Source organism: Flavobacterium nitratireducens, assembly GCF_029625335.1.
In the GTDB taxonomy this organism is placed as follows: Bacteria; Bacteroidota; Bacteroidia; order Flavobacteriales; family Flavobacteriaceae; genus Flavobacterium; species Flavobacterium nitratireducens.
Genome location: NZ_CP121111.1, coordinates 115,343 through 173,013, shown reverse-complemented (window position 1 = coordinate 173,013; position 57,671 = coordinate 115,343). Strand labels below are relative to the sequence as shown.

At 34.0% G+C, this 57,671-nt stretch carries 54 protein-coding genes, 1 tRNA gene and 4 pseudogenes (2 of these 59 running past the window's edge); 45 read left to right on the top strand and 14 right to left on the bottom strand.

Going from position 1 to position 57,671, the window contains the following annotated elements; translation table 11 throughout:
• The 6 genes and pseudogenes from P5P90_RS00845 to cas2 form a co-directional block, all read left to right on the top strand.
• Window positions 1-1,167 (top strand): annotated as a pseudogene (locus tag P5P90_RS00845) (OstA-like protein); it begins 431 nt to the left of the window's first position.
• A gap of 127 nt (window positions 1,168-1,294) precedes the next feature.
• Complete coding sequence (locus P5P90_RS00840; protein ID WP_278035370.1) at window positions 1,295-2,485, top strand: aspartate aminotransferase family protein; 1,191 nt, start codon at window positions 1,295-1,297, stop codon at window positions 2,483-2,485.
• Between the two features lie 127 nt (window positions 2,486-2,612).
• Window positions 2,613-4,010: a tetratricopeptide repeat protein gene (locus P5P90_RS00835; protein WP_278036454.1), complete on the top strand. Its 1,398-nt coding sequence runs from the start codon at window positions 2,613-2,615 to the stop codon at window positions 4,008-4,010.
• Entirely contained in the window at window positions 4,010-4,759 is a 750-nt protein-coding gene (locus tag P5P90_RS00830) for a shikimate dehydrogenase family protein (protein ID WP_278035369.1), read from the top strand. The genes P5P90_RS00835 and P5P90_RS00830 overlap by 1 nt, the downstream gene beginning before the upstream one ends.
• Window positions 4,760-4,990: 231 nt before the next feature.
• The gene (gene cas1 / locus P5P90_RS00825) at window positions 4,991-5,875 is read left to right on the top strand and encodes a type II CRISPR-associated endonuclease Cas1 (RefSeq protein WP_278035368.1); all 885 of its coding nucleotides are present in this window, start codon (window positions 4,991-4,993) and stop codon (window positions 5,873-5,875) included.
• A gap of 26 nt (window positions 5,876-5,901) precedes the next feature.
• Entirely contained in the window at window positions 5,902-6,195 is a 294-nt protein-coding gene (cas2, locus tag P5P90_RS00820; RefSeq protein ID WP_278035367.1) for a CRISPR-associated endonuclease Cas2, read from the top strand.
• On the opposite strand, the gene P5P90_RS00815 is transcribed toward cas2, so the two are convergent.
• From P5P90_RS00815 to P5P90_RS00790, 6 genes are all read right to left on the bottom strand, one after another.
• Complete coding sequence (locus P5P90_RS00815; RefSeq protein ID WP_278035366.1) at window positions 6,192-6,395, bottom strand: hypothetical protein; 204 nt, start codon at window positions 6,393-6,395, stop codon at window positions 6,192-6,194. The genes cas2 and P5P90_RS00815 overlap by 4 nt on opposite strands.
• Window positions 6,396-6,475: 80 nt before the next feature.
• Window positions 6,476-6,700 carry a hypothetical protein gene (locus tag P5P90_RS00810; RefSeq protein WP_278035365.1) on the bottom strand — a complete coding sequence of 75 codons (225 nt, stop codon included), beginning with the start codon at window positions 6,698-6,700 and terminating at the stop codon, window positions 6,476-6,478.
• Between the two features lie 1,221 nt (window positions 6,701-7,921).
• Window positions 7,922-7,995: transfer RNA gene (locus P5P90_RS00805), tRNA-His, on the bottom strand.
• A gap of 82 nt (window positions 7,996-8,077) precedes the next feature.
• Complete coding sequence (gene bshB1 / locus P5P90_RS00800; RefSeq protein WP_278035364.1) at window positions 8,078-8,794, bottom strand: bacillithiol biosynthesis deacetylase BshB1; 717 nt, start codon at window positions 8,792-8,794, stop codon at window positions 8,078-8,080.
• Window positions 8,795-8,916: 122 nt separating this feature from the next.
• Entirely contained in the window at window positions 8,917-9,978 is a 1,062-nt protein-coding gene (locus P5P90_RS00795; RefSeq protein ID WP_278035363.1) for a chorismate-binding protein, read from the bottom strand.
• A gap of 51 nt (window positions 9,979-10,029) precedes the next feature.
• Window positions 10,030-10,464: a PaaI family thioesterase gene (locus P5P90_RS00790; protein WP_278035362.1), complete on the bottom strand. Its 435-nt coding sequence runs from the start codon at window positions 10,462-10,464 to the stop codon at window positions 10,030-10,032.
• Between the two features lie 139 nt (window positions 10,465-10,603).
• Between P5P90_RS00790 and P5P90_RS00785 the strand changes: the two genes are divergently transcribed.
• From P5P90_RS00785 to P5P90_RS00765, 5 genes are all read left to right on the top strand, one after another.
• Window positions 10,604-12,115: a hypothetical protein gene (locus P5P90_RS00785; protein ID WP_278035361.1), complete on the top strand. Its 1,512-nt coding sequence runs from the start codon at window positions 10,604-10,606 to the stop codon at window positions 12,113-12,115.
• A 184-nt stretch (window positions 12,116-12,299) separates the two neighbouring features.
• Complete coding sequence (gene purL, locus P5P90_RS00780) at window positions 12,300-15,953, top strand: phosphoribosylformylglycinamidine synthase (RefSeq protein ID WP_278035360.1); 3,654 nt, start codon at window positions 12,300-12,302, stop codon at window positions 15,951-15,953.
• A gap of 118 nt (window positions 15,954-16,071) precedes the next feature.
• Entirely contained in the window at window positions 16,072-16,512 is a 441-nt protein-coding gene (locus P5P90_RS00775; protein WP_278035359.1) for a DUF2059 domain-containing protein, read from the top strand.
• Window positions 16,513-16,630: 118 nt separating this feature from the next.
• A complete protein-coding gene (locus P5P90_RS00770) occupies window positions 16,631-16,996 on the top strand; it encodes an HIT family protein (protein ID WP_278035358.1) in 366 nt (121 codons plus the stop codon).
• 116 nt (window positions 16,997-17,112) lie between these two features.
• A complete protein-coding gene (locus P5P90_RS00765) occupies window positions 17,113-17,895 on the top strand; it encodes a PhzF family phenazine biosynthesis protein (RefSeq protein ID WP_278035357.1) in 783 nt (260 codons plus the stop codon).
• A gap of 83 nt (window positions 17,896-17,978) precedes the next feature.
• Here P5P90_RS00765 and P5P90_RS00760 read toward each other — a convergent pair whose 3' ends face one another.
• From P5P90_RS00760 to P5P90_RS00740, 5 genes are all read right to left on the bottom strand, one after another.
• Entirely contained in the window at window positions 17,979-18,167 is a 189-nt protein-coding gene (locus tag P5P90_RS00760; protein WP_278035356.1) for a hypothetical protein, read from the bottom strand.
• A 131-nt stretch (window positions 18,168-18,298) separates the two neighbouring features.
• Window positions 18,299-18,850: a hypothetical protein gene (locus P5P90_RS00755; RefSeq protein WP_278035355.1), complete on the bottom strand. Its 552-nt coding sequence runs from the start codon at window positions 18,848-18,850 to the stop codon at window positions 18,299-18,301.
• Window positions 18,847-19,335 carry an RNA polymerase sigma factor gene (locus P5P90_RS00750; RefSeq protein ID WP_278035354.1) on the bottom strand — a complete coding sequence of 163 codons (489 nt, stop codon included), beginning with the start codon at window positions 19,333-19,335 and terminating at the stop codon, window positions 18,847-18,849. Before P5P90_RS00750 ends, P5P90_RS00755 begins: the two co-directional genes overlap by 4 nt.
• A 54-nt stretch (window positions 19,336-19,389) precedes the next feature.
• Window positions 19,390-19,566, bottom strand: a complete 177-nt coding sequence (locus P5P90_RS00745; RefSeq protein WP_278035353.1) for a hypothetical protein — start codon at window positions 19,564-19,566, stop codon at window positions 19,390-19,392.
• Between the two features lie 317 nt (window positions 19,567-19,883).
• Complete coding sequence (locus tag P5P90_RS00740) at window positions 19,884-21,416, bottom strand: SulP family inorganic anion transporter (RefSeq protein WP_278035352.1); 1,533 nt, start codon at window positions 21,414-21,416, stop codon at window positions 19,884-19,886.
• A 173-nt stretch (window positions 21,417-21,589) separates the two neighbouring features.
• On the opposite strand from P5P90_RS00740, the gene P5P90_RS00735 reads away from it, so the two are divergent.
• The 14 genes and pseudogenes from P5P90_RS00735 (at window position 21,590) to P5P90_RS00670 (ending at window position 36,405) form a co-directional block, all read left to right on the top strand.
• Window positions 21,590-21,742, top strand: a complete 153-nt coding sequence (locus tag P5P90_RS00735; RefSeq protein WP_278035351.1) for a hypothetical protein — start codon at window positions 21,590-21,592, stop codon at window positions 21,740-21,742.
• Between the two features lie 28 nt (window positions 21,743-21,770).
• A pseudogene (locus P5P90_RS00730) lies at window positions 21,771-22,945 on the top strand (IS3 family transposase).
• Window positions 22,946-22,960: 15 nt separating this feature from the next.
• Window positions 22,961-23,551 (top strand): 3-keto-disaccharide hydrolase, encoded by a 591-nt coding sequence (locus P5P90_RS00725; RefSeq protein ID WP_278035350.1) that lies wholly within the window; start codon window positions 22,961-22,963, stop codon window positions 23,549-23,551.
• Between the two features lie 268 nt (window positions 23,552-23,819).
• Window positions 23,820-24,598 (top strand): annotated as a pseudogene (locus P5P90_RS00720) (O-methyltransferase).
• A gap of 115 nt (window positions 24,599-24,713) precedes the next feature.
• Window positions 24,714-25,415, top strand: a complete 702-nt coding sequence (locus P5P90_RS00715) for an ABC transporter ATP-binding protein (RefSeq protein WP_278035349.1) — start codon at window positions 24,714-24,716, stop codon at window positions 25,413-25,415.
• A 45-nt stretch (window positions 25,416-25,460) separates the two neighbouring features.
• Window positions 25,461-25,679 (top strand): hypothetical protein, encoded by a 219-nt coding sequence (locus P5P90_RS00710; RefSeq protein WP_278035348.1) that lies wholly within the window; start codon window positions 25,461-25,463, stop codon window positions 25,677-25,679.
• Between the two features lie 113 nt (window positions 25,680-25,792).
• Window positions 25,793-26,362 carry a cob(I)yrinic acid a,c-diamide adenosyltransferase gene (locus tag P5P90_RS00705; RefSeq protein WP_278035347.1) on the top strand — a complete coding sequence of 190 codons (570 nt, stop codon included), beginning with the start codon at window positions 25,793-25,795 and terminating at the stop codon, window positions 26,360-26,362.
• 162 nt (window positions 26,363-26,524) lie between these two features.
• Window positions 26,525-26,746, top strand: a complete 222-nt coding sequence (locus tag P5P90_RS00700; protein WP_007138072.1) for a DUF2795 domain-containing protein — start codon at window positions 26,525-26,527, stop codon at window positions 26,744-26,746.
• 80 nt (window positions 26,747-26,826) lie between these two features.
• Window positions 26,827-30,174 carry a preprotein translocase subunit SecA gene (secA, locus tag P5P90_RS00695; RefSeq protein ID WP_278035346.1) on the top strand — a complete coding sequence of 1,116 codons (3,348 nt, stop codon included), beginning with the start codon at window positions 26,827-26,829 and terminating at the stop codon, window positions 30,172-30,174.
• 320 nt (window positions 30,175-30,494) lie between these two features.
• Window positions 30,495-30,863, top strand: coding sequence for a hypothetical protein (locus P5P90_RS00690; RefSeq protein ID WP_278035345.1), 369 nt, complete (start codon window positions 30,495-30,497; stop codon window positions 30,861-30,863).
• A gap of 532 nt (window positions 30,864-31,395) precedes the next feature.
• Window positions 31,396-31,857: an outer membrane beta-barrel protein gene (locus P5P90_RS00685; RefSeq protein ID WP_278035344.1), complete on the top strand. Its 462-nt coding sequence runs from the start codon at window positions 31,396-31,398 to the stop codon at window positions 31,855-31,857.
• A gap of 232 nt (window positions 31,858-32,089) precedes the next feature.
• On the top strand, window positions 32,090-32,467 hold the full coding sequence (locus P5P90_RS00680) for a hypothetical protein (RefSeq protein ID WP_278035343.1): 378 nt from the start codon (window positions 32,090-32,092) through the stop codon (window positions 32,465-32,467).
• A 90-nt stretch (window positions 32,468-32,557) separates the two neighbouring features.
• Window positions 32,558-34,717 carry a TonB-dependent receptor gene (locus tag P5P90_RS00675; RefSeq protein WP_278035342.1) on the top strand — a complete coding sequence of 720 codons (2,160 nt, stop codon included), beginning with the start codon at window positions 32,558-32,560 and terminating at the stop codon, window positions 34,715-34,717.
• Window positions 34,718-34,791: 74 nt separating this feature from the next.
• A complete protein-coding gene (locus P5P90_RS00670) occupies window positions 34,792-36,405 on the top strand; it encodes a PepSY-associated TM helix domain-containing protein (protein WP_278035341.1) in 1,614 nt (537 codons plus the stop codon).
• A gap of 166 nt (window positions 36,406-36,571) precedes the next feature.
• On the opposite strand, the gene P5P90_RS00665 is transcribed toward P5P90_RS00670, so the two are convergent.
• Entirely contained in the window at window positions 36,572-37,237 is a 666-nt protein-coding gene (locus P5P90_RS00665) for a TrmH family RNA methyltransferase (RefSeq protein WP_278035340.1), read from the bottom strand.
• A 119-nt stretch (window positions 37,238-37,356) separates the two neighbouring features.
• Here P5P90_RS00665 and P5P90_RS00660 point away from each other — a divergent pair, with 119 nt between their 5' ends.
• The 18 genes and pseudogenes from P5P90_RS00660 (at window position 37,357) to P5P90_RS00575 (ending at window position 54,318) form a co-directional block, all read left to right on the top strand.
• The gene (locus tag P5P90_RS00660) at window positions 37,357-37,878 is read left to right on the top strand and encodes a GNAT family N-acetyltransferase (RefSeq protein ID WP_278035339.1); all 522 of its coding nucleotides are present in this window, start codon (window positions 37,357-37,359) and stop codon (window positions 37,876-37,878) included.
• Between the two features lies 1 nt (window position 37,879).
• On the top strand, window positions 37,880-38,575 hold the full coding sequence (locus tag P5P90_RS00655) for an SIR2 family NAD-dependent protein deacylase (protein ID WP_278035338.1): 696 nt from the start codon (window positions 37,880-37,882) through the stop codon (window positions 38,573-38,575).
• A gap of 154 nt (window positions 38,576-38,729) precedes the next feature.
• On the top strand, window positions 38,730-40,076 hold the full coding sequence (gene purB / locus P5P90_RS00650) for an adenylosuccinate lyase (protein ID WP_278035337.1): 1,347 nt from the start codon (window positions 38,730-38,732) through the stop codon (window positions 40,074-40,076).
• Between the two features lie 144 nt (window positions 40,077-40,220).
• The gene (locus P5P90_RS00645) at window positions 40,221-42,461 is read left to right on the top strand and encodes a cation:proton antiporter (protein ID WP_278035336.1); all 2,241 of its coding nucleotides are present in this window, start codon (window positions 40,221-40,223) and stop codon (window positions 42,459-42,461) included.
• A 239-nt stretch (window positions 42,462-42,700) separates the two neighbouring features.
• Window positions 42,701-43,602 (top strand): annotated as a pseudogene (locus tag P5P90_RS00640) (DnaJ C-terminal domain-containing protein).
• Window positions 43,603-43,690: 88 nt separating this feature from the next.
• Entirely contained in the window at window positions 43,691-43,891 is a 201-nt protein-coding gene (locus tag P5P90_RS00635) for a chaperone modulator CbpM (RefSeq protein ID WP_340696458.1), read from the top strand.
• Window positions 43,892-44,072: 181 nt separating this feature from the next.
• Window positions 44,073-44,528, top strand: coding sequence for a MarR family winged helix-turn-helix transcriptional regulator (locus P5P90_RS00630; protein ID WP_278035335.1), 456 nt, complete (start codon window positions 44,073-44,075; stop codon window positions 44,526-44,528).
• A 10-nt stretch (window positions 44,529-44,538) separates the two neighbouring features.
• Window positions 44,539-45,171 carry an NAD(P)H-dependent oxidoreductase gene (locus tag P5P90_RS00625; protein WP_278035334.1) on the top strand — a complete coding sequence of 211 codons (633 nt, stop codon included), beginning with the start codon at window positions 44,539-44,541 and terminating at the stop codon, window positions 45,169-45,171.
• A gap of 29 nt (window positions 45,172-45,200) precedes the next feature.
• Entirely contained in the window at window positions 45,201-45,767 is a 567-nt protein-coding gene (locus P5P90_RS00620) for a YceI family protein (protein ID WP_278035333.1), read from the top strand.
• Window positions 45,768-46,082: 315 nt separating this feature from the next.
• Entirely contained in the window at window positions 46,083-47,483 is a 1,401-nt protein-coding gene (locus tag P5P90_RS00615) for an anthranilate synthase component I family protein (protein ID WP_278035332.1), read from the top strand.
• Window positions 47,484-47,556: 73 nt separating this feature from the next.
• A complete protein-coding gene (locus P5P90_RS00610) occupies window positions 47,557-48,123 on the top strand; it encodes an anthranilate synthase component II (protein ID WP_278035331.1) in 567 nt (188 codons plus the stop codon).
• A gap of 78 nt (window positions 48,124-48,201) precedes the next feature.
• Complete coding sequence (gene trpD, locus P5P90_RS00605) at window positions 48,202-49,194, top strand: anthranilate phosphoribosyltransferase (protein ID WP_278035330.1); 993 nt, start codon at window positions 48,202-48,204, stop codon at window positions 49,192-49,194.
• 82 nt (window positions 49,195-49,276) lie between these two features.
• On the top strand, window positions 49,277-50,068 hold the full coding sequence (trpC, locus tag P5P90_RS00600) for an indole-3-glycerol phosphate synthase TrpC (protein ID WP_278035329.1): 792 nt from the start codon (window positions 49,277-49,279) through the stop codon (window positions 50,066-50,068).
• Between the two features lie 125 nt (window positions 50,069-50,193).
• A complete protein-coding gene (locus P5P90_RS00595; protein WP_479724209.1) occupies window positions 50,194-50,829 on the top strand; it encodes a phosphoribosylanthranilate isomerase in 636 nt (211 codons plus the stop codon).
• Window position 50,830: 1 nt separating this feature from the next.
• Entirely contained in the window at window positions 50,831-52,012 is a 1,182-nt protein-coding gene (trpB, locus tag P5P90_RS00590) for a tryptophan synthase subunit beta (RefSeq protein ID WP_278035327.1), read from the top strand.
• Window positions 52,013-52,134: 122 nt separating this feature from the next.
• Window positions 52,135-52,455, top strand: coding sequence for a gamma-glutamylcyclotransferase family protein (locus P5P90_RS00585; protein ID WP_278035326.1), 321 nt, complete (start codon window positions 52,135-52,137; stop codon window positions 52,453-52,455).
• Between the two features lie 124 nt (window positions 52,456-52,579).
• Window positions 52,580-53,341 carry a tryptophan synthase subunit alpha gene (gene trpA, locus P5P90_RS00580; RefSeq protein ID WP_278035325.1) on the top strand — a complete coding sequence of 254 codons (762 nt, stop codon included), beginning with the start codon at window positions 52,580-52,582 and terminating at the stop codon, window positions 53,339-53,341.
• A 599-nt stretch (window positions 53,342-53,940) separates the two neighbouring features.
• Entirely contained in the window at window positions 53,941-54,318 is a 378-nt protein-coding gene (locus tag P5P90_RS00575) for a hypothetical protein (protein ID WP_278035324.1), read from the top strand.
• 642 nt (window positions 54,319-54,960) lie between these two features.
• Here the strand turns inward: P5P90_RS00575 and P5P90_RS00570 are convergent.
• A complete protein-coding gene (locus tag P5P90_RS00570) occupies window positions 54,961-55,242 on the bottom strand; it encodes a hypothetical protein (protein ID WP_278035323.1) in 282 nt (93 codons plus the stop codon).
• Between the two features lie 307 nt (window positions 55,243-55,549).
• On the opposite strand from P5P90_RS00570, the gene P5P90_RS00565 reads away from it, so the two are divergent.
• The gene (locus P5P90_RS00565) at window positions 55,550-56,278 is read left to right on the top strand and encodes a sulfite exporter TauE/SafE family protein (protein WP_278035322.1); all 729 of its coding nucleotides are present in this window, start codon (window positions 55,550-55,552) and stop codon (window positions 56,276-56,278) included.
• 66 nt (window positions 56,279-56,344) lie between these two features.
• Here P5P90_RS00565 and P5P90_RS00560 read toward each other — a convergent pair whose 3' ends face one another.
• Window positions 56,345-56,896: a DUF4494 domain-containing protein gene (locus P5P90_RS00560; protein WP_278035321.1), complete on the bottom strand. Its 552-nt coding sequence runs from the start codon at window positions 56,894-56,896 to the stop codon at window positions 56,345-56,347.
• 349 nt (window positions 56,897-57,245) lie between these two features.
• Between P5P90_RS00560 and P5P90_RS00555 the strand changes: the two genes are divergently transcribed.
• Window positions 57,246-57,671: the 5' portion of a TetR/AcrR family transcriptional regulator gene (locus P5P90_RS00555; protein ID WP_340696420.1), read on the top strand. Its footprint extends 201 nt past the window's final position; the window shows 426 of its 627 coding nt (coding positions 1-426); the start codon lies at window positions 57,246-57,248; its stop codon lies beyond the right edge, outside the window.

Sequence of the window (57,671 nt, the reverse complement as noted above, 5' to 3'; positions counted from 1 at the left end):
AAAATATTATGTAGCTCAAAAGAAATTTCAGTTTTTGACTGCGGTAACCATTACGAATCCTAAATATGTTATTAAATCAGATCATCTTGATTATTATAGCAATTCAGGGCATTCCTATCTTTTTGGACCTTCAACCATAACCAGCAAAAACAATTATATTTATACTGAAAAGGGCTTTTATGATACGAAGAAAAATCTAGCCCATTTTCTGCGAAAATCATATATCAAATACAATGATCGATTGATTCAAGGTGATAGTTTGTATTATGATCGTAACAAAGAATTTGCTTCAGCTACGCGAAATGTAAAAATTACCGATTCGATTAATCGTGGTATCGTCAAAGGTCATTATGCCGAAATATTCCAGAAAAAGACTCCATGTTTGTTACTAAAAGAGCATTAGCTATAAACTTCGTTCAAAATGATTCGGTTTATATACATGGTAAAAAAATAATGGTAACGGGCAAAGAAGGCGACCGAATAATTCGTGCGTTTAATAATGTTCGTTTCTTTAAAACAGATATGAGCGGAAAATGTGATTCTATACATTCTAGCACCAAAATCGCTCTAACAAAACTCATAGGCAACCCCATATTATGGAATGGAGAAAGTCAAATTACTGGCGATATTATGCACCTCATAGGGAATAAAAAAACAGAAAAACTCGATTCCTTAAAAGTACTTAACAACACCTTTATCATTTCCAAAGACACATTAGGAACGGGATACAATCAAATAAAGGGAATGAACCTCTATGGCAAATTCGAAGAAGGTAAACTCCACGATGTAGACATTGTTAAAAACGCCGAGGTCATTTATTACATGCGAAATGATGACAAGGAACTCATTGGAATCAATAAAAATGTAAGCAGTAAAATCAGTATTCTTTTCGATAAAAATGCTATTGAAACCATCACGTTTTTTCAACAAGTAGATGGAGATATCTATCCTGAAGAAGAACTTAGCGAATACGAAAGGAAATTTAAAGGCTTCAAATGGCGGGCTGACGAACGAATAAAATCTAAAGACGATATCTTTCCTGAAGAAGAGAATCAATACAACGACAAAATGATTGCTGATACTAAAAAAGACGCTGCTAAGAAAAACGTTCCAATGAAAATCAGGAAAGAAACATTGAATTACGATAAAAAGAAGAAAAAGAAGTAGGCAGTTTTCAGTTTCAGAAGGCAGAAAACAGAATACTATACTAAATCTAAATTGTAACAAAAAGTAAAAAAACTTCCTGAACTTTGCGAAAAAACTTTGCAAACTTTGCGGTAAAAAACTAACAACAGTGAATAAGGATTTTATAAAATACCAAGCACAAACTTCTCCTTACCCATTAGGAATGGAAGTTTCACACGCCATTGGTTCATATATATACGACACTAATAATAAAAAATACCTGGATTTTGTTGCTGGAGTTTCAGCTTGTACTTTAGGACATCAACCTCCTAGAGTCAATCAAGCCATCAAAGACCAATTGGACAAATATTCACACGTTATGGTGTATGGAGAATATTCCCAAAGCCCTGCTGTAGAATATTGCAAACTCATGGCTTCACTCCTACCTGCGCCATTAGACAAAACCTATTTAGTGAATTCAGGCACCGAAGCAATTGAAGGAGCCTTAAAATTAGCCCGAAGAGTAACTGGTCGAAGCCAATGGATTTCCTGTTATAATGCCTACCACGGAAACACTATGGGTTCTATGAGTGTTATGGGATTTGAGGAACGAAAACAAGCTTTTAGACCATTAATTCCAGATGTAGACTTTATTACGTTTAACAATGAAGCCGATTTAGAAAAAATAACTACTAAAACTGCTGGTGTTTTACTCGAAACCATTCAAGGAGGCGCCGGATTTATTGAACCACAAAATGATTTCTTGAAAAAAGTTCGCACTCGATGTACAGAAGTAGGAGCTTTATTAATTCTGGACGAAATCCAACCTGGGTTTGGAAGAACTGGAAAACTATTTGGTTTCCAAAACTACGATATTGTTCCTGACATAATTGCCATGGGGAAAGGAATGGGAGGCGGAATGCCTGTTGGTGCTTTTACCGCTTCATCGGCAATGATGGATTTATTAACTGATAATCCTAAATTAGGGCACATTACCACCTTTGGCGGACATCCTGTCATTGCGGCAGCCTGTCTAGCAACATTGAAAGAATTAACTGAAACAAACTTGATGCAAGAAGCTTTAGAGAAGGAAAAACTCTTTCGATCGCTTTTGGTACATCCTTTGATACAGGAAGTTAGAGGAAAAGGATTGATGCTGGCGGCTATGACTGCCGAGGCCGCAATCACAAATGAAGTAATATTAAAATGTCAAGACAAAGGACTCATTTTATTTTGGCTCCTTTTTGAAGGATGTGCTATTAGAATTACTCCTCCTTTAACAATTTCTAATGACGAAATTCGCGAAGGATGCGCAATACTATTAGAAGTGATGGATGAAGTAATGGCTTCTCAAAAATAATAGCAATCGCTCGAATAAACACTGTTTCTTTTGTTAATTAAATTGTTCACAATAATTCATTTTTTTCTTCGATAAAACACAAAGGATGCCTAATTTTAAGGTAGGCCAAATTCTAAAAACAGGAAGTATGCAACTAAGCAACGAAGAAGAAGATTATAACTTATCTCTATCCAAATTTGAGTCTATGTTGAAAACCAACAAAGTGCTCTTTTTTGACTCTGAAGAATTTGAAGAAATCATACTTCACTATCTCGATACAGGTAAAGCCGCTTTAGCGAAAAAAGCGCTCAAATTAGCATTAGACCAACACCCTAAGTCTACAGGCTTAAAACTTGTTCAAGTTGAAATGCTAGTTTATGATGACAAATTGGATGTAGCCGAGAAACTTCTCAACGAGCTATATGCCATTGAACCGCACAATGAAGAAATTTATATTCAAAAGGCAAATATCTGCTCAAAAAGAGATCAGCATGAAAAAGCCGTTGAATTTCTAAAAATTGCTTTACAGTACACCGATGATTATGCCGATGTGTATAATTTAATTGGAATGGAATACCTATTTATGGACAATTTAGAATTGGCCAAAGAAAACTTTATCAAATGTCTGGAAGAAGACATCGAAGACCAATCGGCACTGTATAATGTAGTGTACTGTTTTGAGTTTTTAGACCAAAATCAAGATGCTATCCTTTATTTGGATAAATACATTGAAATCAATCCCTATAGTGAAATTGCATGGCATCAAAAAGGACGTTTACATTATGGATTAAAAGAATACGAGCAAGCTATTCGTGCCTTTGATTATGCTACTCTTATAGACGATGAATTCTTAGGCGCTTTTATGGAAAAAGCCAAAGCCCTTGAACGTTTAGGGAAATTTGAGGAAGCTATTGAAAGTTATAATAGAACTATCGAATTAGAAGATCCAACATCCTATGCCTTACTTCGCATTGGAAAATGCTACGAAAAACTAGGCAATAAAGTGTTAGCTCTTAAATTCTATAACGAAACCGTTCACGAAGATCCTCTTTTAGACAAAGGATGGATTGCAATTACGGATTTTTATTTACATGAAAAAAACTTTCAAAAAGCCTTATTTTTTGTCAACAAAGCTTTAGCAATAGACAATCAAAACAGCTTGTACTGGAAAAGATATGCAAATATTAACAAACAGATGAACTTTTTTGAAGAGGCTGAATTTGGTTTTAGAAAAGCAGTCGAATTTGGTGATACCGAATTAGATACTTGGCTATTTTGGGTAGACATTTTACAATTCTTAGGCGAATTTGAAACCGCTATTCATACCTTGTTACAAGCTTCTGATTATTATCCGGAAGAAAGTGAAATAGAATACCGTTTAGCTGGTCTTTATTTTATGATAAACGATGATAGAAAAGCTAAAATTCACTTAAGCAATGCGCTCCGACTGAATTTTGACAACTATATCATCATCGAAGACCTTTTTCCTGTTGTTTGGGAGAAAAAAATGGTACAGAATTATATTGAAAAACACAACAAACAATAATGACCCAAAATACAAGAAAGCGCTTCGGACTACTGGGGCGTAATATCAGTTATTCCTTTTCAAAAGGACATTTTACTACCAAATTCGAAAAAGAAAATTACGCAGGCTATACTTATGAAAATTTTGATATTCAGGAAATCTCTGGATTTACTGAAATCATTAAAAACACAGCAAATTTAAGCGGCTTAAATGTTACCATTCCTTACAAAGAAGAGGTAATTCCGTTTTTAGACAAATTATCTAAAAAAGCCGCTAAAATTGGTGCTGTAAACACGATTAAATTCACCAAAAAAGGAAAATTAAAAGGCTACAATACCGATTATTATGGTTTTTTAAAGTCCCTAAGTCCTTTACTACAAGAACATCATAAAAAAGCATTGATTCTAGGAACAGGAGGCGCTTCTAAAGGAGTGGCTTTTGCTCTGGAAGAATTAGGTATCGAATATGTTTTTGTATCTCGAAAAGCTTCCGAAAAAGCAATTGATTATAGCCAAATAACAGCTGCTACTTTTGAGGAATACCAAATTGTCATTAATTCCACACCTATTGGCACCAGCCCAATTATCGAAGCCTGTCCAGAGATTCCTTATGATTTTTTTACAGAAAAACACATCGCATACGATTTGATTTATAATCCAGCCGAAACACAATTTTTAAAAAACGCTAAAGCAAAAGGCGCTCAAATAAAAAACGGTCTTGATATGCTTATTTTTCAAGCAGAAAAAGCTTGGAAAATCTGGAACAAATAAAAAATCAATGTCTGCACATTTCAGATGTATTAGAGCATAAAAAATAGCTTAAAAAGGAAATAAACAATTTCATCAAAGCATTAAAAAATCTCATTTTGAAAATGATTTCAAAATGGGATTTTTTGCTTTTAAACACATCAAAAAAACATAACCCTCTAATTTTTAATATAATAAAAAATATCTTACCTTTAAATACCTCTAAAATCTACTTTTAACGATATTCTATTTATTATGCTAAAAAAAACCATATTAATTGAAAACAAACTTTCCCTCACCACAAAAAACAACCAACTTGTATTAAAATCTGAATTCAAAGAGAAAACTATTCCTATTGAAGATATTGGGTTCCTGGTATTGGATCATGCCGAAATTTACATTAGTATTCCTACAATGAATTCACTTATTGAAAATAATACTTCTGTTATAATTTGCGGAAAAAATCATTTACCAAATGGAATGTTTTTAAACCTCAACAGTCATCATATTCAACAAGAAATTTTTAAAAATCAAATTAACGCAAGTGTACCACTAAAAAAACAACTTTGGCAACAAACAATTGTAGAAAAAATTTCGAATCAGGGAATTTTATTGCAAAAAATAACCACAAAGAAAAACAACTTCGACTTTTTAGCCTCAAAAGTTTTAAGTGGAGACAGCTCAAATATGGAGGCTGTTGCTGCCAATTTTTACTGGAAAGTTTTTTTTGAGCAGGAATTTAAAAGAGAACGTTTTGGTGACTATCCAAACAATTTTCTAAACTATGGATACGCTATTTTAAGAGCGGCTACAGCCAGAGCCTTGTCTGGAAGTGGATTATTAAATACCCTAGGTATTCATCATAAAAGTAAATACAACGCCTTTGCTTTAGCAGATGATATTATGGAACCCTACAGACCAATTGTCGATGAAAAAGTATTTGAAATCATGCAAACTTATAGTGAGCAAGAATTAAATACAACGATAAAATCTGAACTTTTACAAATACTTACCCGAACCGTTTTTTTCAAAGAGGAAAAAAGTCCGTTAATGGTTGCCCTTCAAAAGACAGCCAGTTCGCTACAACAATGCTATACCGGCGAGCGAAAAAAAATTAAATATCCCAAATTATGGAACTAAATGGCTATAGAATCATGTGATTATTTGTGTTTTTTGACTTACCTACCGAAACCAAAAAAGACCGGAAAAATGCATCTGGTTTTAGAAACAATCTCTTGAAAGATGGTTTCTCTATGATGCAATTTTCGGTTTATGTACGTCATTGTGCCAGTAGTGAAAGTGCCGATGTTCATGAAAAAAGAATTTTTCAACTCCTACCTCCTTTGGGTAAAGTAAGTGTATTGCGAATTACTGATAAGCAATTTGGAAATATTCAAAATTTTTGGGGCAGAGCCGAAGTCCCAAAGGAGCCTCAACCCACACAATTAGAATTATTTTAATAATCAATGGGTTCTTGACGATTATCCCAAAAATACATTATGGCGATGCTATCCTCGTGAACTTCATAATAAAAAGAACACACTTTACTTATGGTTGCTTTTCTTAGATTTTGTTTTAAAGAGGTCGCTTTATAAAGATTAGGAAATTTACGTATAGCTTCAATTGTAGAACTAGTTTTAGACAAAAATTTTTGTACCACTTGTTTACCAAAATTTTCATCGAGATATAGTACAATTGCCTCAAAACTGATTTGGGCATTTTAAGTCCAAATAACCTGCATTATTGAAAACGCTTTTTATATCGTTCCATTACATCTTCATGCAAAATATAATTCCCCTGGGAAAGCTGATTTTTAGATTCTAATATTTTTTTTTGAACAGATAAAGGCAATTCATCCCAAAAATCGGCATCAGATTCTTCGAAACTTATTTTAGCTTTGATAGCAATGGCTATTTCTTCCAGCATTTTTTTAAATTGATCATCTGCTTCTATTACTACTCTCATAATTAAAGTATTTTCACAAAGCTACAAAAATTAAAACGGATTCAATCTTTATTAAAATCTTCTTTTATAAATAAAAAAATGCTTCAATCTTACCTTATCACTGTAAAAAAGAAGCATTTTTTTATACGATATTTCACTTTAATCCATTGATTATTAAAAGATAACAAACCAACTAATATCGTGTTTTCTAATCTTTAATCAAATCGAAAAATCCAAAATTTACTAATGAAAACAGATTATAAATATTTTTCGATTAACAAACACACCTATAAAAATAAACACTTGGTGTTTGTAAACCACAACACTAGAAATAAAAAAATGCTTCAATATTGGGTTATCAATCCAAAAAAGAAGCATTTTTTTATACGATATTTCACTTTAATCCATTGATTATTAAAAGATAACAAACCAACTAATATCGTGTTTTCTAATCTTTAATCAAATCGAAAAATCCAAAATTTACTAATGAAAACAGATTATAAATATTTTTCGATTAACAAACACACCTATAAAAATAAACACTTGGTGTTTGTAAACCACAACACTAGAAATAAAAAAATGCTTCAATATTGGGTTATCAATCCAAAAAAGAAGCATTTTTTTATACGATATTTCACTTTAATCCATTGATTATTAAAAGATAACAAACCAACTAATATCGTGTTTTCTAATCTTTAATCAAACCACAACTACCAGAGGGAACTTCTGTAATTGTAAAAGAATATCGTGTTTTCTAATCTTTAATCAAACCACAACTATTTCTTGGCAACCATATCACCTTGAATATAATATCGTGTTTTCTAATCTTTAATCAAACCACAACGTAACAAAACAACAATTAAAAGACTATGTGAATATCGTGTTTTCTGATCTTTAATCAAACCACAACGTGACTAGATTAATAAATTACTCCGACTTTAATATCGTGTTTTCTAATCTTTAATCAAACCACAACTATCGTCTTGCACGTATGGTTTGTCCTTTGAATATCGTGTTTTCTAATCTTTAATCTTATCACAATAAGGCTATATGCCGTAGATGAAAATCTTAAGTCCTGCTTCGGTGGGACTTTTTTTATACTTATAATTTTCGATATAGAGATTCGTACGGACAGCCCGCGAGCTATCCATTCTTTCAAAAAAAATCAAAAATTTTGAAAAATTCCTCGAAAATAAAAGGCACAAAAAAAGCCTCTTCTTTCGAAGAGGCTTTTGAATTTTGGGTGGATGATGGGGTTCGAACCCACGACCCTCGGCACCACAAACCGATGCTCTAACCAGCTGAGCTACAACCACCATTTGTTTGCTTGTTTGCGGTGGCAAAGATACAACAGAAATCGAGTTCTGCAAACATTTTTTGAAAAAAAATTAAAAAAAATTACAACAAATCCGCTAAACTATTGACTGCCAAACACCTCTCTACTGTAAAACCTTCAGCATAATTTAAACCTACTAACCTCCCCAAGTCCCTCGAACGATAATTCAAGCTCTCAAAAAAGTTTTTTGAAGTAATAGGCGACTCCGGTTCGGTAGAATTAGGGTCATAAAACTGCGAACGGTAGGCTAAAATAGATTCTATTTTCTTATCCGTAAAACCAGTAATATCTACCACAAAATCAGGTTCGATATTTTTCCATTGGATGTAATGATAAACTAACTTGGGTCTCCAAGCTTTTTGCAGCTGTCCATCTAATTCGGTTTCAATTTTAATCAAGCCTGATAAAAAACAAGCATCCGAAACCAATTTACTCCCTTTGGCATGATCGATATGACGATCATCAATAGCGTTACACAAAACAATATCAGGTTGGTATTTTCGAATCCTTTTTATAATCTCAAGTTGGTGTTTTTCGTCATTCACAAAAAAACCATCACGCATGGCTAAATTTTCCCTAACCGATACTCCTAAAATAGCAGCAGCAGCCTTTGCTTCTTCATCTCTTATAGCCGCTGATCCACGAGTACCTAATTCCCCCCTTGTTAAATCTATAATCCCTACTTTTTTTCCTAGGGAAACTTCTTTTAAAATGGTTCCTGCACAACCTAACTCTACATCATCAGGATGTGCTCCAAACGCCAGTATATCTAATTTCATTATTTCTTTTTTCTGTATTCTAAATCTATTTTTTACCCCAAAGAGGATAATTTTCGTATGGTTTCTAAATTTTAAATGATGGAAACAACTAACTTCTAACCTCTAACTTCTAACTCCTAACTTCAAAGCACACTTTTCATCGTAAAGGATTTGTTCACACTTTCATTCCACTCCTTCTCTGCTATACTTTCTCTTGTAATACCGCAGCCCATATACAAATGCGCTTGCTTTTCTTTTATTTGCATACAACGCAAATTAACATACAAATCCGATTTTTGCTTTTTCTCTGTAAAATCTTTTTTATTCAATTCTCCTAAAAAGCCGGTGTAATATTCTCTATCATAAGCTTCATTTGCTAAAATATAATCTTTAGCCTCCTGTTTAGGCAAACCGCAAACCGCTGGTGTAGGATGCAATACAGAAACCACCTGACTTAAATGTGATGATTTATTGATTACTCCCTCGATATCTGTTTTAATATGCAATACATTACCTGCTTGAACGGTATACGGACTTGAAATAGCAACTTCAGAGGTCAAACCTTTTAAATTTTCTAAAATAAAATCAGTTACAAATTGTTGCTCTTCAATTTCTTTTGATTCCCAAATCACATCAGTCCTGCCTTCAAAATTTTGCGTTCCTGCTAATGCCATCGTATAAAACTTTTTTCTACTTGCTTTAAGCAAGCGTTCTGGAGTTGCTCCCATCCACAAACCAATTTTAGGATGATACCAGCAATAACAAAAAACAGTTGGAAAATTTTGAATCAATTGGGTAAAAGCAGCCACTAAATCAAAATTAGGAACCTCTAAAATTTCTTTTCTAGACAATACTACCTTTTTCAAATCACCTCTTTTAATAGCTTCAACAGCCTTTTGGATAAGTGACTCAAAGCGTTCTTTTTCTTTCTTATTTTCTGAAGATTCTATTTTAACAGCTTGTTGTTCTGTTAATGAACTAACATCTGCTTCCCATATAACCGATTGATTTTTGGGCATCAAAATCATTTGATTGCCGTCAAAAGGAGCAAAAACAAATCCAGTTTCATCCAAAGTTTCGGCAAAATACAAATGATCATTTTTTTGAAAAAAACCTCTTAACTCTGCTTTGTAAGGCTTTCTATAAACAACAAAAGGTAAATTTTGCGCTTGTTGCTGCTTTATTTTTATAAAGAAATCAATCATACAGTTGTGTATTAAAGATTGTATTAAAAATCTACGTAACCGAATTTTACTTTAATTAATTTTCCTTCTTTTAGGTAAAACCATATTGGTCAATTTACAAAGCGAAATCAAATTATTTCTTTCATCAACAATTCGAATCTCCCACAAATGGATGCTCGCACCTTGATGAATAATTTTGGCAGTAGCTGTAACCACTCCCTCTCTTTTCGATTTTAAATGATTGGCCGAAATTTCAATTCCGCGTACCTCGCTTACTTCTGGATTAACAAATATAAAAGAAGCCGCACTACCCACACTTTCGGCTAAAGCTACCGTAGCCCCTCCGTGCAACAAACCCATAGGTTGATGAACACTGGAATTAACAGGCATTGTTGCTGTCAAAAAACCTTCTCCAGCATCCACATACTCAATATTTAAGGTTTCCATTAAGGTGTTTTTAGAAATACGATTACAGTATTCCAATATCTTTTCTTTATCGAATGTCATGTGTTTTATTTTAATCGATTGTAAAAATAAAGAAAAGAAAAGATACTTTGTGCTAAATCCAAAGCTTATTGTGTCATCCATTTTAAAAATTAACGCTAAGACAATACGTTTTTTTCTATTTTTACAAAAAAACAAAACAATGCGTCCCATTTCGCTATTATTTATACTTGGAATAACCCTACTTATCAGTGCTTGTCGTACTGATTTTTCTACTATACCCAGCAATGGTAAATTAGTTTTTTCCAGAGATACTGTTTTTTTAGATACTGTTTTTTCTACAATAAGCTCCAGTACTTACATGCTAAAAGTGTACAATAAAAGCAAAAATGATATTAACATACCCTCTATCAAACTTGGTAAAGGACTGAATTCTAAATACCGCATGACCGTTGATGGCATGCAAGGCGAAAACAACAAAATCTTTAACAATGTTACTCTTTTAGCTAGGGACAGTCTCTATATTTTTATAGAAACCACTCCAACTATTTCGGATTCTAATCCTGTAGATTTTTTGTATGCTGATGAAATTGAGTTTGACAGTGGTAGTAATTTGCAAAAAGTCAAATTACTCACACTAGTAAAAGATGCTGTTTTTCTCTATCCAAAACGCTTCAATGATAATGCTACCGAAACAGTAACATTTGATGAAAAAGAATTAAGCGGATTCTATTTGGACGAAAATGACGCTATCAATGGAAACGAACTGCATTTTACCAATCAAAAACCCTATGTGATTTATGGATATGCTTGCGTACCAGAAGGTAAAACTGTTATTTTTGATGCAGGCGTTAGAGTTTATTTCCATGCTAACTCAGGCTTAATTGTACCACAATCAGCAAGTTTACAATGCAACGGGACTGTTTCGACCTCAACAAAACTGGAAAACGAAATTATCTTTGAAGGCAACCGTCAAGAAGCTATGTATGCTAGTATTCCCGGACAATGGTCAACCATCTGGCTTCGAAGTGGAAGTACAAACCATACTATCAACCATCTTACCATTAAGAATGCAACAATAGGTTTGCGAATTGACAATCAAGACAACAGCACGGTTTCTATAAAAAACAGCCAGATTTACAATTCTTCTCATTATGGAATCTTAGCTGAAAACGCTAAAATCACAGGCGAAAATATCGTAATTAATACCGCTGGCAAAGCTACCTTAGCCTGTATTTATGGCGGAAACTATCAGTTTACGCATTGTACATTTAACAACTATTGGAATAGTCCACAACAATCGACCCTTACGCTAAGTAATCGTAAAAGCTCCAACAATCCAGAAATTTCAAATCTAACTCAGGCAACTTTTAATAATTGCATTATTTACGGAGCGTACACTAATTCATTGATTTTTGACAAAAATAATACTGTTCAATTTGAATACCAATTCAACAATTGCTTATTAAAACAGGAAGCCAATAGCTCCAATCCTCTATTTAATTTCGGAGACACAAACCATTACCTAAACAACATAATCAATCAAAATCCTCACTTTTTTGACATTGTAAAAAACAAGCTAAATATTGACAATGCTTCTGCCGCTTTCGCAAAAGGGAATCCGATTTATTTAATTCCTTTCGATATTAATGGAAAAACCAGAACTACACCTCCTGACTTAGGCGCTTATCAAAATACAACCTTTCCTAAATAGCCATTAAGCTGTTAACACCTTGTATTTAAATCTCTAAAAACTTTATAAATACCCACATCTGCTTTCTGAAATCTACAATCTGAACACTAATTTCAACTACCATAAAAAGTCTTTTTTACACTTGTTCGTACTGTTTTTTTAACCTAAATTTGCAGCGTTAATTTAACAAACTTATACTTTTACGATGATTCATTTCTTTGAAAACCAAAGCAACGCAATTTTTGCTGTACAAACTCAAGGCGAAATTTCGGCTCAAGATATTTCTAAACTAAACTGGCTTTTTGCCAATGCAACTAAAATAGAGAAATCCGTATTGACGGATTTTTTTGTTGGTCCACGTGCAACAATGATTACGCCTTGGAGTACCAATGCAGTAGAAATCACTCAAAATATGGGTATTTCAGGAATCATTCGTATTGAAGAATTTTTCAGAGCTTCTGAAGATTTCAATGATTTTGACCCAATGCTTTCGCAAAAATACACTGAATTAAATCAGGATATTTTTACTATCAATATTCAACCGGAACCTATCTTGGAAATTGATGATATTGATGCTTACAACAAACAGGAAGGTTTAGCTTTAAGCGAAGAAGAAGTAGAATACCTGAATAATTTGGCTACCAAATTAGGAAGAAAATTAACGGATTCTGAAATTTTTGCTTTCTCTCAGGCCAACTCGGAGCACTGTCGTCACAAAATTTTCAATGGAACTTTTATCATTGACGGTGAAGAAAAAGAAACTTCTCTTTTTAAATTAATCAAGAAAACATCTCAGGAAAACCCTAACGATATCGTTTCGGCTTACAAAGATAACGTAGCCTTTTTAAAAGGACCAAAAGTAACTCAGTTTGCTCCTAAAAGCGCTGACAAACCTGATTTTTACGAAACAAAAGAATTTGATTCAGTAATTTCGTTAAAAGCAGAAACACACAACTTCCCTACAACTGTAGAACCTTTCAATGGTGCTGCAACAGGTTCAGGAGGAGAAATTCGTGACCGTTTAGCTGGAGGACAAGGTTCTCTTCCATTAGCCGGAACTGCGGTTTATATGACTTCTTACTCTCGCCTGGAACAAGAAAGACCTTGGGAAAAGGCCATGGACGAAAGGCAATGGCTATACCAAACACCAATGGATATCTTAATTAAAGCTTCAAACGGAGCTTCTGATTTTGGAAATAAATTTGGGCAACCGCTTATTACGGGTTCTGTTTTAACTTTCGAACATGAAGAAAATAATAGAAAAGTAGGTTACGATAAAGTAATCATGCAAGCTGGTGGTATTGGTTACGGAAAATTAGACCAAGCTATCAAACACAAACCACAAGAAGGTGATAAAATTGTTATCCTTGGTGGAGAAAACTATAGAATTGGAATGGGTGGAGCTGCGGTTTCTTCTGCAGATACTGGAGCTTTTGGTTCGGGAATTGAATTAAATGCCATCCAACGTTCTAACCCTGAAATGCAAAAACGTGCTGCTAATGCCATTCGTGGATTAGTAGAAAGCGATAGCAACCCAATCGTTTCTATTCACGATCACGGTGCTGGTGGACACTTAAACTGTCTTTCGGAATTAGTGGAAGAAACAGGAGGTTTAATCGACTTAGACAAATTACCTGTAGGTGACCCTACTCTTTCTGCTAAAGAAATTATTGGTAACGAATCTCAGGAAAGAATGGGATTAGTTATCGCTCAAAAAGATATCGATACTTTACAAAGAATTGCCGAAAGAGAGCGTGCTCCAATGTATCAGGTAGGTGATGTAACCGGTGACCACCGTTTTACTTTTGAATCAAAAACTACGGGTGAAAAACCGATGGATTATGCTTTGGAAGATTTCTTTGGAAGTTCTCCTAAAACCGTAATCACTGATAATTCAGTAGCCTATAGCTACGCTGAATTAGCTTACGATAAAAACAATATTGCTAAATATTTAGAAGAAGTATTGCAATTAGAAGCAGTAGCTTGTAAAGACTGGTTAACTAACAAAGTGGACCGTTGTGTAAGCGGAAGAGTGGCAAAACAACAATGTGCCGGACCATTACAATTACCATTAAACAACGTTGGGGTTATGGCTTTGGATTATAATGGAAAAGAAGGTATCGCCACTTCTATTGGTCACTCTCCTATCGCTGCCTTAGTAGATCCTGCTGCTGGAAGCCGTACTGCTATTGCCGAGTCTTTATCAAACATTATCTGGGCTCCAATTAAAGACGGTATCAAAGGTGTTTCATTATCGGCTAACTGGATGTGGGCTTGTAAAAATGAAGGTGAAGATGCTCGTTTATACGAAGCGGTTCAAGCTTGTTCTGACTTTGCAATCGAATTAGGAATCAATATCCCAACTGGAAAGGATTCGCTTTCGATGAAACAAAAATATCCAAATGACGAAGTAATTGCTCCAGGAACTGTAATTATTTCGGCTGCTGGTAACTGTACTAACATCACAAAAGTAGTTGAGCCGGTTTTACAAAAAAATGCAGGTTCTATTTACTATATCAACCTTTCTCAGGACGACTTTAAATTAGGAGGTTCTTCTTTTGCTCAAACATTGAACAAAATTGGAAATGAAGTTCCAACGATTAAGGACGCTGCATTCTTCAAAAAAGCATTCAACACGGTTCAGGAATTAATTAATGACCGTCAAATTGTGGCTGGACACGATATTGGAAGTGGTGGTTTAATCACTACTTTATTAGAAATGTGTTTTGCTGATGTAAACTTAGGAGCAAAAATTGACTTCTCTGTTTTTGAAGAAAAAGACATTATCAAATACTTATTTGCAGAAAACATCGGTATTGTTTTCCAGGCGAAAGACGACGCTGCTTTAGAAAGTAAATTAAATGCTAGCGGAGTTTCTTTCTACAAATTAGGAACAGTAACAAACGAGGCTACTTTAAACTTTGGCCCTTGCCAATTAGACATTGCTAAATACAGAGATATTTGGTACAAAACATCGTATTTATTAGATCAAAAACAATCTAAAAACGGAACAGCTAAAGAGCGTTACGACAACTATAAGAACCAAGCTTTAAACTTTACTTTTCCTGCTCATTTTACAGGTAAAAAAGCAGAGATTCCTGCAGGTCCAAGACCAAAAGCAGCGATTATCCGTGAAAAAGGATCGAACTCTGAGCGTGAAGTAGCTAATGCTATGTATATGGCTGGTTTTGATGTAAAAGACGTTCACATGACCGATTTGATTTCGGGTCGTGAAACTTTAGAAGATATTCAATTCATCGGAGCTGTTGGAGGTTTCTCTAACTCGGATGTTTTAGGTTCTGCCAAAGGTTGGGCTGGAGCTTTCTTATACAACGAAAAAGCGAAAACGGCTTTAGAGAACTTCTTTAAACGCGAAGACACACTTTCTGTTGGAATCTGCAATGGATGTCAATTGTTCATGGAATTAGAATTAATTAATCCGGAACACGAAGTACACGGAAAAATGCAACATAACAACTCTCACAAACACGAAAGCGGTTTTACATCAGTTACTATCCAAGAGAATAACTCTGTAATGTTATCTTCATTAGCAGGATCTACTTTAGGAGTTTGGGTATCACACGGAGAAGGTAAATTCAACTTACCTTACTCAGAAGAAAAATATCAAATTGTTGGTAAATACGGTTACAACAGCTATCCAGCTAACCCTAATGGTTCTGATTTCAACACGGCTATGATGTGTGATAAAACAGGTCGTCACTTAGTGATGATGCCACACATTGAGCGTTCTTACTATCCTTGGAACTGGGCACACTACCCAGAAAGAGGTCAAAAAGACGAGGTTTCTCCATGGCATGAAGCATTTGTAAATGCCAGAAAATGGATTGAAAACAACTAATTTTAGTTCTACAATATGAAAAGCGTTCTCGAAAGGGAACGCTTTTTTTTACATCAAATTTATTTTAATACAAAAATAATCCTACATTTACTTTTCTAAATAATTAACTTCAACAAACATGAAAAAAACACTTTTAATGGCTAGCTTCGTATTAATATCCTTTTTGGCGAATGCTCAAGATAACTCAAAAAGAGAAAAGATTAAACATCTTTTAGAATTAACTGGCTCAGGAAAATTAGGCATGCAAGTTATGGATCAAATGATGAGTAGTTTTAAAAATTCCTATTCCACTGTTAAACAAGAATTTTGGGATAATTTTAGAAAAGAAATCAATGCTAATGATATCGAGAATTTAATTTTACCCGTTTATGATAAATATTACACTGAAACTGATATCGATCAATTAATTACTTTCTACAACTCCCCAATTGGTAAAAAAATGATTAACACAATGCCTTTAGTCATGCAAGAATCAATGAAAGCTGGTCAAAATTGGGGTAGAGAAATTGGTGAAAAAGTATTGGCTCGCTTAAAAGAAAAAGGCTATTTGGATAAATAAAATACTATCGTTAGATTTGTTTATAGACTAACACAAATTAATAAAATTAACCCTAATTATACCAACACCTGTTTCAGAATGTTCGTACTGTCAAAAAAACGAAGCGTTAGACAATTTAATGATTAAAATTACTGATTTAAAAGTATCAGAATTATTTATTTTTAAAGAGCAATCTTATACTGGACGATTAAATGTTGTATACAAAGATCATGGAGTTGAATTTCATGAACTTACTGACGAACAACGTAATGCGCTTATGGAAGATGTAGCTACTACCGCGAAAGCCATTGCTAAAGTGTTCAATCCTGATAAAATAAATTACGGCTCCTTTTCGGATAAATTATCACATTTACATTTTCATATTGTCCCTAAATATGCCGATGGATATGGATTTGGAAGTGTTTTTGAAATGTTTCCTAACAGAGTAACCCTTACAGATGAGGAATATGAAAATATTATCGAAAAAATAAAAGCTGTTTTATAAAATAATAAAATAAGATTCTTTTTAAATCCTCTTTTTTAATCCAATTTAAAAAGAGGATTTTTTATAAATCAAAACATTTGCCCCCCTTAGGACTAATCAAAAACAACAATTCAGCTATGAAAATCTATCAAATTGATGCTTTTACCCAAGAAGTTTTTTCAGGAAATCCAGCTGCACTATGCCCTTTAACCGAATGGCTACCTGACAGTATCATGCAAAAAATCGCTGCCGAGAACAATTTGGCCGAAACCGCTTTTTATGTAAAAAAAGACAATCATTATGAAATTAGATGGTTTACTCCAACTGTTGAAGTCGATTTATGTGGGCATGCCACATTAGCTGCGGCATTTGTGTTATTCAACTACGAAAACCACAACGAAAACACAATACCATTTTTCTCACCTAGGAGTGGCGAATTAATCGTAACCAAAGACGGAGATTTACTGACTTTAAATTTTCCTGCTGACAGCTTTGAAGCTATTGAATTGACAGATCAAATCACCGAAGCATTCAACATCCAACCCCTTCAGGCTTTTAAAGGAAAAACCGATTTTATGCTACTTTTTAAAAATGAAGATGAAATCCTAAATTTAAATCCTAATTTTGAAAAAGTTTCTAAACTAAATGTCAGAGGCGTTATTGTTACTGCCAAAGGTCAATTAGTCGATTTTGTTTCACGTTTCTTCGGACCTCAATCAGGAATCAACGAAGATCCTGTTACGGGTTCAGCTCATACTACTTTAATTCCGTATTGGGCTAAAGAATTAAACAAAAACAAATTAACAGCTATACAACTATCAAACCGAAAAGGATATTTAGAATGTGAATTAGTTGCGAATAGAGTTCGTATAAGTGGATACGCTAAATGCTATCTTATAGGTTCTATATTCATAGAATAAGAAAAGCCACTCTAAAAATTTAAAGTGGCTTCCTAACAAAAATTTATCAAACCCTAAAATGACAAATCCTATATTTTTTTATACTAATCTATTTCTAACATCACATTATCCATGAATATTGCTGGCTCTCTTTCTGTTTGCCAATAATCAGCTAGGATACTCAAAACTACATCTTTTAAACCAGAAAAAGAACTTTCTAGTTGATTCTCTTCATCTTTTATTACTTCAATAAGTAATTCGTTAACTTTTCTTATTTTTTCTGAATTTGTCATATTGATGTGTTTTAACAATTAATATTTCAGTTCTTATTTACGATGGTAAAATTATAAGAATTAGCTTTTTATGACAATACCCACTTTTAGTGATTTTTTTTTAGCTTTTTAAGAGAAAATTAAGATTTGTCTTATTCACTTTCATAAAAAGTTGAAATTATAAATTTAAAATGCTTAAAACGCTTCCTCCAAATAGCACATAAAAAAGCAATTTGCAGAACTAAAACAGTAATTATAAGCATTAAAAAACAATACTTGCTACCGTTGAAATTGACATTATAAGTAAAAAAACACATTAAACCTCCAGCAAAACCTAAACGAATAAAAATAGAGATTAAAGCGTATTTCTTTAATCTAACATATAATTGTTCTAATGCCCTCTTAACATCTGATCCATCAGTCAAATACTTATTATAAAAATAACCGTATACGCTATGCAAAATAGGAAGCATAAGTGTTACTACTAGAACAGCATTTACCCAAAATGGCTTTTTATCTCCATCAAACATCGAATAATACACTAATAAAAAAAGCGACCAAGCTGTAACCTCAATCTGAATTTGTCTTCTAATGGATTTTAAAACAGGATGTTGGTTTTCCTTTAACATATTCAGTAAAGCTTTTTCACTTTTTGAAATTGTATCTACTGCATTCCATTCCGATTTTAAATCATCTATATTCATAATTTTCTATCTAATAGATTTTTAATTTTGGCCTTTATCCGATTGATTTTGACACCTACATAATTCTCACTTATCCCTATTACTTCTGAATTTAGCTGATAACTTAAATCTTCAAAATAGAGCGTTATCAAGGCTTTTTCACCATCATCTAATACTTTTAACACACTAAATAATCGTTCTTGTCTAACTAAAAGCTCTTCACTTACTTGCTCCTCAGCCAAGTCAGGTAATTGAGACAAGAACTTAATTGGAGATTTTTGTTTTCTAAAAGAGGCTATTGCAGTATTCAAAGCGATACGGTACATCCAAGTACTTATTTTGGACTCCGCTTTAAAATTAGGATAGGATTTCCAGAGTTGGAATACTATTTCTTGAAACAAATCTTCACGATCTTCAGGGGTATCACGATACAAATAGACAACTTTATGAATCATCGCATTGTATTGTGATATTAACCCTAAAAAATCTTTTTCAAGTTTATTCATTCTAAACTAATTGATAAAGAAACAATCTAACATCAGCAAAATTCAATTGAGTTTTCATGGATTCATTACACTTAATTCATTCTTGATCCAATCAATTTCTTTTCGAAGGGCTGCATTTTGAGATTTTAAACTATCGAGCTGTACTTGAAGATGGTTATCTCTAATTTTTGATCTTCCTTCGGGTGAAGACTCTTTTGCACAACTGAATACTACAAAAAGTAAAACGAACATAACAACTTTTTTTATAATTATCTATTTTTAGCTATTAGTTGTTTACTATTAAAAAAACTTACAGTTAAACAAAAAAAATCGCAAACCATTAATTACCTATAAACGTATAACTAATTGGTTTCTTATTTTTTAAAAATGAGTAGGAATATATTTTTAGCCCGTCCAACTCACCTCCTAGAATAAATACTTGCCCTAAAAGCGCTTAAAGCAATGACTCCTAGCGGTATTACTTCCGAATAAAACTACAAATTAGATGAATTTCAACTTATTAATTTATGAAAATCGGTGTAATTTGTGGTATAAAACTAAGTCCATTTTCAATTAGATACTACTCTATATGTTGGATCTTCTATAATATTCACTTCAATAATTCCCGTGGCATTTTGCAACAATTGACAGCAATCTTCACTTAGATGATGTAAATGCACCGTTTTCCCAACTTTAGCATAACGCTCCGTAATTTTATGTACCGCATCAATGGCACTCATATCGGCTATTTTACTTTCTCTGAAATCAATAATCACTTCATGAGGATCATTCAGCACATCAAATTTTTCAGCAAAAGCAGTCGTTGAAGCAAAAAACAAAGGACCGTATATTTCGTAATGCTTCACTCCTTTTTCATCCAAATATTTTTTAGCACGAATGCGTTTAGCACTTTCCCAGGCAAAAACCAAAGCTGAAATAATCACCCCAATCAAAACCGCTAAAGCCAAATTATGCAAGAAAATCGTAATCAAAGCCACCACTATACCCACAAAAATATCCTGTTTAGGCATCTTGTTGATGATTCGAAAACTACTCCATTCAAAAGTTCCTATAGAGACCATAATCATAACCCCTACTAGGGCAGCCATAGGCAATTTTTCTATTACTGGAGCACCAAACAAAACAATACAAAGAATAGTTAATGCAGCCACAATTCCAGACAAACGAGCTCTGGAACCAGCAGATAAGTTCACTAAAGTTTGTGCTATCATTGGACATCCACCCATTCCAAAGAAAAATCCGTTTAAAATATTCGCACTTCCCTGAGCTATACATTCTCGGTTTCCGTTTCCTTTGGTTGCTGTAATTTCATCAACTAAATTTAAGGTTAGTAAACCTTCTGTCAATCCCACACAAGCCATAATCAAACCATAAGGCAGTATCAATTGGAATGTTTCTAAATTCAAAGGAATAGAAGGAATATGAAAAGGAGGAAATCCACCACTCACCGAAGCAATATCAGCCACCGTTTTAGTTTGAATTCCAAAACCAAAAACTAAGGCAAAAACCACCATAATAGCCACTAATGAAGCTGGAATCGCTTTGGTTATTTTTGGAAAACCTATAACAATTCCGATTGTCAAAGCAACCAAACCCAACATAACAAACAACGGACTACCTGATAACCAAACACTTTGTCCATTAACCATTGTTTTAAATTGTTCCAATTGCGACATAAATATCACAACAGCTAAACCATTCACAAATCCGTACATGACAGGTTGAGGTACTAAGCGAATAAACTTTCCCCATTTAAAAACTCCAATCAAAATTTGGATTACGCCTGCCAATGCTACCGCAGCAAACACATAATCCAATCCATGCGATTTCATTAAAGCGATTAAAACAATAACCGTTGCTCCTGCTCCACCCGAAACTAAACCGGGTCTACCACCAAAAATAGCTGTTACTAATCCCATTATAAAAGCAGCATACAAACCTACCAGAGGAGGAAATCCAGCCAAAATAGCAAAGGAAAGTGATTCCGGTATCATTGTCATCGCTACGGTTAATCCAGCTAAAACTTCGGTTTTATAATTTACTTTTTGTGAAAAATCAAATAGTTTAAAATATTGTTGCATGTGATGGTAAAAAATTAATTATAAATCCTCTCAAACTATAGAGAGTATTTTTAAAGAGTTGCAAAGTTAAGTTTTTAAAATGGAACCGTAATTTATGTCATACATCACGATTGTTTACTTTAAATTGTCCGATTTTTAATATCTTTAACTTAAATTTAGAATTTAATCATCCAATGGAAATCAAGCTATTTTTTAAAGACACTTTCGAATATAATTGGCAATGCAATCAAAAACTTATTCAGTTATTTGAAGACATTGAACGTACTATCCCTGAAAAAATCGATCCAATTGTTAAACCTGGACGTGCTAACTTAGCCATCACATAAAGTTAAGAAATAATCTTAATTTTAACCTATGAAACAAGTCCGCAAAATTTATGACAAAGCTTTTAAAGAAAAAGCCGTTCAATTGAGTTATGAGAGAACAAATGTATCAGAACTCGCCAGAGAGTTGGGAATCACAGCACCACAGTTGTATAAATGGCGTAAAGAGTTCGAGGAATTTGGAGAAGGAAGTTTTCCTGGGAAAGGAAATTTAAAACTCACTCCCGAGCAAGAAAAAATTCACGAACTAAAGAAAAGACTCAAAGATGCCGAGTTAGAACGTGATATATTAAAAAAAGCAATCGGCATTTTTTCCAAGAGCGGTCGATGATTTATAGTTTCATAAAAAGCAATGAACAACTATTCCCGATCGAAAAAATGTGCAAAGTTCTAAAAGTGAGCAGCGGAAGTTATTACCGATGGAAAAAACAAGCAGTCACAGCAAGACAACAACTAAAAATTGCCATAAAAGAACAGATAACATTGATTTATTTTGGAGCCAAACAAAGATATGGAAGTCCTAGAATAACATTGGAACTGCAGTATTTAGGTTATAAAGTTTCACGAATTACAGTTGCAAAATATATGAAAGAACTTGGCTTACGAAGCAAATTAAGCAAGAAGTTCAAAGTTACAACCAACTCAAATCATAATTATTTAGTTGTCGAAAATGTATTAAACAGAGAGTTTATTGTAAAAATGCCTTCAAAAGTTTGGGTTTCGGATATTACATATATCCAAACTAAAGAGGGTTTTGTATACCTGACCACTATTATGGATTTATACGACAGAAAAATTATCGGTTGGAGTTTGAGTGACGGAATGAGTACAGAAGAAACTACGCTTGGAGCTTGGAAAATGGCGGTTAAAAACCGAGATATTGATCAAGGTTTGATTTTTCATTCTGACAGAGGTGTTCAATATGCCAGTAAAAAGTTTGTAAATGTTCTTGATTCCTATAAAAAAATAACCCGCAGTATGAGTCGTAAAGGAAATTGCTGGGATTATGCTGTGGCGGAAAGCTTCTTCAAATCTTTGAAAACGGAATTAATTTAGGGGAACAAACTGATTTCTAAAGAACAGATGAAACTGGAAATCTTTGAATATATTGAAATTTGGTACAACAGAAAAAGGAGACATTCCACTTTGAATTATGCAACTATTGAAGAATTTAACAATCAAATTAATTACAAAAATGTAGCTTAACTTAATGTGCCGTTTTTGTTTGCATATCCACTAAAAGGCTGGTATGCCTTTGGGGAGGAAAAAGGCAAGGTAAACAATGCTTCCGAACTTTTTTCGGTCGAAAATAAAATAATTCGACTTTATGGGCCTAAGTCGGGTTACCTGATGTCCGAACAATCCTTTAAAAATTTTGAAATGATTGTTGAATTCCGTTGGAACACCGATTCTAAATTTGCAAAAAAAATGAATACTAAAAACAGCGGTGTGATGTATTTGGTACCTGCTGAAACTCCAGATGTTTTATGGCCTAAAGGAATCCAATTTCAAATCAAAGAAGGCGCTACAGGCGATTTTGTTTTGCTACAAGAAGTTACTCTTACAATCAATGGAACTAAAACTGAAGCAGGTAAAAGCATCGTTTCTAAACGTTTTGCCGATGCTGAAAAACCATTTGGAGAATGGAACAAACTAGAAGTAATTTCTAAAAATGGCGTTATCACTCAAAAGTTAAACGGCATCTTAGTCAATCAAGGCAGTGAATCAACAGTTACCGAAGGTAGGGTTTTATTGCAATACGAAGGTTTTCCAATCGATTTTAGAAAAATATGTATTAAAAAACTCAAATAAGCTACTTCAAGATAAAATCTATTATTTTTGCCGCAGATTTTAAGAAAGAGACTCGCTTTGAGAAAAAACATCTAACTTTTAAACGCAAAGACCGCAATGTCTTCGCAAAGTTCAGAAAGTTCTCAAAGCTTTGCGATCTTTTTTTAGACAAAAGAATAATCTTTCTTTGTGTCCTTTGCTTTTAATTATTATAAGTAAGATAGAAATCATTCGGCGTAAATCTTTAAATCTGCGGCTTTTTTTAGCTAAAAATTAAACTCTAAAATCCATGTTTTTCCAAATTAAAGCCTATCTAAAATTCCTTTGGCATTCAAAAAACGAACATGCGGTGCACTCTCCTTTTGTTTTTAGTCTGATTACCAAATGCTTTTATGATAAGAAAAAGAAAGCTGAATATCCCCTTTTAGATAATTACCGCAAGACTTTATTGGAAAACAAAAACAGCATTGAAGTAACCGATTTTGGAGCAGGTTCCAAAGTTTTTAAATCAAATACCAGAGCTATTGCACAAATTGCCAAAACAGCTGGAATTTCAAAAAAAGAGCTCGATTATTATTTCGAATTACTAATTATTTCCAACCCGAAAATATACTGGAATTAGGCACTTCATTAGGTTTGGCTACTTCTGCTCTTGCTTTAGGAAATAAAAATGCTTCAATTACCACTTTAGAAGGTTGCTCAAATACAGCAAATCAATGTCAATTGCAATTGCAAAAATTCAATATCAATAATGCAAACATCATTGTTTCTGAATTTTCGGAGTATTTCAAAACTCTTAACTCACAACTCATAACTCATAACTTAATTTACTTCGACGGCAATCATTCCAAAGTAGCTACTTTAGATTATTTCGAAAAATTATTACCCACCATTAACAATGAAACCGTTTGGATTTTTGATGATATTCATTGGTCTGCCGAAATGGAAATAGCCTGGGAAATCATCAAAAAACACCCAAAAGTTTCAGTAACCATTGATACGTTCCAATGGGGATTGGTTTTCTTCAGAAGAGAACAACCCAAAGAACATTTCATCATTCGTGTCTAACTCACTATTAATTTGTATTATAAATCATAAGATTTTCACAATAGAAGCTACTTTTTAGTAAATGATTTTTTAGCTTTGGTTTATCGAAAAAAACAATCTAAATCGAAACTGAAAAATGAGTGAACCATTAATTAAAATAGCCAATATCAAACGTAATTTTGAACTAGGAGATGAAATTGTGTACGTTTTAAAAGGAATCGATTTAGAAATCAACAAAGGAGAATATGTGGCACTAATGGGACCTTCAGGCTCTGGAAAATCGACGTTAATGAATCTTCTGGGCTGTTTGGACACCCCTACTTCTGGAACCTATATTTTAAACGGAAAAGATGTCAGTAAAATGAGAGATGATGAGCTGGCCGAAATCCGTAATAAAGAAATAGGATTTGTTTTTCAAACTTTTAATCTATTACCTCGAACTACTGCACTGGACAATGTAGCTTTACCCATGATTTATGCCGGTTATCCAAAAGAAGAACGCAACAAAAGAGCTATCGAAGTATTGAAACAAGTTAATCTTGCTGACCGTATGGATCATCAGCCCAACCAGCTTTCTGGGGGGCAACGCCAGCGGGTAGCGGTGGCTCGTGCCTTGGTCAACAAACCTTCTATTATTCTTGCTGACGAACCAACAGGAAATCTCGACTCTAAAACTTCTATCGAAATTATGAACCTTTTTAACGATATACATACTAATGGAAATACGGTTATTTTGGTCACTCACGAAGAAGAAATTGCCGCTTATGCACATCGTGTCATTCGTTTACGAGATGGAATGATTGAAAGTGATGTTACAAAAGAAGTGATTAGTAAGTAGTATTATAAATTCTTATGTTTAAAAAAATAAAGAATCAATAAATTAATGAATGAAAAACTTGATGTAAAACATTATCTTGATATTTATATTATGAGAAAAGAAATGCAAGATGAAGGTATTACAAACCCGAGTGAAAAAATCAAAATATTCACAAAGAACTTTGTTGAAATTTTACAAAATATGCCATTAGACGAAGAAATTATTTTGAAAGACAGTGCTTTCTTGGACAGTACAGGAAATTTAATAATAAAAATTCCTGATTAAAGATTTAATTTAATCAATTAAATTTTTAAAACTAATTTCAATTTAAATACTTTATTATTACTTCATATAATACCATAATAACTTAGCAACTTAAAGACATAGCTAATAAAAAAATGAAAATATACACCAAAACAGGCGACAAAGGTAGTACTTCCTTATTTGGAGGGACTCGTGTGCCAAAAGACCATATCCGCATTGAAAGTTATGGAACGGTCGATGAACTCAATTCCTACATTGGCTTGATTCGTGATCAAGATATCGATGCGCATTACAAAGACATATTGATCGAAATTCAGGATAGGCTATTTACTGTGGGTGCTTTATTAGCCACACCTGAGGATAAAGCTATTTTAAAAAATGGTAGCGCACGATTGCAAAATTTAGGTATTGTCGATTCGGATATTGAATTTTTAGAAAAAGAAATCGACCTAATGGAAAGCAAATTGCCTCCAATGACTCATTTTGTTCTTCCAGGCGGACATCCTACCGTGTCACATTGTCATATTGCACGCTGTATTTGTCGCCGTGCCGAGCGTTTAACCGTTCATTTAAGTCATAATGAGAGCATTCCTGAGATAACAATCAGCTATTTAAACCGACTTTCTGACTATCTTTTTGTGTTGGCACGAAAGTTGTCGCTTGATTTAAACGCCGAGGAAGTCAAGTGGATTCCAAGGAAATAGTAGTCAGTCATCAGAATGCAGTAAACAATACCAATCTGAACACTAAAAACGGAAAACTGAACACTAAAAAAAGACGTTCTTAATTTTTTTTAAAATAAATGATTTTTTACTTGCCTTTTTCAGTAAAAAATTTATTTTTGCACAAAACAAAATCGACAAAAGATGTATTGGACATTAGAATTAGCATCCTATCTTAGTGATGCACCATGGCCTGCTAACAAAGACGAACTTATTGATTACGCTATACGTGCAGGAGCTCCATTAGAGGTAGTAGAGAACCTACAATCTATTGAAGATGAAGGCGAAATATATGAGTCAATGGAAGAAATTTGGCCAGACTATCCTACAGACGAAGATTACCTTTGGAACGAGGATGAATATTAAAAAACAAAGAAAAAGTCTCAAAAGAGGCTTTTTTTTTGTTCAATTAAAGAGAAAAAAACAATTATAGAAATACAAACATTATGAGTTTCATAAATAGCATTATCAAAATTTTTGTAGGCGATAAATCCGAGAAAGACGTTAAGTCTTTACAACCCTACTTAAATAAAATTAAAACTTTTGAAAACAACTTAATCAGTTTATCAAATGATGAATTAAGAGCACGCACTATATTCTTCAAAGAAAAAATCACAGAATCCCGCGCTGCTATTGATGCTAAAATTGCAACTCTTAAAACAGAAGTTGAAGGTATCGAAGATATCGACAAAAGAGAAGACATTTACATTGAAATTGATAACTTAGAAAAAGAAGCTTATGCTGTTTCTGAGAAAACCTTAATGGAAATTCTTCCTGAAGCCTTTGCCGTTGTAAAAGAAACTGCAAGACGTTTTAAAGAAAACGAAGAAATAACCGTTACTGCTACGGCTAGAGACCGTGAATTTTCAGGCTCAAAAAGCTACGTACGTATTGAAGGAGATAAAGCCATTTGGTTAAACAAATGGAACGCTGCCGGTAAAGACATTACTTGGGATATGATTCACTACGACGTACAGTTAATTGGTGGTATGGTATTGCACCAAGGTAAGGTTGCCGAAATGCAAACAGGGGAAGGAAAAACCTTAGTAGCTACCCTTCCATTATACTTAAATGCTTTAACTGGAAACGGAGTACACTTAGTAACCGTGAACGACTACTTAGCAAAACGTGATAGCGCTTGGAAAGCACCTTTATTCGAATTCCACGGAATGACTGTTGACTGTATCGACAATCACCAACCGAATTCAGAAGGTAGAAAGAAAGCCTATGATGCTGATATTACTTATGGAACCAACAACGAATTTGGTTTTGACTACCTAAGAGACAACATGGCACATTCGCCATCAGACTTGGTACAAAGAAAACACAACTTTGCGATTGTCGATGAGGTGGATTCGGTATTAATTGATGATGCGAGAACGCCATTAATTATTTCTGGACCAGTTCCTCAGGGAGACCGTCACGAATTCCTAGAATTGAAACCAAAAATCGAAACATTAGTTGGTTTACAACGTCAGTTGGCAACAGGATTCTTAACTGAGGCTAAAAAATTAATCAAAGAAGGAAACACTAAAGATGGTGGTTTCATGCTTTTAAGAGCTTACAGAAGTTTACCTAAAAACAAAGCTTTAATTAAGTTTTTAAGTGAAGAAGGAATCAAACAATTGCTTCAAAAAACGGAAAACCAATACATGCAAGACAACAACCGCGAAATGCCAAAGGTTGACGAAGCATTGTATTTTGTAATCGAAGAAAAAAACAATCAAGTAGAATTGACCGATAACGGAATCAAATTCCTTTCTGGAGATACCGATGCTGATTTCTTCGTTTTACCAGATATCGGAACAGAGATTGCCAACATCGAGAAACAAAAATTAGAAAAAGATGCGGAAGCGGAAGCAAAAGAAAGATTGTTTCAAGATTTCAGCGTAAAAAGCGAACGTATCCACACGTTAACGCAACTTTTAAAAGCCTATACCCTATTCGAAAAAGACGTAGAATATGTGATCATGGACAACAAAATTTTGATTGTCGATGAGCAAACAGGTCGTATCATGGATGGACGTCGTTATTCTGACGGATTACATCAGGCGATTGAAGCTAAAGAAAACGTAAAAATCGAGGCGGCTACGCAAACTTTTGCAACGGTAACTTTGCAAAACTACTTCAGAATGTACAACAAACTGGGCGGAATGACTGGTACTGCTGTAACTGAAGCTGGTGAGCTTTGGGAAATCTACAAATTAGACGTGGTAGAAATCCCAACAAACCGTCCAATTGCAAGACATGACAAAGAAGATTTCATCTACAAAACAACTCGCGAAAAATTCAACGCTGTAATCGAAGATGTAACCGAATTATCTAAAGCAGGTCGTCCTGTATTGATTGGTACAACATCAGTTGAAATCTCTGAATTATTAAGCCGTATGCTTAAGATGAGAGGTATCACTCACAACGTATTGAATGCCAAAATGCACAAGCAAGAGGCACAAATCGTTGAGGAAGCAGGAAAAGCCGGAGTAGTAACTATCGCTACTAACATGGCTGGTCGTGGTACCGATATTAAATTATCACCAGAAGTAAAAGCAGCTGGAGGTTTAGCCATCGTAGGTACGGAGCGTCATGATTCGCGTCGTGTTGACCGTCAGTTGCGTGGTCGTGCGGGTCGTCAAGGAGATCCGGGAAGTTCTCAATTCTATGTTTCTCTTGAGGATAACTTGATGCGTTTATTTGGTTCTGAAAGAGTAGCCAAAGTAATGGACCGTATGGGATTAGAAGAAGGCGAAGTAATTCAGCATTCTATGATGACTAAGTCTATTGAGCGTGCGCAGAAAAAAGTAGAAGAAAACAACTTTGGTGTTCGTAAACGTTTATTAGAATATGATGATGTAATGAACGCACAACGTGAAGTAGTGTACAAACGCCGTCGTCATGCCTTATTTGGTGAGCGTTTAAAACTGGATATCGCAAATATGTTATATGACACCTGCGAATTATTCGTTCAAAACACAAAAGCAGCTAGCGATTTCAAAACATTCGAATTCGACTTAATTCGTTATTTCTCTATCACTTCACCAGTAACTGAGGCTGAATTTGCTAAACTAAACGAAATCGAGTTAACCGGTAAAGTATACAAAGAAGCTTTAAAATACTACAACGAAAAATGCGAACGTAGTGCCAGAGAAGCATTCCCAATTGTAAAAAACATTTTCGAAGATCCAAACAACCAGTTTGAGCGTATCGTAGTACCATTTACCGATGGTGTAAAAACCTTGAGCGTTGTAACCGATTTAAAGAAAGCCTACGAAACTGAAGGAAGACAATTAGTAGCTGATTTTGAGAAAAACATCACTTTGGCAATTGTTGACGAAGCTTGGAAAAAACACTTACGCAAAATGGACGAATTGAAACAATCAGTTCAATTAGCCGTTCACGAGCAAAAAGATCCATTGCTTATCTATAAATTTGAAGCCTTCAACTTATTCAACAGCATGTTGAACGGAATCAACAAAGAAGTAATTTCATTCTTATTCAAAGGAGATTTACCACAGCAATCGGCTCCGGAAATTGAAGAAGCAAGAGAAGTAGCTCGTCCTAAAGAAAAATTACAATTAACTAAAGACGAAATGCCAAATAGCGAAAGTATGAACCACGAAGTTGGAGAGACTCAGCAACGTCAGGTAACGGAAACTATCGTAAGAGAGATGCCAAAAATCAATCGCAACGACACTGTTACCGTACAACAAATCGCTACCGGAAAAACCGAATCTATGAAATACAAAAAAGCAGAAGCTTTATTAGCAACTGGAGAATGGGTTATTGTGAATGAGTAATTTCTGTTCTATTTGAATATCTAAATCCTCGATGAAAGTCGGGGATTTTTTGTTTTAGGAGCAGTACTTTTTAGGTTTTCTATGAGCATCCCTCCCGCTTTCGCCTTTATCTCTTCTCTCGTCCAAAAGACGAGATACGAGGATATGGGCTCTATCGGGGCTAGTTAAGAACTTTTATTCTTATTAAGATAAATTATATATATTTGATTACAACAAACTTAATCTATATCACATAAACTAAACTACTTCTAAAAACTTATAAATAAAAAACTAATGGCAAACGACAATATATTTAAAAATACTTTAAATTAATTCTTTTTTTGGGTATTTGCTATTATTTTTTATTACCATCATTAAACTGGTTTATTGGCTATCATGGCTATGTAAAAGAAAAAATTAGAAAAAATACTTGGGGAGACATTAGGGAGTCAAAATACAGAGATGCTTTTCAAAAAAAATTAAAATTTATTTCGTATATAAATTGTGATACTATTCATTCTGACTCAATTAATATTTATATAGAAAAAGGATATAAATACGGCTATTTCAGTTATGATAAAACAAATTTTGAATTAGGTAAAACTAAATATCCTTTCCAAATTTCTCATACTGAAAGAACAAATCATAATTTAGTTACTTATAGCTTTATTGAATCACAAAAATTTGATTCTATTGGGATTATAATATAGTATATTTAAAAGAATCCAAAATTAAAGACTCTTTAAAAATGAAAGTGGAGTGTTGGAACTTAGTTAAAGGAAAAACTGTTTGGGATTCTATTGGGTTTATAAAAGTATTTGAATAGAAAAATGACCCAGATTGCGTGGATTTGTAATCCGTGCCCACAACGAAGAGCAACTTTGTAGAATTACTTGATGAGATTCCTCATTCTTCGGAATGACAACATTGCGGGAAAAGTTATTTTAAAACAACATTTATAAATTGGAAACCCGATCGCACGGATATACACAAACGTTAGCAGAATTGCATTCTGTGCCCATAACGATAAGTAAATACTTTGTAGAATTACTTGATAAGATTGCTTCGTTCCTCGCAATGACACAGTAAGCGGTTCAAGTCATTGCGAGCGATAGCGAAGCAATCTCATTAAGCTAAGCCCAGCTAGCGCAAGCGTCACGCTTGTGCCGGTAACAATAAGCTAAATACTCTCTACAAATTAAAATTTAACAACTCAAATTTTCGAAAACATACAACATTGCCATGAAAAAATTTCTTTTAGCCTTTTGTTTATTATTCATAACTAAATCCATTTCTCAAAACTACAGATTCAGCACTGATGCGAGCTTTCAAAATCCATCTAGCCACAATTTCATCTCAGACAATTCTAATGGCGTAATTGATTTAGGAATAAAATACCGAGTTCTCAATTCAAAAAAAACTAAGTTTGGAATTTCATTCAATGCAGGAATATTGAAGTCAAATAGAGATCGGAATAATGTTGCTGGAAATTTTAAAATTACTTCCTATCAACTACAACCTAAAATATTTACAGAACTTAATTTTTCACATTTCACTCCATTTGTTGGAGTTGGCTATACTTCAATGCTTTTTAAATCTTCTACCGATGATCGTAAAATTTATGCATACAATCGGGATGGTTTTAGTCTTAACAATACCCAAAGTGGAATAGACCTAAAAATTGGTATTGGTACTGATTTTTAACTAAATAAAAAACTCCATCTGTTGACATGAAAAGTTTTCGATATCCACTGTCCCGATAGCAGATTTGCAATCCGACAAAGATGAGCAAATTACTTTGTGAATTAATTAATGAGACACTTCCTTCGTCAGTATGACAAGGTTGCGATTATTCCTATTGTTTTTTTTCTGCTAAAAAAATGTCCTGAAAAAATATTTATCTGTACTTTTGCAGCCGTAAACAAAAAAACGCTTTTTGAAGACCTTATTCAGCATAGTACTTTCGATACTTTTATTACTACCTTCATTTGGTAGCTTCTTTGTTTATACCTCATTCAAATTGCATCAGGACGAAATTGCCAAAACCATTTGTGTGCAACGTAAATTGGTTGACAATACCTGTAACGGTCGATGCGAACTGCAAAAAAGCTTGAAAAAATATGAGGACAACGAACGAAAAATGCAAAACAATCTGGACAACAAAGTCGATTTGGTTTATGTACTTACACCTTCCGTTGCCGAATATACCTTAATTGAAAACAATTTGGTAGCAAAACCAAATTGCTATACACTGGAAAAGAAAACCGTTTCGGTAACACTTCCTTCTTTCCGACCTCCTTCCTATTTGATATAAATTTTAGTACTGCTCTTTCCTTTATGGAAGTGCATTTTCTTGGACTATATCCAAGGAAAACGTGTTATTCATAATTTATTATCATTCAAAATGAAAAATATATTCTTGGCTTTATTTGCTATAAGCCAATTTGCTGTTGCGCAAAACAAAAGCAAAATCGATACTACAAATGTTGAAAAATTAGACGACGTTTTTATTACGGCCAATCGTACAGAAACTAAACGCAGAGAAACTCCTGTTGCCATTAGTAAACTATCCGCTAAAACTATCAACGAAACCAAAGCGGTTGCGGCTTACGAAATCATCAATAAAACGCCTGGAGTTTTAATGGTAAATTTAGGCAACGAACAAAACATGATGGCAATTCGCCAGCCCATGACTACCAATGCCTATTATTTGTATTTGGAAGACGGTTTGCCAATTCGTCCTTTGGGAATTTTTAATCACAATGCCTTATTAGAAATCAACCAATTCAATTTGGAAAGTATTGAAGTCGTAAAAGGGCCTGTTTCTTCTTTATACGGACCAGAAGCGGTAGGCGGAACAGTCAATTTGATTTCGCAAAAACCTTCTTTTTATCCTACGTTTAAATTTGGCCTTCAAGCCGACCAATGGGGCTATAAAAGAATTCAGGCTGCCGCTGGAGCTACTCTGGGTAAAATTGGGTTTCACATTGCTGGAATTTCAAGTCTTCAGGAGAATTCTTGGATGACCTATTCTGATTATAACAAAGACAATCTAAACATCAGAGTCGATTACAACATCAACGACAAAACCCGTTTGATTAGTAACACCATGATTGGAAAATACTATTCGGATATGAGTGGTGGTGTCAATGAAACCGATTTTTACAACAGAAGCTATAAAAGCACTTCTGATTTTACCTATCGAAAATCGGATGCTTTACGTACGAGATTAACCTTAGAACACGATTGGAATCCCAATGCGAATTCATATGTAACCGTTTACCTCCGTGATAATAAATTAGGTCAGAATCCTTCTTATGGAATCCGATGGAGCGCTACCAAAAACCCAACTACAGCAACGGGTGAAATAAATTCGAATAACTTTAAAAGTTATGGTGTTATAGGGCAACACACTCAAAAATTCAATTTTTGGAACACAACCATGGTCAGTGGCGCCTTATACGATTATTCGCCAGTAACATATTGGTCGTATTTAATCAATCTGAAAGCAACTTTAAATCCAGGAACGCCAGGTCAACAAACGGTAAATAAGTACGAAATTGTAGCGGAACAGCCTGAAACCAAACTAGCCAATTACACAGCCAATATCTACAATACGGCCATTTTTAAACAATTTAGCTTTAGCCCAATTGAAGAATTGACTTTTAACGTAGGAGCTCGTTATGATGCGATGAAGATCAATTACGAAAACGCCTTAGACCTTTCGACAGGAAATAAAAACTACAATAAATTCACTTTTAAAACGGGAGTAAATTACAACCCAATCAAGAATGCTGGTTTTTACGGCAACTATTCACAGGGATTTTCGCCTCCTAATATCACTTCTATTTTCAGAGCCAAATCGGGTACTGGTGGCAGTACAGGAGTTCCTGCTGCGTTTTATTACAATTTAAAACCAGCCACTTTTGAAAATTACGAATTAGGCGGATGGATGAATTTAATAAGCAACAAACTTACTCTTGACTACGCTTTTTATTATATGGATGGCAAAAACGAATTGCTAAGTGTTCGCTTGGAAGACAGCTCCACCGATTATCGCTCTGCAGGGAAAACGAACCATAAAGGAATTGAATTGGGTTTCAATTTCCGTCCAAATACGCAATGGAATATCCGCATGGGCGGAACTGTAGCCAAACACCGTTATATTGATTTCCAACTTTCGGACAACTCTGCTGATGCTTTGCAAAATTTAGGAGGTTATGAAATGCCTCAGGCTCCCAGATGGAGTGGAAATTCCGAAGTGAGTTATTACCCAAATTGGTTACCCAATTTCAGAACTGCTATCGAATGGCAATCGGTAGGAAGTTATTACCAAAACCAAATCAACACGGCTAAATACAAAGGTTATGATATTTTTAATACTCGTTTTGGTTACAAATACCACAATATCGAAATCTACGGAAATATAATGAATCTAACGGATAAATTGTATGCGTATAATTTATCGAGAGGAAATACAGCCAATGCACAAACTACCTATGTTGCCGCAGCTCCAAGGACTTTTTTAGTCGGAATTCAATACAGCCTTTGCCTAAAAAAATAATTGAACAAGATAAAATAAACCATTAAGAGGTTAAGAAATTTTCAAGTTTCAGGCTTAATAATCTTAATTCTTTAATGGTTAAAAACCTCAACAATGAGCAAGAAAAACAACAAAAAGAAAGACTCCAAATTAGTCAAAAAAATCAAACAGCATATGTACCAATGGCACAGAATCATTGGAATCATTACCATTATCCCGGTTATTTTATGGACATTATCAGGTTTGATGCATCCTTTTATGGCTCATTTTTTAAACCTGAAATTGCCCATGAAAAACTGGAAATCCAAAACGTAAAACCAACAGATTTAGGATTATCCCTTCAGGAAGTGTTAAACCAAAACAACATAAAACAATTTAGAAACTTCCGAATTGTTACTTTCAATAATACCACGTATTACCAAGTCAAAAATAGCATTGGTGATTTGCATTATTTTAATGCTTCGAATGGAAAAGAACTTGAAAACGGAGACCTTATCTATGCAGAATACTTATCCCGCTATTTTCTGGATGATCAAAAAAATGCCGTAAAAAAGAGCGAACTCATCACCGAATTTGACCGTCAATACAAATATGTGAACCGTTATTTACCGGTTTACAAACTGAGTTTTGACCGTCCAGACGGGATGGAAATCTATGTTGAAACATCCTCCAGTAAGTTGGCTACTTTTAATCCTACTTCCAGACAATTTTTCATCTGGTTCTTTGATACCTTTCACAACTGGTCGTTTATAGATGCTATTAGCAACAACAGCATTCGTATCATTACGATGATTTTCTTGTTGTCCATCATTGGATTTTCAGCCATTAGTGGAATCCTAATTTATGGCTTTTTGTGGAAACAATTCAAAAAAGCCGATAGCTTGCAACCTAAAAAAGGAATTCGAAAATACCACCGTCAAATCGGAATTTGGATTTCCTTATTTACGCTGACTTTTGCTTTTAGCGGAGCTTATCACGCCACAACCAAATGGGATCCGTATACGCTTTCGCAAATGGTATACGAGCCTACTTTTAAAACTTCGGATATTACTCTAGCAAATACAAAACTGAATATCGACTGGAACCGTTTTCAAAATGCGAGTTTAATTGCTTTCAATGATAGTATTTATTACCGTTGCCAATTAGAAGAAAAAACGAAAAGCAAATTCAAAAAACCAAAGTTCGATTCCAATTCGAAATGGAACAAAATGGACGCTCCAAAAACGGAAGTAGTTTATATTAACGCAACAACGAACAAAATTGCTCCAAATTTAGATTTCCAATACGCCGATTTTTTGGCCTATTATTTTACCGATGGCGCTCCAAAAGCCCCTTGTTGCGAAATGATGAATCCTGAAATTCCAGAAGAAGCCGAAACTTCATTAGAAAACGTAAAATTAGTAGAATCGAAACTAATAACTGATTTTGAAAGCAGAGAATATGGGTTTGTAAACAAGCGTTTACCTGTTGTAAAATTAGCGTATGACACTCCTGAAAAAACCACTTATTTCATAGAAACGTCCTCTTCACGACTGGCTGCCAAAGTGAAAAGTTCAGATATGCTTGAAGGTTATTCTTTTGCCATATTCCACAAATTCCTTTTTATGGATTGGGCCGGAAAAAATATCCGCGATTTATCGATGGTTCTGGCTGCACTTTGTATTTTAATTGTAAGCGTGTTGGGATTAATCATGTTTATAAAGAAATAGAAATATATTTTTACCGCAAAGTTCGCTGAGTTTTTTTGTAAGTTGTGTTGTGAAAACGCAAAGGACACAAAGCTTTGCTAACTTTGCGTAAAACTTTGCAATCTTTGCGGTTAATTTTAAACTATAGCAAATTATGACAGTAAAAGTAATTTGCGGTTAAGCAAAACTATTCTCTAGGATTCTCATCATAATACCTCGCTTCAATTCCTTTGATATTTCGAATCGAATTTCGGGACCAATCCAAACGCTTTTGTAAAATCTCCTCTTCGGTCAATTTCCAATCGATATCCGAACGTCGTAGTCTATTAGTTAAATCCTGAATAATAATAGCTGCCGAAACTGAAATATTCAAACTTTCAGTAAAACCTACCATTGGAATTTTTAAAAAACCATCCGCATTTTGCATCACTTCTTCCGAAAGACCTTCTTTTTCTGTTCCAAAAAAGATTGCGCTTGGTTTGCTGATATCAAATTTTTCCAGCGTACAATCTTGTTCATGCGGTGTGGTAGCGATAATTTGGTAGCCTTTCTCTTTTAAAGAAGTGATACAGCCCTTTACCGAATCATGACGGATGATATCTACCCATTTTTGAGCCCCCATAGCAATTTGAGTATCAATTCGTTTTCCAAAACGCTGCTCGATTACATTCAATTCCTGGATTCCAAAAACCTCGCAACTACGCATTACTGCAGAGGTATTATGCAACTGATACACATCTTCTACCGCAACAGTAAAATGCTTGGTTCGGTTTTCTAAAACTTCCAGAAAGCGTTCTTTACGATGGTCAGTTATTATGGTTTCAAGGTAAGCGAGGTAATCTAAATCAATCATGATGCTCTAAATTTTGGCGCAAAAATACATTTTTTATCTTTTTTCTATTTCAATCAAAAAGAATAGCTTACTTCTATCATCAAAAAACTTTAACTAAATTCGTAGAAAAACAACAAAACATGGATGCGATAGAAATAAAAAAAGTAACAGTTACCGAAATAGAGCAACTACAAAAAATAGGGACACAAACATTTCTAGAAACTTTTGCCGAAATGAATTCTGAAGAAAACATGAAACAATATTTAGAAGATAAATTTTCTATTAATAAGCTTACTTCTGAATTATCAAATCCAAATTCTGAATTTTACTTTGCCATTCTTAACAAGGAACCTCTTGGATATCTAAAAGTAAATTTTGCTAAAGCACAAACTGAACTTAAAGACGAAAATGGTCTGGAAATAGAACGCATCTATGTTTTAAAAGAATTTCACGGTGCTAAAATTGGCCAGTTATTATACAATCAGGCATTACAAATAGCTAAAATTCACAACTTAAATTATCTTTGGTTAGGCGTTTGGGAAGAAAATCACAGAGCCTTAAATTTTTATAAAAAGAATGGTTTTATTGAATTTGACAAACATCTTTTTAAATTAGGCAATGATGAACAAACCGATTTACTGATGAAATTAATCTTAAAATAAAATGAAGAAAAAGTTAGTAATACTTACCGGAGCAGGAATCAGTGCCGAAAGTGGCATTAAAACTTTCAGAGATAGCGATGGGCTCTGGGAAGGACATGATGTTATGGAAGTAGCTTCGCCAGAAGGATGGCAAAAAAATCCCGAATTGGTTCTGGATTTTTACAATCAGCGCAGACGCCAACTTAATGATGTCAAACCCAATTTAGGACATCGCGAACTAGCGCAACTTCAAATTCATTTTGACGTACATATCATTACTCAAAATGTAGATGATTTGCACGAACGTGCAGGAAGTAAAAAAGTACTGCATTTGCATGGTGAACTTCGAAAAGTGAGAAGCACCAAAAATCCAAAATACATTTTAGACTGGGAGGGCGATCTGAATTTAGGCAATGTAGACAGCTTCAATCATCAGTTACGCCCCCATATTGTTTGGTTTGGTGAGGCTGTTCCTGCTTTTGAAGAAGCCATAGCGATTACGGAAGGGGCAGATTATTTTGCTGTTATTGGAACCTCTTTGCAGGTTTATCCTGCAGCAGGACTGCTAGATTATGTTTCAGCCAAAACCCCTATTTTTTATATAGACCCCAATCCCATTGCAATTCCTAACTTAAGAAATTCACTAAAAACAATTCCGATGGTAGCCTCGGAAGGTGTTCCGCTTTTAAAAAACCAATTATTAGCGCAATTCCAATAAAAAGAGGAAAAAATACAACTAAATGGCAAAAAACTTCTAACTTCTAACGGCTAACTTCTAACTTCTCATTATATTTGTGCCTTTCAAAAAAATAGCACCAAAATACAACTTTGTATCACGGACTAAATAACAACTCTATTAGCATAATACAACGATGACGACTTTAAACGAATTGAATGCTATCTCTCCTATTGATGGAAGATATAGAAATAAAACCCTTTCATTAGCCCCTTTTTTCTCTGAAGAAGCACTAATCAAGTACCGTGTTTTGGTAGAAATTGAATATTTTATTGCGCTGTGCGAAGTGCCTTTGCCACAATTAAAAAATGTAAACCCAAATTTATTTGACAGTTTACGCAATATCTACAAAAACTTTTCTACTGAAGATGCCCTTTGGATTAAAGAAACAGAGAAAGTTACTAATCACGACGTTAAAGCGGTAGAGTATTTTATCAAAGATGCTTTTGAAAAATTAGGTTTATCGGAACACAAAGAGTTTATCCACTTTGGATTAACTTCTCAAGATATCAACAACACGGCTATTCCGCTTTCTACAAAAGAAGCTTTTGAAAAAGTGTACATGCCTTCGTTAATTGCGGTGATTGCTAAATTAAAAGAGTTGGCTACAGAATGGGCGGCTGTTCCTATGCTTGCTCGTACTCACGGACAACCAGCCTCTCCTACTCGTTTAGGAAAGGAAATCACTGTTTTTGTAGAGCGAATTGAAGAGCAAATGCGTTTGTTATTCAATGTTCCATTTGCTGCTAAATTTGGTGGAGCAACAGGAAACTACAATGCACACCACGTAGCTTACCCACAAATTGACTGGAAGCAATTTGGAACTAAATTCGTAGAAGAAAATTTAGGTTTACACCATTCATTCCCAACGACTCAAATTGAGCACTACGATCATTTTGCAGCCTTTTTTGACACTTTAAAACGTATCAACAATATCATCATTGACTTAGATCGTGATATCTGGACCTATGTTTCAATGGAATATTTTAAGCAAAAAATCAAAGCAGGAGAAATTGGCTCTTCAGCAATGCCACATAAAGTAAACCCTATTGATTTTGAAAATTCAGAAGGAAACCTTGGAATTGCTAACGCTATTTTCGAACACTTATCGGCTAAATTGCCTATTTCAAGATTACAACGTGACTTGACTGATAGTACCGTTTTAAGAAATATAGGGGTGCCAATGGGACATACCATCATTGCTTTTGAAGCAACTTTAAAAGGATTGAATAAATTGTTATTAAACGAAGCTAAATTCCACGAAGATTTAGAAAACAACTGGGCGGTAGTAGCGGAAGCAATCCAAACGATTTTACGTCGTGAGGCCTATCCAAATCCTTACGAAGCATTAAAAGGTTTAACAAGAACAAATGAGGTGATTACTAAAAAATCAATCCATGAATTCATTGGTACATTAGACGTTTCTGATGCTATCAAAGCTGAATTATTACAAATTACTCCAAGTAATTTTATTGGGATTTAATTATTGCACATCAATCTATACCAAGTCCCGTCCCGATAATTTTCAGGACGGGATTTTTTTATAAATCTATGTTAATTGCACACTAAAATTGCACATCAAAACTGCTTTTAGTATTTTTAGCACTATTGCAAAAAACAATCATATATGAGTACAGTTGCCACAGTTGCAGAAGCAACCCAACATCTAAAACCCTTAATTAGTGACTTAGGATTAATCCTTATGACGGCTGGTATTGCTGTTTTGCTGTTTAAAAAAATTAAACAACCACTAGTTCTTGGCTATTTGATTGCTGGATTTTTAGCAGGAAACCATTTTGATTTTTTCCCATCTGTTAAAGATGTACACAGTGTTGAAGTTTGGGCAGAAATTGGGGTTATCATTTTATTATTTAGTTTAGGACTTGAATTTAGCTTCAAAAAGTTAATGAAAGTAGGCGGAACGGCCTCAATAACAGCTATTACTCAAATTATCACCATGGTATTAGTGGGTTTTCTGGTCGGAAAATGGATGGGCTGGAAGCAAATGGATTCTATATTCTTAGGCGTAATTCTTTCTATTTCCTCCACCACTATTATTTTAAAAACATTTGATGAATTAAAAGTAAAAGCCCAACAATTTGCTGGAATTGTAATTGGCTCCCTTATTGTACAAGACATTGTAGCCATCTTAATGATGGTATTATTATCTACAGTTGCGGTTAGTCAACAATTTTCGGGAAGCGAATTAATTATGTCGGTTTTTAAATTAGGCTTCTTCTTAATTGCTTGGTTTGTGGGGGGGATTTTTTTCATTCCTACTTTATTAAAAAAAACAAAGCATCTACTCACCGACGAAATGCTGTTGATTCTATCATTGGCTTTGTGTTTAATGATGGTAATACTTGCATCAAACGTAGGTTTTTCACCTGCATTAGGTGCTTTTATTATGGGTTCTATCATAGCCGAAACAACACATGCAGAACATATCGAACATTTAATCAAACCTGTAAAGGATTTATTTGGAGCCGTATTTTTTGTATCGGTAGGTATGCTAATCAACCCTCATACTTTGTACGAGTATGCTATTCCAGTGGTTATTTTGACTTTTGTTACCATTTTTGGACAATCTATTAGCTCTACAATTGGTGCTATCATTTCTGGACAACCACTTAAACAATCGGTTCAAACAGGAATGAGTTTATCCCAAATAGGCGAATTCTCTTTTATCATCGCCACACTGGGCATGACAATGAATGTAACTAGTGATTTCCTTTATCCCGTAGTAGTTGCTGTTTCGGCTGTAACCACATTTACTACCCCATTTATGATTAAAATGGCTGTCCCATTTTCGGTGTTTTTAGAACGAGAATTACCTCGAAAATGGACCAAAAGAATTGCCCGTTATAGCTCCAATGCTCAAGCCATTCGATCTGTAAGTACCTGGCAAGTGGTTATTCGTGCCCATTTAGTACAAATCCTTTTACACACTATTATCATCACTTCAGTCATTTTGATGTCGTCTAAATTTGTATTGCCATTAGTAGAAAATTCTAAATTTGGAAATGCAATTGCGGCTTTAATTACAATAGTTATTATTTCACCTTTCTTATGGGCGCTCTCCCTTAGAAGAGTTGCTGTAAAAGAAGTTGACTTGTTATTTGAAGAAAAAAGATACCGAGGACCTATTTTAATGCTATTCTTTTTCCGAATGGCATTGGCCGTTTTCTATATTGGATTCTTACTTAACATCTTTTTCTCCCCTGTAATTGCCTTTTTTGCTTTAATTATCGCCATTGTTATTTATTTGCTTTTCCCTAAAAAATTACACGAACAATATCACAAAATAGAAAGTCATTTCCTTACAAACCTTAATGATAGAGAAGAAAAAAAGATAGACCGTCATTATGCCTATTTGACTTCCTGGGATGGCCACATGACAACATTTGAAATTTCAAAAGAATCCAATTTAGCTGGAAAAACATTACGCGAAATTAAAATGAGGGAATTATTAGGTGTGAACATCGCTTATATTAAACGTGGTGAAATTGTGATTCAAATTCCCAATAAAACCGAACGTATATTTCCCGGAGATGAAATTTGCGTGATAGGTTCAGATGCGCAAGTAAAAGAATTTGCGAACTTTTTAAAACAACACGAGGTAGAAATTCCTAAAAAAATAGTTCCTGACGAAATAATTTTACGCCAAATTCAATTAAAGAATGAAGAATTCATTGGTCAAACTGTTGGCCAATCAAAACTTAGAGAACGCACTCATGGTTTAGTGGTTAGCATTGAACGCAAAGGAAATCGAATCTTAAATCCAGAATCTAATATCATTTTAGAGAAAAATGATTTGCTTTGGATTGTAGGAAGTAAAAAATTAATGGCCGAATTGTTCAAAGAATAAGTCTTTTACAAAGAATATAAAATAGAAAATGCCTGAAGAATTGCTTTTCAGGCATTTTTTTTTACCTCTTGTAATTCCAACCAGCCCAGCATTAGCAATTAAAAAAACACCGTCAATCTATCCAATATCACCTAAATTTTAACTAAATTTATAGTACTAAGTCGCACTTATTTAAACCCTTTTAATTGTGATTTCTTTTAAAAAAACTAACCCATTAATAATTATAAAATCAATTTATTATGGCATTTATAGATTATTACAAAGTGTTAGAAGTAGAAAAAAATGCTACTGAAGCTGATATTAAAAAGGCCTATCGAAAATTAGCCCGTAAATACCATCCCGACATCAATCCGAATGACAAAGAAGCGGAGAAAAAATTCAAAGAAGTTAACGAAGCAAATGAAGTATTAAGCAATCCTGAAAAAGAAAAAAATACGATGCTTACGGCGAACACTGGGAGCATGCCGCTGAATATGAAAAAGCACATCAAGGACAACGCTATTACAATACCAGTGGGCCTCAAGAAGATTTTAATAGCTATGGCAGAGACGCTAGCGACGATTATTCGGATTTCTTTGAATCACTTTTTGGTAGCAGAGGAAAAAGTCGCACTTCTACTCATCCTTTTAAAGGACAGGATTTCACAGCCGAACTCCAACTTGATTTAAAAGAAGCCTACACTACTCATAAAAAAACGATTACTATTAATGGCAACACTATTCGGTTTACGATTCCAGCAGGTATCGAAAACGGACAAACTATTAAAATTGCTGGACATGGTGGCGAAGGAAAAAACGGAGGACCTAAAGGAGATTTGTACATTACATTTACAATAAATAGTCAAGCTGATTTTAAACGCGATAAAGACAATTTATACACTACCGTAGAGCTCGACTTGTATAAAGCCATTTTAGGAGGAGAAATTACCGTAGCTACTTTTGACGGAAAAGCTAAACTTACTATCCCTCCAGGTACCCAAAATGGAACGAAGGTAAAACTGAAAGGAAAAGGCTTTCCTGTATATAAAAAAGAAGGCGCTTTTGGCGATTTGTACATTAGCTTTCAAATAGCCATCCCTACAAAGCTTACTCCAAGAGAATTAGAATTATTTACAGAACTTTCTAAACTAAAAACATCATGAATACCGAAAATTTTATCCCAATAAATACCTTATGCCAACATTACAAACTTGAGATGAGTTTTTTAACACACTTGACGAAAATGGCCTAATTGAAATTCAGTTTGTAGACAACATTCAATATGTTCATAAAGAATCTATTTATGAAATTGAAAAAATTGTTCGTATGCACAAAGAACTACAAGTTAACATTGAAGGAATTGATGTTGTCCTTAATTTACTGCAAAAAATCGATGCTTTACAAGCTGAATTACTAAGAGTTAGAAACAGATTGCTACTTTATGAAAATTAATTTCATCAAGTAATCCAATAAAAACTTTTTTTAACTAATAACACAAATCCCCATAAAATAAGGCAATCACAGCCTATTGTTAAAATCTTAACAAAAAAATATGAAATTTTCAATGGTAATATTTGTATATACAAATAAAAAAAGTGTTACATTTGTATCAACAAATAAAAAAAGCATTGGAATGAAAATTGAAGATGAAATAAAAAGTACGGTCGCATTAGACCTTTCAAAGAAAATTATTCTCAATATCATGTACACCTGCAATATTTTGAATGAAAAATTTAATGAAGTTTTAAAACCTTATGATTTATCTGGAGAACAATACAATGTATTACGAATCCTAAGAGGTCAAAAAGGGAATCCAGCTAATATGTGTGTCATTCAAGAACGAATGATTGCCAAAACAAGTAACACAACAAGACTGGTAGATAAGCTATTATTAAAAGAATTAGTTACTAGAAACGTTTGCCCAGACAACAGACGTAAAATTGAAGTTGCAATTACTCAAAAAGGGCTAAATGTTCTATCTGAATTAGACCCTAAAGTAACTGCTCACGAAAATGCTTTGACAACAAATCTGTGTAAAGAAGAATTGGAACAATTAAATGAACTATTAGAAAAATACAGAAATCAATAAATATATTATCATGAATACCTTTATAGAAAATCAAAATTGGAGATATGCAACAAAGAAATTTGATGCAACTAAAAAAATATCAAATCAAGATTTAAACATTTTAAAAGAAGCCATTCGTTTAAGCTCTTCGTCTTACGGATTACAACCTTACAAAGTAATCATTGTTGAAAATTCAGAATTGAGAGCTAAAATTCAACCAGCGGCTTGGGGACAATCCCAAATTGTTGATGCTTCACATCTTATCGTTTTTGCTAATGAAACTAATTTAGCCGAACAATCTATCGACAGCTACATCAATAATATGAGTGCTACAAGAAATATTCCTGTGGATACATTAGTAGGATTTGGCGATTTTATGAAATCTAAAATACTAACTTTACCTGAAGAAACTAAGAATGTTTGGACTTCAAAACAAACCTATTTAGCGATGGGTAACTTATTGAATGCAGCAGCCGATTTAAAAATTGATGTAACACCTATGGAAGGTTTTGATCCTACTCAAGTAAATGAAATTTTAGGTTTAGACAAATTAGGGTTAAACGCTTCGCTAATTGCAACTTTGGGTTATAGACACGAGGAAGACACAACGCAACATTATCCAAAAGTTAGAAAATCAGAACAAGAATTATTTATCACTTTATAATTATTAATTAAAATCAAATTAGAACAATCATGAAAAATTTAAAAACAATTGCAATTGCATTATTCGTAGCTGTAGCTGGAATTTCAGTAAACGCTCAAACTAAAAAAATCGATGCTAAAGCATCAACAATCAAATGGGTTGGTAAAAAAGTAACTGGTGAACACTCAGGAACTGTAAACTTCAATGATGGAGCTGTAGTATTTAAAGGAAAAAAATTAGTTGGTGGAACATTTACTGTAGACATGACTTCTTTGAATGCAACTGATTTAAGCGGAGATTACCAAGCAAAATTAAATGGTCACTTAAAAGCAGACGATTTCTTTGGAACTGAGAAATTCCCAACTGCAACTTTGGTTATCAAAAAAATTGGTGCAAAAGCAAAAGACGTTTATGCTGTAACTGCTGACTTAACAATCAAAGGAATTACTAAACCAATTAGTTTTGATTTAGCTGTAAAAGGAAATACAGCTACTACTGCTTTCAAAGTAGATAGAACTAAATACGATATTAAATACGGTTCTGGAAACTTCTTCCAAGGATTAGGAGACAAAACAATCTATGATGATTTTGAATTAGCTGTAGCTATCAAATTCTAATATAGCATTAAACTATTACAAGAGCCCCTAACTTCAAACCTTAGGGGTTTTTTGTGTTTTAACGAATCAACTAAACATTGTTTATTTTTTTTATTTTGTAACATTTGCATATTAAAATTACATTCTTATATTTGCAATATGAAAACAACAATTACAAATAATACTTGGTGGTGGAACAATTTACGTCAATAGTCGTGAAGTAAGCTCCTATGGTATTATAATATATAAATATAAAAGGCTTGTCATCACGACAGGCCTTTTTTTTATGCCAAACGAAAAACAAACAAATGCTTATAAATTTTAACTATTTTACAATTGAAACCATTTAAATTAAATACAAAATTTAAGCAAATACTAGCTGACACTATAACCCCTGTTAGTGTGTATTTTAAAATCAGAGATAAATTTCCTAATAGTTTATTGCTAGAAAGTAGTGATTATCACGGAAACGATAACAGTTTCTCTTACATCTGCTGTAATCCTATTGCTTCCATTAAAATTGAAAACGAAACCATTATTAAGCAATTTCCAGATGGTACTACCGAAACTATTTCAATCGATGCACAAACGGATATCCCAGAAGTAATTCAACAATTCTCAGGAAAATTCGAATCAGAGAAAACCAATTTTAAATTCATCAACAATGGTTTATTTGGTTATATTTCTTATGATGCGGTTCGTTATTTTGAAAAAATTAGTATTGCCAAAAAAGAAAATAGCAATGCCATTCCAGATGTATATTATGCCGTGTATCAAAACATCATAGCCATCAATCATTTTAAAAATGAAGCGTATATTTTTTGTCACAGTGTAGACGACCGAAATAATATCGATGAAATCGAACAATTGATGCAGTCCAGAAATATTCCTTCTTATAAATTTACAAAAGAAGGTGAAGGCTTCTCTAATTTAACGGATGAAGAGTTCAAACACAATGTAGCCTTGGCTAAAAAACATTGTTTCCGTGGAGATGTGTTTCAATTAGTACTTTCTAGACGTTTTACCCAAGGTTTCAAAGGAGACGAATTCAATGTATATCGTGCATTGAGAAGCATCAACCCTTCTCCTTACCTATTCTTCTTTGACTATGGTGATTTCAAAATTTTTGGATCTTCTCCAGAAGCGCAAATCATCGTAAAAGACCGTAAAGCCGAAATTCATCCTATTGCTGGTACATTCAAAAGAACTGGTGATGACGAAAAAGATGCTTTATTGGCCAAACAATTATCAGAAGATAAAAAAGAAAACAGTGAACACGTAATGTTAGTGGACTTAGCTCGAAATGACTTAAGTCGTCACGGACATAATGTAAATGTAGAGCGTTATAGAGAGGTGCAATTCTTCTCACACGTAATCCACTTGGTTTCTAAAGTTACTGGACATTTACACGATAATGCGACAACCATGCAAGTCGTTGCGGATACTTTCCCAGCAGGAACTTTAAGTGGTGCTCCTAAACACCGAGCGATGCAATTAATTGAAGATTATGAAACCACGAGTCGAAGTTTTTATGGTGGAGCAATTGGTTTTATGGATTTTGAAGGCAATTTTAATCACGCCATAATGATCCGAACTTTCTTGAGTAAAAACCATCAATTGCATTGCCAAGCAGGTGCCGGTATCGTAGCGAGCTCTAACGAAGAAAGCGAAATGCAGGAAGTGTATAACAAATTAAGAGCATTAAATACCGCTTTAGATTTGGCAGAAACAATATAAAAGTATTCAGTGTTCAGTTTTTAGTGTTCAGTTTTTTATACTCTGAACCTAAAACTTTAAACCAAAAAATAAAATGAAAAAAATATTAGTTATAGATAATTACGATAGCTTCACTTACAATTTAGTACATTATTTGGAAGATTTAAATTGTGCGGTTACGGTATATAGAAATGATGAATTTGAATTAGAGGATGTTGCTCAATTTGATAAAATTCTTTTGTCACCAGGCCCTGGAATTCCAGATGAAGCGGGGTTGCTCAAACCTGTTATCGAAAAATACGGCCCCACAAAAAGCATTTTTGGTGTATGCTTAGGTCAGCAGGCAATTGGAGAAGTTTACGGTGGTACCTTATCTAACTTAGACAAGGTGTACCACGGCGTAGCGACGACCGTAAAAACCGTTGTTGATGACGAAATCACCTTTCAAGGTTTAGAAAAAGAATTTGAAGTAGGACGTTACCATTCATGGGTTGTAGACGCCACTTTGCCAGATAGTTTAGAAGCCACTTCTTTTGATGAAAATGGTCAAGTAATGTCCTTACGCCATAAAACCTACGATGTACGTGGGGTACAATTTCACCCAGAAAGTGTTTTGACACCAAATGGTAAAAAAATGCTTGAAAACTGGGTAAATAGTTAGTAAGCAGTTTGCAGATTTCAGTATTCAGTTAATAAAACTTAGAATTTTCGTCACCAAAATTCTTAGCAACTTAAAAAAATGAAAAACATATTAAATAGATTAATCAATAACGAATTACTTTCGAGAGAAGAAGCAAAAAACGTTTTGGTTAATATTTCTAACGGGAGCTACAACCCAAGTCAGATTGCAGCATTTTTAACCGTATATATGATGCGAAGCATAAGCATTGAAGAGCTATCAGGATTTAGAGAAGCACTTCAGGAATTGTGTGTGCGTATCGATTTATCCGAGTACAACACTATCGATTTAGTGGGTACAGGAGGTGATGGAAAAGACACCTTTAACATCTCTACTTTGGCTTCATTTATTACAGCAGGAGCAGGTGTAAAAGTAACCAAACACGGAAATTACGGGGTTTCCTCGATCACTGGTTCTAGTAATGTAATGGAAAGTTTAGGCGTTAAATTTAGTAACGATCAGGATTTTCTAAAAAAATGTGTGGATCAGGCTGGAATATGTATTTTACATGCTCCTCTATTTCACCCCGCAATGAAAAACGTGGGACCTATCCGAAAAGAATTAGGGGTAAGAACTATTTTCAATATTTTAGGACCAATGATTAATCCGTCATTTCCTAAAAACCAATTATTAGGTGTTTTTAACCTCGAATTAGCTCGAATGTATGGCTATTTATATCAAAATACCGATAGTAATTTTACCATTGTTCACGCCTTAGATGGCTATGACGAAGTATCTTTAACAGGTGCAACCAAGGTAATCACCCATAGTACTGAAGGAATGATTCATCCAGAAGATTTTGGTGTGCAACGAATTAAACAAAGTGATATCGAAGGAGGAAAAACCGTTGCTGAATCGGCGCAAATGTTTATCGATATTATTTCCGGAAAAGGAACTGAAGCACAAAACAATGTTGTTTGTGCCAATGCAGCACTGGCAATTGCAACTGTTACTGGTTGTACACCTCTTGAAGGATTTGAACAAGCTAAGGAAAGCTTATTCTCTGGAAAAGGATTAGCAGCCTTGAAAAAATTACAAGAATTAAGCAGATAAATTTAGTTTAAAGTTTAAGGTTCAAAGTTTCAGCACTCGAACTTTTTAAACCTTAAACCAATTAAACTCTAAACAAAAAACAATGAACATATTAGATAGAATCATCATTGATAAAAAGAGAGAAGTCGAACTTAAAAAATCAATTATTCCTGTTTCCCAATTGGAAGCATCGGTTTTCTTTGAAAAAAAAATCATTTCTTTAAGTAACAATCTAAGAAACAGCAACTCAGGAATCATTGCCGAGCACAAACGTCGTTCTCCTTCGAAAGCGGTCATCAATCATAGTTTTTCAGTGGAAGAAGTGGTAAAAGGCTATGAAAATGCAGGCGCATGTGGAATTTCGGTTTTAACAGATGGAAAATACTTTGGCGGTTCGCTGGACGATTTATTATTGGCAAGAGCTTCGGTAAACATCCCGTTATTAAGGAAAGAATTCATTGTAGATGAGTACCAAATCTTAGAAGCAAAAGCCCATGGCGCCGATTTGATTTTACTAATCGCGGCGGTTTTAACACGCGAAGAAATCAAATCCTTATCGGAATTTGCTAAAAGCTTAGGACTAGAAGTTTTATTAGAAGTTCACAACCAAGAAGAATTAGAAAAATCCATCATGCCTACTTTAGATATGATTGGAGTAAATAATAGAAATTTAAAAACTTTCGAAGTAAGTTTGGATTTCAGTAAGCAATTGGCCGATATGATTCCAAATGACTTTGTCAAAGTTTCTGAAAGCGGTATTAGTTCGATTGAAGCCATCCAAGAACTAAAACCTTATGGTTATAAAGGATTCCTAATTGGTGAAAACTTTATGAAAACGGATAATGCTGGACAAGCAGCAACGGAATTTATTAAGGAGTTAGAAGTTAGGAATTAAAAGGCAGTATTCAGTATTCAGTATTCAGCTTACAGCTTTGTGTACTTTGCGTGTTACGCTGAGCCTGTCGAAGGGCTTTCTGTCCTTTGCGGTTATAAAAACTTTGCGGTTATAAAAAACAAATTATGAAACTAAAAGTCTGCGGCATGAAATATCCCGATAATATACTCGAAGTAGGGACGCTCCTACCAGATTATATGGGATTTATCTTTTGGGAAAAATCAGCCCGTTATTTTGACGCTGTCATTCCACAACTGCCCGAATCCATAAAAAAAACAGGCGTTTTTGTTGATGAAACGATTGAAAATATTATTAGCAAAGTAGAAATACATAATTTGCGGGCTGTACAATTACATGGTAAAGAATCTGTAGAATTTTGCGTAAATTTGAAAACGAGTTTAGCAGCTTCTATCGAGATAATCAAAGTCTTTTCGGTTGCCGATGATTTTGATTTCGCTGTTCTTGCTCCATTTGAAGGAGTATGCGATTATTTTCTTTTTGATACCAAAGGAAAATTACCTGGAGGAAACGGAACTACATTTGACTGGAAAGTATTGGAAAAATACCCTTCAAAAAAACCTTTTTTCCTGAGTGGCGGAATTGGTCTTAACGAAATGGATGCTGTTAATGAAATACTAAAAACGAATTTACCTATTTATGCTATTGATGTAAACAGTAAATTTGAAATAGAACCTGGATTGAAAAATACCAATGATGTAAGGACAATTCGTGAATTGTCCCTAATAATAAAAAACAAATAAAATGTTATACAACGTTGATGAAAAAGGCTATTATGGCCAATTTGGAGGAGCTTACATCCCTGAAATGTTATATCCAAATGTAGAGGAGTTACGCCAACAATATTTAAAAATTATGGCCGAACCAGATTTTAAAGCTGAGTTTGACCAATTATTAAAAGATTATGTAGGCCGCCCAAGCCCGTTGTATTTTGCCAAACGTCTTTCTGAAAAATACAATACTAAAATCTATCTAAAAAGAGAAGATTTAAATCATACTGGAGCACACAAAATAAACAATACTATCGGGCAAATCTTAGTAGCTAAGAAACTCGGTAAAAAACGTATTATTGCCGAAACTGGTGCAGGACAACATGGTGTGGCCACCGCTACGGTATGTGCCTTAATGGGATTGGAATGTATTGTGTACATGGGCGAAATTGACATTGCTCGCCAAGCTCCAAACGTAGCGCGTATGAAAATGTTAGGTGCAACGGTACGCCCTGCGCTTTCAGGTTCTAGAACGTTAAAAGACGCGACTAACGAAGCCATTCGTGACTGGATTAACAACCCTGTAGATACGCATTATATTATAGGTTCAGCTATTGGACCACATCCCTACCCTGATATGGTAACCCGTTTCCAAAGTGTCATTTCAGAAGAAATAAAATGGCAATTAAAAGAAAAAGAGGGACGTGAAAATCCAGATTACGTTGTCGCTTGTATAGGTGGTGGTAGTAATGCTGCTGGAACTTTTTACCACTTTTTACACGAACCAGAAGTAGGTATCATTGCAGTGGAGGCAGCAGGAAAAGGAATTGATACGGGATATAGTGCCGCTACTAGTAAATTAGGAAAAGTGGGAATCATCCACGGTTGCAAAACCCTTTTAATGCAAACAGCCGACGGACAAATCACGGAGCCTTATTCTATTTCCGCTGGTTTAGATTACCCAGGTGTAGGACCTATGCATGCCCATTTATCAGAAAGTGGTCGCGCTGAATTCTTCTCGATAACCGATGACGATGCAATGAATGCCGGTTTACAATTGAGTAAATTAGAAGGAATAATTCCTGCAATTGAATCATCGCACGCTTTTGCCGTTTTAGACGAAAGAAAATTCAAACCAGAAGACATCGTTGTAATTTGTCTTTCAGGTCGAGGCGATAAGGATTTAAATAATTATATCGAATATTTTAAATATTAATTAGGGCGTTACCTCGCCGCGGCGGGTCGGGCTGTACGCTATAGTCCCGATGAAAAATCGGGAGCTACCGCTGCCATCCCTAACGCAAAAAACAAGAACATTTAATTTTCAAAATAGCACCAATGGAAAAATTATTTGCTTACGGAACATTAAAAGACAAACATATTCAAGAAACAATATTTGGACGCACTTTATCAGGTGTTCCAGATCGATTGATTGGATTTGTTATCAATTATATCGAAATCGAAGAAGAATTTGGTTTAGAAAAATATCCTATTATTACGGCGACTGATAATCCAGATGACATCGTAACAGGAATTGTCTATGATATTACTGAAGAAGATGTAAATCGCGCCGACACCTACGAGGGTTTGCACTACAAACGAATTGAAGTAACCCTGGAGTCGCTACAAACCGCTTGGGCTTATATTGTTACCAATTAAAAACAAATAGCATTAACTATTAATTTTACCATTAAGACATTAAGAAAATTAAGTCTTAACTATACTTAATTACTTAATGATATACAATAAAAATACAATTAGTGGTAAAAATCGAAACTATACAATGAACAGAATCGAACAAAAATTACAAGAAGACAAAAAAATACTATCCATCTATTTCTCGGCGGGATATCCAAATCTAAATGATACGGTACAAATTATCCAAGACTTAGAAAAAAATGGCATCGACTTAATTGAAATTGGTTTGCCTTTTAGCGATCCATTGGCTGATGGACCAACCATTCAAGCGAGTTCTACAGCAGCTTTGCACAACGGAATGACCACTCAAATCCTGTTTGACCAATTGGCAGCTATCCGTAAAACCGTTTCTATTCCGTTAATTATCATGGGCTATTTCAACCCGATGTTGCAATATGGTGTGGAAGCTTTTTGCCAAAAATGTGCCGAAATTGGCATCGACGGATTGATTATCCCTGATTTACCAGTGGCAGTTTATGCCGAAGAATACAAGGCTATTTTTGACAAATACGGCCTAATCAACATCTTTTTGATTACCCCACAAACTTCTGACGAGCGCATTCGTTTTATTGACAGTGTTTCCAGCGGATTTATTTATATGGTAAGTTCAGCGAGTGTAACGGGATCTTCCGCTGGTTTTGGAAACGTACAAGAAGATTATTTCAAACGCATTGCCGACATGAATCTGAAAAACCCACAAATTGTAGGTTTTGGAATCAACAATGCAGAAACTTTCAATCAAGCTACCCAATACGCCAAAGGCGCCATTATTGGTAGTGCTTTTATCAAACACCTATCCGAAGAAGGAACAACAAAAATTGCCGATTTTGTGAAAGCGATTAGATAGTTTTTCCTTTTTATAAATTTATTTACCGCCAATTCGCAGATTAAAATGTGAATTGGCGGTATTTTTTGTATTAAACTGAAATATTTGTAAGATTAATTTTTATACTTTTATAAAAAATAACGCTCAACTTGAACTGAGTTTATCTAACCAAAATTGGTTGTATAAGCTCAACTAAAAGAGTAAAAACTGAGCAGATGAACAAGTTAGCGGTCAGCCTAAAAAGACGACAAGAAGATGACATTTTATAAATTTACAATACCAAGTTTCACACAGTTTAAATATGCATGGGCAGAATTGACTGAAAATGCAAAGCTTTTAGATTACTTTCCGAAGTGCAATAAATGTGGACTTTCGCCTTTATTAGAATATGACTATTATACTGGCAGTAGAGTAAAAGTAAAAAATGGATACGCAAAATTTACTATAGGTTATAATCTGTAAAAAAATCTTTGTAATATAGAAAATGATACAGCGAAGTGATACCCAAACTACTAAACGATTGCTACTAATAACAACTCACAGGATATTTAAATTATAGTTCTTCGTACATAATAACGTAACGTTGCATACAAAAACACATCTATTAAAAAAAGCTACTTATGAAACTAATAAAAGTAATATTAATAGGGATTGTATTTATAACCCTTTCTTGCAATAATGATGTCGAAAAATTACCAACTGAAATTAATGGTGAATACGTGGGAATGTTTGAAAGAAATGGAACTACTGCTAATGTGAAATTAACGTTCAATAATGGAACATATTCAGGCGAAAGCGAAACTGCAAGATATCCAGCAATTTGTAATGGAAGCTATTCGATTTCAAGCAATTCCATTAACTTTCAAAACAAATGTATTTGGACAGCCGATTTCGATTGGACTCTGATTTTGTCTTACGAGTGGAATTATAACCTAAAGGGAAACACTCTACTATTAACAAACTCTAATGGAGATAAATATACACTGACAAAACAATAAAAAGCAACTCTTAATTTAGCTGTAAGCAATTGCTTGTCCTCTTCATTTTTAAAAGCTTTACAAACACCCTATTTAGGAAAAACGAAAGAAGCAGGCACACAGTGCAACCGGGCACCAGATTAGAGCATAAACTCGAAAAATAAAAAAAACGAATATGTAATTAATATCTAAATGAAATTATTTATTCGACACAAAATATCAACACTCTTTCTCATTATTTACATATTTTGGATAGTTTTTGTTATTAATTGGTTTAAATCAGGATCTTCTAATTATCCAAACTCCTGTGGAGCAGCAAATGGAGCTTTAATTATGATAACATTTTTGATTATCGCTATTTATTCCTTTATCATTATTATTAAAATAATAATCGCAAAAGAACAGAATCGTTCGGACTTTTTAAAAATACTTGGATTGATATTTTTCTTGCCAATTGTACTAATTATAGTTTCTTTTTTATTTTAAATGAGTGAAAATAGTAGTGAAAATTCCCTAACTGATACTCGATAACATATAGTACCTATTTACATGAAAAATCAATAAAAAACGGCGCAAACTCCGTAGAGGCTTGCGCCGTTTTCCATCCCAAAACATTCAAAAATACAATTATAGATTTGGGAAATTTAACAATTGAACTTGCTGTTAAAACAGCTTATAAATTCGATTAATCGGGATAACAACTCCTTTTTTTAAAACCACATTTTTGTCTGTTACCGCCCAAACGGTAGTATTGACAATCTTCTTGGATTCATTGTCTTCAAAGAAAATTTTAATTTTTGAGTGTTCTAAATTCCCTAAAGATAAAGCCCTGTTTATCTCGCTTATTCTTGTTTTTACTTCGATATCATCCTCCAATACATCTGTAGTTGGAAACTTTAGAGAAGCAATATCTTCTTTCTCTATAATTGTGAATTCTTCTGTCATAATTGAAAAAAATTAATTAATACTCTCCTTGTTATTGTTATTAAATAATGGGCTTGAATAGAAATTGACCGAACAATAACCTATCATAAATTTAGTGACTATCTTTTTTTTATTGCCAATATTTTATTAATTTTTGCCAAAGCTTTTATAAAATTTAATACAAAAAAAGAAAAATCTTCTCCAAATAGGCTGTGTTTCTTTTCGAAAAAAAAGAGTTAGTTATGCCTTTTTAGTGTATTTTTACATAACAAATACCTGCTAATAAGCTAATTGTATCATAATGCCTTTCTAGTCAAAACAACATCTATTGGAAAATCTAGCCCTATTCATACTATTAGCGTTACTAGCTGAAATTTTAGGAACCGTAGGAGGATTTGGTTCTTCTTTATTCTTTGTCCCAATTGCTAGTTATTTTTTAGATTTTCATTCTGTTTTAGGGATTACTGCGCTTTTTCATGTATCGAGTAACATCACTAAAATTGCTTTTTTTAGAAAAGGATTTGACAAAAAACTACTGCTCACCATAGGTGTCCCCGCAGTTCTTTTTGTGATTATAGGATCGTTTATCAGTAAATACATTGAAACTAAAATACTTGAAATTGCGCTTGCAGCTTTCTTAATCCTAATCAGTGTGTTTTTTCTTGTTTTTAAAAACATTAGTATCAAGCCAACTCTTTCTAATTCCATACTGGGCGGAACCTTGTCTGGATTAATTGCAGGATTACTAGGAACAGGTGGAGCCATTAGAGGAATGACCCTAGCGGCTTACAACCTAAAAATGGAAGTCTTTATTGCAACCTCTGCCATTATTGATTTGGCCATTGATTCCAGCAGAAGTTTTGTATATACCTATAACGGCTATGTTCATCAACACGATTTGTACCTCATCCCTATTTTACTTGCCGTTAGTATTGTAGGAACCTATATAGGCAAGAAAATTCTAAGTCGAATTTCGGAAACACAATTCAAATCGATTGTTTTAGTTTTGATTTTGATTACAGGTCTTATTACTCTTTTTAAAATAATCTTCAAATAAAAATCGCAAACTAGCCTAGCCATAGTAGCACTAATTTGCGATTTTGCACTTTATAATCTCAATAATTTATATTGTTTCCTCTTCGGTCTCTGTTACAAATTCCATGTGATCCTCCACTTCTGCGATCACCGGTTTTGAAGCTTTTAAGGTATTGAATCGTTCTAATTGTTCTAACTCGTCTTCATCACCACTAAAATAAGGGAAAACGTCTAATACAGCCGATTCTGAAATAGCCGGAATACTATAATCTCCCATCGTACCTTTCATGGTATGTACGGTATTATCATAAGCCTCTTTAACATCGTTAGCCTGTACTAGAAAATACATATTGGTCTTGCGTTCCTTTCCGCTTTCTTCATCATAGGCAATCAACGAAATTTTTGATTTAAACCATCTATCGGCATTTTCAAAAGGATGAATTTCGGCATAATTAGCTACTTTAATATTTGCAATTTTAAATTCCTCACTCACATAAGCCTTCATTTCTTCATTAATTCTACTTTCGGCTTCAGTAAAAGAAATAGCATCTACCAAATAGATTTCGCCTACCATTTTTTGATTTCCAGTTTCGTCCGTCTTTCTATATTTTACTTTGCATTCGTACCAAATTGCGCTCATATTTTTTGATTTTTTAAGGATGCCAAAGATAAATTTTAGCACCTAATAAATACAGAAATTTAGAAATAGATATTCACAAATTTTGCTGCTACCCACTAGTTTGTTCGCTTTGAAGTTATTAGAATATTCAAAACCGAAACACTATTATATAGTAGACAACTGATAGTAATAAAACGAATATTGAATTTACAAAACACCACACAAACACACTAAAAAACAAGCCATTAAGCTCCAAAACAAGCTTTTTCTAACGGATTTAAAATGTTAATATTAGGTTAAATAAAAATTAAACAACTGTTTAAATTAAACAGTTGTTTAATTTTGCAGTGTAATTCAAAAATAAATTCAAGTGAAAACTGATTTTAATGAAAAACAGATCCAAATTCTTCTGATTGCCGAAAAACTATTCGCAGAAAATGGATTTGAAAAAACTTCCATTCGAACTATTGCTAAAGAAGCCGATATTAATATCGCCATGGTTTCTTACTATTTTGGTTCTAAAGAAAAATTATTAGAAGCTTTGATTATTTACCGTACCTCGGATTTGAAGATTAAAATTGAAAATTTATCTCATGAAAAGTTAGATCCGGTGGAAAAAATAGATAAGCTCATTGAACTCTATATCAATCGAATCAGATGTAATAAAGGCATATACCGCATTTTACATTTCGAATTTTCCTCAGAAGAAAAAGAAGATAAATTGAAAGTCTTAAACGAAGTAAGAGACAAAAATTTAAAATCCTTGGAAACCATTATTCATGAAGGACAAGAAAAA

Bases quoted from the DNA above. Each gene is read 5' to 3' on its own strand.
- P5P90_RS00835 (WP_278036454.1), top strand. From the start codon at position 2,613: ATGCAACTAAGCAACGAAGAAGAAGATTATAACTTATCTCTATCCAAA.
- P5P90_RS00830 (WP_278035369.1), top strand. From the start codon at position 4,010: ATGACCCAAAATACAAGAAAGCGCTTCGGACTACTGGGGCGTAATATC.
- cas1 (WP_278035368.1), top strand. From the start codon at position 4,991: ATGCTAAAAAAAACCATATTAATTGAAAACAAACTTTCCCTCACCACA.
- P5P90_RS00810 (WP_278035365.1), bottom strand. From the start codon at position 6,700: ATGAGAGTAGTAATAGAAGCAGATGATCAATTTAAAAAAATGCTGGAA.
- bshB1 (WP_278035364.1), bottom strand. From the start codon at position 8,794: ATGAAATTAGATATACTGGCGTTTGGAGCACATCCTGATGATGTAGAG.
- P5P90_RS00795 (WP_278035363.1), bottom strand. From the start codon at position 9,978: ATGATTGATTTCTTTATAAAAATAAAGCAGCAACAAGCGCAAAATTTA.
- P5P90_RS00790 (WP_278035362.1), bottom strand. From the start codon at position 10,464: ATGACATTCGATAAAGAAAAGATATTGGAATACTGTAATCGTATTTCT.
- P5P90_RS00785 (WP_278035361.1), top strand. From the start codon at position 10,604: ATGCGTCCCATTTCGCTATTATTTATACTTGGAATAACCCTACTTATC.
- purL (WP_278035360.1), top strand. From the start codon at position 12,300: ATGATTCATTTCTTTGAAAACCAAAGCAACGCAATTTTTGCTGTACAA.
- P5P90_RS00775 (WP_278035359.1), top strand. From the start codon at position 16,072: ATGAAAAAAACACTTTTAATGGCTAGCTTCGTATTAATATCCTTTTTG.
- P5P90_RS00770 (WP_278035358.1), top strand. From the start codon at position 16,631: ATGATTAAAATTACTGATTTAAAAGTATCAGAATTATTTATTTTTAAA.
- P5P90_RS00765 (WP_278035357.1), top strand. From the start codon at position 17,113: ATGAAAATCTATCAAATTGATGCTTTTACCCAAGAAGTTTTTTCAGGA.
- P5P90_RS00760 (WP_278035356.1), bottom strand. From the start codon at position 18,167: ATGACAAATTCAGAAAAAATAAGAAAAGTTAACGAATTACTTATTGAA.
- P5P90_RS00755 (WP_278035355.1), bottom strand. From the start codon at position 18,850: ATGAATATAGATGATTTAAAATCGGAATGGAATGCAGTAGATACAATT.
- P5P90_RS00750 (WP_278035354.1), bottom strand. From the start codon at position 19,335: ATGAATAAACTTGAAAAAGATTTTTTAGGGTTAATATCACAATACAAT.
- P5P90_RS00745 (WP_278035353.1), bottom strand. From the start codon at position 19,566: ATGTTCGTTTTACTTTTTGTAGTATTCAGTTGTGCAAAAGAGTCTTCA.
- P5P90_RS00740 (WP_278035352.1), bottom strand. From the start codon at position 21,416: ATGCAACAATATTTTAAACTATTTGATTTTTCACAAAAAGTAAATTAT.
- P5P90_RS00735 (WP_278035351.1), top strand. From the start codon at position 21,590: ATGGAAATCAAGCTATTTTTTAAAGACACTTTCGAATATAATTGGCAA.
- P5P90_RS00715 (WP_278035349.1), top strand. From the start codon at position 24,714: ATGAGTGAACCATTAATTAAAATAGCCAATATCAAACGTAATTTTGAA.
- P5P90_RS00710 (WP_278035348.1), top strand. From the start codon at position 25,461: ATGAATGAAAAACTTGATGTAAAACATTATCTTGATATTTATATTATG.
- P5P90_RS00705 (WP_278035347.1), top strand. From the start codon at position 25,793: ATGAAAATATACACCAAAACAGGCGACAAAGGTAGTACTTCCTTATTT.
- P5P90_RS00700 (WP_007138072.1), top strand. From the start codon at position 26,525: ATGTATTGGACATTAGAATTAGCATCCTATCTTAGTGATGCACCATGG.
- secA (WP_278035346.1), top strand. From the start codon at position 26,827: ATGAGTTTCATAAATAGCATTATCAAAATTTTTGTAGGCGATAAATCC.
- P5P90_RS00685 (WP_278035344.1), top strand. From the start codon at position 31,396: ATGAAAAAATTTCTTTTAGCCTTTTGTTTATTATTCATAACTAAATCC.
- P5P90_RS00675 (WP_278035342.1), top strand. From the start codon at position 32,558: ATGAAAAATATATTCTTGGCTTTATTTGCTATAAGCCAATTTGCTGTT.
- P5P90_RS00670 (WP_278035341.1), top strand. From the start codon at position 34,792: ATGGTTAAAAACCTCAACAATGAGCAAGAAAAACAACAAAAAGAAAGA.
- P5P90_RS00665 (WP_278035340.1), bottom strand. From the start codon at position 37,237: ATGATTGATTTAGATTACCTCGCTTACCTTGAAACCATAATAACTGAC.
- P5P90_RS00660 (WP_278035339.1), top strand. From the start codon at position 37,357: ATGGATGCGATAGAAATAAAAAAAGTAACAGTTACCGAAATAGAGCAA.
- P5P90_RS00655 (WP_278035338.1), top strand. From the start codon at position 37,880: ATGAAGAAAAAGTTAGTAATACTTACCGGAGCAGGAATCAGTGCCGAA.
- purB (WP_278035337.1), top strand. From the start codon at position 38,730: ATGACGACTTTAAACGAATTGAATGCTATCTCTCCTATTGATGGAAGA.
- P5P90_RS00645 (WP_278035336.1), top strand. From the start codon at position 40,221: ATGAGTACAGTTGCCACAGTTGCAGAAGCAACCCAACATCTAAAACCC.
- P5P90_RS00630 (WP_278035335.1), top strand. From the start codon at position 44,073: ATGAAAATTGAAGATGAAATAAAAAGTACGGTCGCATTAGACCTTTCA.
- P5P90_RS00625 (WP_278035334.1), top strand. From the start codon at position 44,539: ATGAATACCTTTATAGAAAATCAAAATTGGAGATATGCAACAAAGAAA.
- P5P90_RS00620 (WP_278035333.1), top strand. From the start codon at position 45,201: ATGAAAAATTTAAAAACAATTGCAATTGCATTATTCGTAGCTGTAGCT.
- P5P90_RS00610 (WP_278035331.1), top strand. From the start codon at position 47,557: ATGAAAAAAATATTAGTTATAGATAATTACGATAGCTTCACTTACAAT.
- trpD (WP_278035330.1), top strand. From the start codon at position 48,202: ATGAAAAACATATTAAATAGATTAATCAATAACGAATTACTTTCGAGA.
- trpC (WP_278035329.1), top strand. From the start codon at position 49,277: ATGAACATATTAGATAGAATCATCATTGATAAAAAGAGAGAAGTCGAA.
- P5P90_RS00595 (WP_479724209.1), top strand. From the start codon at position 50,194: ATGAAACTAAAAGTCTGCGGCATGAAATATCCCGATAATATACTCGAA.
- trpB (WP_278035327.1), top strand. From the start codon at position 50,831: ATGTTATACAACGTTGATGAAAAAGGCTATTATGGCCAATTTGGAGGA.
- P5P90_RS00585 (WP_278035326.1), top strand. From the start codon at position 52,135: ATGGAAAAATTATTTGCTTACGGAACATTAAAAGACAAACATATTCAA.
- trpA (WP_278035325.1), top strand. From the start codon at position 52,580: ATGAACAGAATCGAACAAAAATTACAAGAAGACAAAAAAATACTATCC.
- P5P90_RS00575 (WP_278035324.1), top strand. From the start codon at position 53,941: ATGAAACTAATAAAAGTAATATTAATAGGGATTGTATTTATAACCCTT.
- P5P90_RS00570 (WP_278035323.1), bottom strand. From the start codon at position 55,242: ATGACAGAAGAATTCACAATTATAGAGAAAGAAGATATTGCTTCTCTA.
- P5P90_RS00560 (WP_278035321.1), bottom strand. From the start codon at position 56,896: ATGAGCGCAATTTGGTACGAATGCAAAGTAAAATATAGAAAGACGGAC.